This is a genomic window from Streptomyces sp. NPDC028928 (assembly GCF_055564915.1).
The window spans coordinates 75254-129444 of the sequence record NZ_JBVHVI010000009.1 but is presented as its reverse complement, the minus strand read 5'-3'; the positions used below and the strand labels follow the sequence as shown (position 1 = coordinate 129444).

Annotated in this window: 63 protein-coding genes and 1 pseudogene (1 of these 64 cut by a window edge); 8 read left to right on the top strand and 56 right to left on the bottom strand. The window is 70.4% G+C overall.

Annotation, left to right across the window (positions count from 1 at the left end):
* From groL to ACZ4U1_RS22485, 4 genes are all read right to left on the bottom strand, one after another.
* A protein-coding gene (gene groL, locus ACZ4U1_RS22500; RefSeq protein ID WP_467905430.1) for a chaperonin GroEL crosses the window boundary here: on the bottom strand, window positions 1-855 show its 5' portion. Its footprint begins 771 nt before the window's first position; 855 of the gene's 1626 nt are visible here — the first part of the coding sequence; it begins with the start codon at window positions 853-855; its stop codon lies beyond the left edge, outside the window.
* A 119-nt stretch (window positions 856-974) separates the two neighbouring features.
* Window positions 975-1283 carry a co-chaperone GroES gene (groES, locus tag ACZ4U1_RS22495; RefSeq protein WP_004955293.1) on the bottom strand — a complete coding sequence of 103 codons (309 nt, stop codon included), beginning with the start codon at window positions 1281-1283 and terminating at the stop codon, window positions 975-977.
* A 296-nt stretch (window positions 1284-1579) separates the two neighbouring features.
* Window positions 1580-2392 (bottom strand): polysaccharide deacetylase family protein, encoded by an 813-nt coding sequence (locus tag ACZ4U1_RS22490; RefSeq protein ID WP_467905429.1) that lies wholly within the window; start codon window positions 2390-2392, stop codon window positions 1580-1582.
* The gene (locus tag ACZ4U1_RS22485; protein WP_467905428.1) at window positions 2389-3300 is read right to left on the bottom strand and encodes a polysaccharide deacetylase family protein; all 912 of its coding nucleotides are present in this window, start codon (window positions 3298-3300) and stop codon (window positions 2389-2391) included. Before ACZ4U1_RS22485 ends, ACZ4U1_RS22490 begins: the two co-directional genes overlap by 4 nt.
* Before the next feature lie 90 nt (window positions 3301-3390).
* Between ACZ4U1_RS22485 and ACZ4U1_RS22480 the strand changes: the two genes are divergently transcribed.
* Together ACZ4U1_RS22480 and ACZ4U1_RS22475 are read left to right on the top strand one after the other, a co-directional pair.
* Window positions 3391-4557: a class I SAM-dependent methyltransferase gene (locus ACZ4U1_RS22480; protein WP_467905426.1), complete on the top strand. Its 1167-nt coding sequence runs from the start codon at window positions 3391-3393 to the stop codon at window positions 4555-4557.
* 51 nt (window positions 4558-4608) lie between these two features.
* Window positions 4609-7941: a hypothetical protein gene (locus ACZ4U1_RS22475; protein WP_467905424.1), complete on the top strand. Its 3333-nt coding sequence runs from the start codon at window positions 4609-4611 to the stop codon at window positions 7939-7941.
* 16 nt (window positions 7942-7957) lie between these two features.
* Here the strand turns inward: ACZ4U1_RS22475 and ACZ4U1_RS22470 are convergent, their stop codons facing one another.
* The 4 genes and pseudogenes from ACZ4U1_RS22470 to ACZ4U1_RS22455 form a co-directional block, all read right to left on the bottom strand.
* Window positions 7958-9310, bottom strand: a complete 1353-nt coding sequence (locus tag ACZ4U1_RS22470; RefSeq protein WP_467905422.1) for an FG-GAP-like repeat-containing protein — start codon at window positions 9308-9310, stop codon at window positions 7958-7960.
* A gap of 72 nt (window positions 9311-9382) precedes the next feature.
* Complete coding sequence (locus tag ACZ4U1_RS22465; RefSeq protein WP_467905421.1) at window positions 9383-10426, bottom strand: LCP family protein; 1044 nt, start codon at window positions 10424-10426, stop codon at window positions 9383-9385.
* Window positions 10427-10511: 85 nt separating this feature from the next.
* Window positions 10512-11544, bottom strand: a pseudogene (locus ACZ4U1_RS22460) (glycoside hydrolase family 10 protein); the annotation flags it as partial.
* A gap of 94 nt (window positions 11545-11638) precedes the next feature.
* The gene (locus tag ACZ4U1_RS22455) at window positions 11639-12676 is read right to left on the bottom strand and encodes a LacI family DNA-binding transcriptional regulator (protein WP_467905420.1); all 1038 of its coding nucleotides are present in this window, start codon (window positions 12674-12676) and stop codon (window positions 11639-11641) included.
* Window positions 12677-12806: 130 nt separating this feature from the next.
* Between ACZ4U1_RS22455 and ACZ4U1_RS22450 the strand changes: the two genes are divergently transcribed.
* Window positions 12807-15101: a beta-xylosidase/alpha-l-arabinosidase gene (locus ACZ4U1_RS22450; RefSeq protein ID WP_467905419.1), complete on the top strand. Its 2295-nt coding sequence runs from the start codon at window positions 12807-12809 to the stop codon at window positions 15099-15101.
* A 191-nt stretch (window positions 15102-15292) separates the two neighbouring features.
* Here ACZ4U1_RS22450 and ACZ4U1_RS22445 read toward each other — a convergent pair whose 3' ends face one another.
* From ACZ4U1_RS22445 to tsaB, 4 genes are read right to left on the bottom strand one after another with little or no spacing between them, the layout of a single operon-like run.
* Window positions 15293-15550, bottom strand: coding sequence for a hypothetical protein (locus ACZ4U1_RS22445; RefSeq protein ID WP_467905418.1), 258 nt, complete (start codon window positions 15548-15550; stop codon window positions 15293-15295).
* Window positions 15547-16632 carry a tRNA (adenosine(37)-N6)-threonylcarbamoyltransferase complex transferase subunit TsaD gene (gene tsaD, locus ACZ4U1_RS22440; RefSeq protein ID WP_467905417.1) on the bottom strand — a complete coding sequence of 362 codons (1086 nt, stop codon included), beginning with the start codon at window positions 16630-16632 and terminating at the stop codon, window positions 15547-15549. Before tsaD ends, ACZ4U1_RS22445 begins: the two co-directional genes overlap by 4 nt.
* The gene (gene rimI / locus ACZ4U1_RS22435; RefSeq protein WP_467905712.1) at window positions 16625-17125 is read right to left on the bottom strand and encodes a ribosomal protein S18-alanine N-acetyltransferase; all 501 of its coding nucleotides are present in this window, start codon (window positions 17123-17125) and stop codon (window positions 16625-16627) included. The genes tsaD and rimI overlap by 8 nt, the downstream gene beginning before the upstream one ends.
* Window positions 17126-17154: 29 nt before the next feature.
* Window positions 17155-17811, bottom strand: coding sequence for a tRNA (adenosine(37)-N6)-threonylcarbamoyltransferase complex dimerization subunit type 1 TsaB (tsaB, locus tag ACZ4U1_RS22430; RefSeq protein WP_467905415.1), 657 nt, complete (start codon window positions 17809-17811; stop codon window positions 17155-17157).
* 113 nt (window positions 17812-17924) lie between these two features.
* Between tsaB and ACZ4U1_RS22425 the strand changes: the two genes are divergently transcribed.
* A complete protein-coding gene (locus ACZ4U1_RS22425; protein ID WP_467905414.1) occupies window positions 17925-18476 on the top strand; it encodes a hypothetical protein in 552 nt (183 codons plus the stop codon).
* Window positions 18477-18488: 12 nt separating this feature from the next.
* On the opposite strand, the gene tsaE is transcribed toward ACZ4U1_RS22425, so the two are convergent.
* From tsaE to ACZ4U1_RS22395, 6 genes are all read right to left on the bottom strand, one after another.
* Window positions 18489-19001 (bottom strand): tRNA (adenosine(37)-N6)-threonylcarbamoyltransferase complex ATPase subunit type 1 TsaE, encoded by a 513-nt coding sequence (gene tsaE / locus ACZ4U1_RS22420; RefSeq protein WP_467905413.1) that lies wholly within the window; start codon window positions 18999-19001, stop codon window positions 18489-18491.
* The gene (locus ACZ4U1_RS22415) at window positions 18967-20226 is read right to left on the bottom strand and encodes an alpha/beta fold hydrolase (RefSeq protein WP_467905412.1); all 1260 of its coding nucleotides are present in this window, start codon (window positions 20224-20226) and stop codon (window positions 18967-18969) included. Before ACZ4U1_RS22415 ends, tsaE begins: the two co-directional genes overlap by 35 nt.
* 113 nt (window positions 20227-20339) lie before the next feature.
* On the bottom strand, window positions 20340-21509 hold the full coding sequence (alr, locus tag ACZ4U1_RS22410; RefSeq protein ID WP_467905410.1) for an alanine racemase: 1170 nt from the start codon (window positions 21507-21509) through the stop codon (window positions 20340-20342).
* An 80-nt stretch (window positions 21510-21589) separates the two neighbouring features.
* A complete protein-coding gene (locus ACZ4U1_RS22405) occupies window positions 21590-23029 on the bottom strand; it encodes an NAD(P)H-hydrate dehydratase (RefSeq protein WP_467905409.1) in 1440 nt (479 codons plus the stop codon).
* 53 nt (window positions 23030-23082) lie between these two features.
* Window positions 23083-23454, bottom strand: coding sequence for a holo-ACP synthase (locus ACZ4U1_RS22400; RefSeq protein ID WP_388321668.1), 372 nt, complete (start codon window positions 23452-23454; stop codon window positions 23083-23085).
* A 10-nt stretch (window positions 23455-23464) separates the two neighbouring features.
* Entirely contained in the window at window positions 23465-24214 is a 750-nt protein-coding gene (locus ACZ4U1_RS22395) for a hypothetical protein (RefSeq protein ID WP_467905408.1), read from the bottom strand.
* 35 nt (window positions 24215-24249) lie between these two features.
* Between ACZ4U1_RS22395 and ACZ4U1_RS22390 the strand changes: the two genes are divergently transcribed.
* Window positions 24250-25032 (top strand): SDR family NAD(P)-dependent oxidoreductase, encoded by a 783-nt coding sequence (locus ACZ4U1_RS22390; RefSeq protein WP_467905407.1) that lies wholly within the window; start codon window positions 24250-24252, stop codon window positions 25030-25032.
* Between the two features lie 10 nt (window positions 25033-25042).
* On the opposite strand, the gene glmS is transcribed toward ACZ4U1_RS22390, so the two are convergent.
* Window positions 25043-26890 carry a glutamine--fructose-6-phosphate transaminase (isomerizing) gene (gene glmS, locus ACZ4U1_RS22385; protein WP_467905405.1) on the bottom strand — a complete coding sequence of 616 codons (1848 nt, stop codon included), beginning with the start codon at window positions 26888-26890 and terminating at the stop codon, window positions 25043-25045.
* Window positions 26891-27073: 183 nt separating this feature from the next.
* Here glmS and coaA point away from each other — a divergent pair, with 183 nt between their 5' ends.
* Entirely contained in the window at window positions 27074-28042 is a 969-nt protein-coding gene (coaA, locus tag ACZ4U1_RS22380) for a type I pantothenate kinase (RefSeq protein WP_467905710.1), read from the top strand.
* Between the two features lie 22 nt (window positions 28043-28064).
* On the top strand, window positions 28065-28997 hold the full coding sequence (locus ACZ4U1_RS22375) for a DUF389 domain-containing protein (protein ID WP_467905404.1): 933 nt from the start codon (window positions 28065-28067) through the stop codon (window positions 28995-28997).
* A 7-nt stretch (window positions 28998-29004) separates the two neighbouring features.
* On the opposite strand, the gene glmM is transcribed toward ACZ4U1_RS22375, so the two are convergent.
* The 3 genes from glmM to rplM all read right to left on the bottom strand — a co-directional run bounded on the left by glmM (window position 29005) and on the right by rplM (window position 31541).
* The gene (gene glmM / locus ACZ4U1_RS22370; protein WP_467905403.1) at window positions 29005-30363 is read right to left on the bottom strand and encodes a phosphoglucosamine mutase; all 1359 of its coding nucleotides are present in this window, start codon (window positions 30361-30363) and stop codon (window positions 29005-29007) included.
* Window positions 30364-30542: 179 nt separating this feature from the next.
* The gene (gene rpsI, locus ACZ4U1_RS22365) at window positions 30543-31055 is read right to left on the bottom strand and encodes a 30S ribosomal protein S9 (RefSeq protein WP_103812805.1); all 513 of its coding nucleotides are present in this window, start codon (window positions 31053-31055) and stop codon (window positions 30543-30545) included.
* Between the two features lie 42 nt (window positions 31056-31097).
* Window positions 31098-31541, bottom strand: coding sequence for a 50S ribosomal protein L13 (gene rplM, locus ACZ4U1_RS22360; RefSeq protein WP_030345455.1), 444 nt, complete (start codon window positions 31539-31541; stop codon window positions 31098-31100).
* A gap of 268 nt (window positions 31542-31809) precedes the next feature.
* On the opposite strand from rplM, the gene ACZ4U1_RS22355 reads away from it, so the two are divergent.
* A complete protein-coding gene (locus ACZ4U1_RS22355) occupies window positions 31810-32685 on the top strand; it encodes a hypothetical protein (RefSeq protein ID WP_467905400.1) in 876 nt (291 codons plus the stop codon).
* On the opposite strand, the gene truA is transcribed toward ACZ4U1_RS22355, so the two are convergent.
* The 34 genes from truA to ACZ4U1_RS22185 form a co-directional block, all read right to left on the bottom strand.
* On the bottom strand, window positions 32686-33549 hold the full coding sequence (gene truA / locus ACZ4U1_RS22350) for a tRNA pseudouridine(38-40) synthase TruA (protein ID WP_467905399.1): 864 nt from the start codon (window positions 33547-33549) through the stop codon (window positions 32686-32688).
* A 79-nt stretch (window positions 33550-33628) separates the two neighbouring features.
* Window positions 33629-34129 carry a 50S ribosomal protein L17 gene (rplQ, locus tag ACZ4U1_RS22345; RefSeq protein ID WP_467905397.1) on the bottom strand — a complete coding sequence of 167 codons (501 nt, stop codon included), beginning with the start codon at window positions 34127-34129 and terminating at the stop codon, window positions 33629-33631.
* A gap of 115 nt (window positions 34130-34244) precedes the next feature.
* Window positions 34245-35267, bottom strand: coding sequence for a DNA-directed RNA polymerase subunit alpha (locus tag ACZ4U1_RS22340; protein ID WP_003966937.1), 1023 nt, complete (start codon window positions 35265-35267; stop codon window positions 34245-34247).
* 145 nt (window positions 35268-35412) lie between these two features.
* A complete protein-coding gene (gene rpsK, locus ACZ4U1_RS22335; protein WP_003956432.1) occupies window positions 35413-35817 on the bottom strand; it encodes a 30S ribosomal protein S11 in 405 nt (134 codons plus the stop codon).
* A 65-nt stretch (window positions 35818-35882) separates the two neighbouring features.
* Entirely contained in the window at window positions 35883-36263 is a 381-nt protein-coding gene (gene rpsM / locus ACZ4U1_RS22330; protein ID WP_023547369.1) for a 30S ribosomal protein S13, read from the bottom strand.
* Between the two features lie 192 nt (window positions 36264-36455).
* Entirely contained in the window at window positions 36456-36569 is a 114-nt protein-coding gene (rpmJ, locus tag ACZ4U1_RS22325; protein ID WP_003998809.1) for a 50S ribosomal protein L36, read from the bottom strand.
* Window positions 36570-36629: 60 nt separating this feature from the next.
* Entirely contained in the window at window positions 36630-36851 is a 222-nt protein-coding gene (infA, locus tag ACZ4U1_RS22320) for a translation initiation factor IF-1 (RefSeq protein ID WP_003948620.1), read from the bottom strand.
* Window positions 36852-37002: 151 nt separating this feature from the next.
* Window positions 37003-37839: a type I methionyl aminopeptidase gene (gene map / locus ACZ4U1_RS22315; RefSeq protein ID WP_467905396.1), complete on the bottom strand. Its 837-nt coding sequence runs from the start codon at window positions 37837-37839 to the stop codon at window positions 37003-37005.
* A 99-nt stretch (window positions 37840-37938) separates the two neighbouring features.
* Complete coding sequence (locus ACZ4U1_RS22310; protein ID WP_392817840.1) at window positions 37939-38601, bottom strand: adenylate kinase; 663 nt, start codon at window positions 38599-38601, stop codon at window positions 37939-37941.
* Complete coding sequence (secY, locus tag ACZ4U1_RS22305; protein WP_467905395.1) at window positions 38601-39914, bottom strand: preprotein translocase subunit SecY; 1314 nt, start codon at window positions 39912-39914, stop codon at window positions 38601-38603. Before secY ends, ACZ4U1_RS22310 begins: the two co-directional genes overlap by 1 nt.
* A gap of 189 nt (window positions 39915-40103) precedes the next feature.
* Window positions 40104-40559, bottom strand: a complete 456-nt coding sequence (gene rplO, locus ACZ4U1_RS22300; RefSeq protein ID WP_095748086.1) for a 50S ribosomal protein L15 — start codon at window positions 40557-40559, stop codon at window positions 40104-40106.
* Window positions 40560-40561: 2 nt separating this feature from the next.
* Window positions 40562-40744, bottom strand: coding sequence for a 50S ribosomal protein L30 (gene rpmD / locus ACZ4U1_RS22295; protein ID WP_003998814.1), 183 nt, complete (start codon window positions 40742-40744; stop codon window positions 40562-40564).
* Between the two features lie 2 nt (window positions 40745-40746).
* The gene (gene rpsE / locus ACZ4U1_RS22290) at window positions 40747-41352 is read right to left on the bottom strand and encodes a 30S ribosomal protein S5 (protein ID WP_019753099.1); all 606 of its coding nucleotides are present in this window, start codon (window positions 41350-41352) and stop codon (window positions 40747-40749) included.
* Window positions 41353-41388: 36 nt separating this feature from the next.
* Window positions 41389-41772, bottom strand: a complete 384-nt coding sequence (gene rplR, locus ACZ4U1_RS22285) for a 50S ribosomal protein L18 (RefSeq protein WP_189994126.1) — start codon at window positions 41770-41772, stop codon at window positions 41389-41391.
* A 3-nt stretch (window positions 41773-41775) separates the two neighbouring features.
* Window positions 41776-42315: a 50S ribosomal protein L6 gene (gene rplF, locus ACZ4U1_RS22280; protein WP_043503332.1), complete on the bottom strand. Its 540-nt coding sequence runs from the start codon at window positions 42313-42315 to the stop codon at window positions 41776-41778.
* Between the two features lie 24 nt (window positions 42316-42339).
* Complete coding sequence (gene rpsH / locus ACZ4U1_RS22275; protein ID WP_043503329.1) at window positions 42340-42738, bottom strand: 30S ribosomal protein S8; 399 nt, start codon at window positions 42736-42738, stop codon at window positions 42340-42342.
* 214 nt (window positions 42739-42952) lie between these two features.
* A complete protein-coding gene (locus ACZ4U1_RS22270) occupies window positions 42953-43138 on the bottom strand; it encodes a type Z 30S ribosomal protein S14 (RefSeq protein WP_003948630.1) in 186 nt (61 codons plus the stop codon).
* Between the two features lie 5 nt (window positions 43139-43143).
* On the bottom strand, window positions 43144-43701 hold the full coding sequence (gene rplE, locus ACZ4U1_RS22265; protein WP_014674377.1) for a 50S ribosomal protein L5: 558 nt from the start codon (window positions 43699-43701) through the stop codon (window positions 43144-43146).
* Entirely contained in the window at window positions 43701-44024 is a 324-nt protein-coding gene (gene rplX, locus ACZ4U1_RS22260) for a 50S ribosomal protein L24 (RefSeq protein ID WP_014674376.1), read from the bottom strand. The genes rplE and rplX overlap by 1 nt, the downstream gene beginning before the upstream one ends.
* 2 nt (window positions 44025-44026) lie before the next feature.
* Window positions 44027-44395 (bottom strand): 50S ribosomal protein L14, encoded by a 369-nt coding sequence (rplN, locus tag ACZ4U1_RS22255; RefSeq protein ID WP_003998823.1) that lies wholly within the window; start codon window positions 44393-44395, stop codon window positions 44027-44029.
* Window positions 44396-44491: 96 nt separating this feature from the next.
* Window positions 44492-44776: a 30S ribosomal protein S17 gene (gene rpsQ, locus ACZ4U1_RS22250; RefSeq protein WP_014674375.1), complete on the bottom strand. Its 285-nt coding sequence runs from the start codon at window positions 44774-44776 to the stop codon at window positions 44492-44494.
* Window positions 44776-45000 carry a 50S ribosomal protein L29 gene (gene rpmC, locus ACZ4U1_RS22245; protein WP_003974259.1) on the bottom strand — a complete coding sequence of 75 codons (225 nt, stop codon included), beginning with the start codon at window positions 44998-45000 and terminating at the stop codon, window positions 44776-44778. Before rpmC ends, rpsQ begins: the two co-directional genes overlap by 1 nt.
* Window positions 45000-45419, bottom strand: coding sequence for a 50S ribosomal protein L16 (gene rplP, locus ACZ4U1_RS22240; RefSeq protein ID WP_009190136.1), 420 nt, complete (start codon window positions 45417-45419; stop codon window positions 45000-45002). Before rplP ends, rpmC begins: the two co-directional genes overlap by 1 nt.
* Window positions 45420-45424: 5 nt before the next feature.
* A complete protein-coding gene (gene rpsC / locus ACZ4U1_RS22235; protein ID WP_030317320.1) occupies window positions 45425-46255 on the bottom strand; it encodes a 30S ribosomal protein S3 in 831 nt (276 codons plus the stop codon).
* The gene (gene rplV, locus ACZ4U1_RS22230; protein ID WP_030778516.1) at window positions 46255-46602 is read right to left on the bottom strand and encodes a 50S ribosomal protein L22; all 348 of its coding nucleotides are present in this window, start codon (window positions 46600-46602) and stop codon (window positions 46255-46257) included. Before rplV ends, rpsC begins: the two co-directional genes overlap by 1 nt.
* 43 nt (window positions 46603-46645) lie before the next feature.
* A complete protein-coding gene (rpsS, locus tag ACZ4U1_RS22225; RefSeq protein WP_095748093.1) occupies window positions 46646-46927 on the bottom strand; it encodes a 30S ribosomal protein S19 in 282 nt (93 codons plus the stop codon).
* A 12-nt stretch (window positions 46928-46939) separates the two neighbouring features.
* A complete protein-coding gene (gene rplB, locus ACZ4U1_RS22220; protein ID WP_030601203.1) occupies window positions 46940-47776 on the bottom strand; it encodes a 50S ribosomal protein L2 in 837 nt (278 codons plus the stop codon).
* A gap of 38 nt (window positions 47777-47814) precedes the next feature.
* A complete protein-coding gene (rplW, locus tag ACZ4U1_RS22215) occupies window positions 47815-48234 on the bottom strand; it encodes a 50S ribosomal protein L23 (protein WP_208876145.1) in 420 nt (139 codons plus the stop codon).
* The gene (rplD, locus tag ACZ4U1_RS22210; protein WP_467905393.1) at window positions 48234-48887 is read right to left on the bottom strand and encodes a 50S ribosomal protein L4; all 654 of its coding nucleotides are present in this window, start codon (window positions 48885-48887) and stop codon (window positions 48234-48236) included. Before rplD ends, rplW begins: the two co-directional genes overlap by 1 nt.
* Before the next feature lie 8 nt (window positions 48888-48895).
* Window positions 48896-49540, bottom strand: coding sequence for a 50S ribosomal protein L3 (gene rplC, locus ACZ4U1_RS22205; protein WP_467905392.1), 645 nt, complete (start codon window positions 49538-49540; stop codon window positions 48896-48898).
* Between the two features lie 16 nt (window positions 49541-49556).
* Window positions 49557-49865 carry a 30S ribosomal protein S10 gene (gene rpsJ / locus ACZ4U1_RS22200; protein WP_003948644.1) on the bottom strand — a complete coding sequence of 103 codons (309 nt, stop codon included), beginning with the start codon at window positions 49863-49865 and terminating at the stop codon, window positions 49557-49559.
* 433 nt (window positions 49866-50298) lie between these two features.
* Window positions 50299-51465, bottom strand: coding sequence for a hypothetical protein (locus ACZ4U1_RS22195; protein WP_467905391.1), 1167 nt, complete (start codon window positions 51463-51465; stop codon window positions 50299-50301).
* Window positions 51428-53662, bottom strand: a complete 2235-nt coding sequence (locus tag ACZ4U1_RS22190) for a hypothetical protein (protein WP_467905390.1) — start codon at window positions 53660-53662, stop codon at window positions 51428-51430. The genes ACZ4U1_RS22195 and ACZ4U1_RS22190 overlap by 38 nt, the downstream gene beginning before the upstream one ends.
* Before the next feature lie 54 nt (window positions 53663-53716).
* A complete protein-coding gene (locus tag ACZ4U1_RS22185) occupies window positions 53717-54085 on the bottom strand; it encodes a hypothetical protein (protein ID WP_467905389.1) in 369 nt (122 codons plus the stop codon).
* Window positions 54086-54191 lie beyond the last annotated feature (106 nt).

Here is a 54191-nt window from a genome sequence, read left to right as displayed (position 1 = left end):
GCGGCGGTCACCGAAGCCGGGAGCCTTCACCGCGACGGCGTTGAAGGTGCCGCGGATCTTGTTGACGACCAGGGTCGACAGGGCCTCGCCCTCGACGTCCTCGGCGATGATCAGCAGCGGCTTGGAGGAGCCGGCCTGGATGACCTTCTCCAGCAGCGGCAGCAGGTCGGCGATGGCGGAGATCTTGCCCTGGTTGATGAGGATGTACGGGTCCTCCAGGACGGCCTCCATGCGCTCCTGGTCCGTCACGAAGTACGGCGACAGGTAGCCCTTGTCGAAGGCCATGCCCTCGGTGAAGTCCAGCTCCAGACCGAAGGTGTTGGACTCCTCGACGGTGATGACACCGTCCTTGCCGACCTTGTCCATCGCCTCGGCGATCAGCTCGCCGACCTGCTGGTCCTGGGCGGACAGCGCGGCGACGGCGGCGATGTCGGACTTCTCGTCGATCGGGCGGGCCGTGGCCAGCAGGTCGTCGGAGACGGCCTTGACGGCGGCGTCGATGCCCTTCTTCAGGGCGGCCGGGGAGGCACCGGCGGCGACGTTCTTCAGACCCTCGCGGACCAGCGCCTGGGCGAGGACCGTGGCGGTGGTGGTGCCGTCACCAGCGATGTCGTTGGTCTTGGTCGCCACCTCCTTCACCAGCTGCGCGCCGAGGTTCTCGTACGGGTCCTCGATCTCGACCTCACGGGCGATCGTGACACCGTCGTTGGTGATGGTGGGAGCACCGAACTTCTTGTCGATGACGACGTTGCGGCCCTTGGGGCCGATCGTCACCTTGACCGTGTCGGCAAGCTTGTTGACGCCGCGCTCAAGGGCGCGACGGGCGTCCTCGTCGAACTTCAGGATCTTCGCCATGGCAGCGGGAGCCCTCTCGGAAATCTGTGGGTGAAAAACGCCGCGCCCCGGGCGCCCGGCTTCTTATCGATCGCGGGGGGCCAGGGGCGCAGCTTCAAGCAGAGAGTCGCTTGAGGTGATTACTTCTCGATGATCGCGAGGACGTCGCGAGCCGAGAGGACGAGGTACTCGTCGCCGTTGTACTTCACCTCGGTGCCGCCGTACTTGCTGTAGAGGACGACGTCGCCGACCTTGACGTCGAGCGGCAGACGCTCGCCGTTCTCGAACCGGCCCGGGCCCACGGCGAGGACGGCGCCCTCCTGGGGCTTCTCCTTCGCGGTGTCCGGGATGACCAGGCCAGAGGCCGTGGTCTGCTCGGCGTCCAGCGGCTGGACCACGATGCGGTCCTCAAGCGGCTTGATGGCAACCTTGGAGCTGGCGGTCGTCACGATCCGACCTCCCCCTTCGGAGATCTCACGGGGTTAACTGTCTGAGGTGGCGACCAGGTGGATCCGTCGTCGCGGGTGCCGGACCTGCCCGTCGCGTTTATTGGCACTCTCCAGGGGGGAGTGCCAGAGCCGAGACTATGACCGCGATTAGCACTCGGTCAAGCGGAGTGCCAATTGCCCGCGGCGCGTCGGCCGAATTCGTGCGGCACGGGTCGTCGTCCCGCTGGGGCTGCCGCCCCCCCTGACCCCGCTGTCGGGCCTTGCGGCCCCCGTCCTCGAACTCCCCCGGAGGGGGTTCACAGGTAGTCCTCGAGGCGCCCCACCGTCAGTCCCCTGCCCTGGACCTCCCTCAGCACCCGCACCGTGCGGGTGCGCAGCGGCGGGCCGGGTGACTCGTCCGGGCCCACCAGGACGATGTCGCCGGGGCGCAGGCGGTGGGGGCCGTGGGTGTAGGTGAGGCCGGCCGGGGTGAGGGCGGCGCGCCACAGGACGAGCGCGGAGATGCCGCAGCCGGCCGCCGCACGCAGGGTGGTGCGGTCGTAGGAGCCGTAGGGCGGGCGGAAGAGGCGGGCGCGGACGCCGAGGCGGGCGCGGAGGCGGTCCTGCTGGCCGCAGATCCCGGCGCGCTGGCCGGCGTACGGCAGTCCGGCCGGCGCCCGGTGGTCGACGGTGTGGTTCTCGATGCCGGCGCCGAGCGCGCGCAGCCGGGCGAAGTGGCCGTAGCCGGGGGCGGCGACGCTGTCGGTGAGGAACAGGGTGACCGGGAGGCGGAGGTCGCGGACCATGTCGGCGAAGCGGGGGTCGCGCTCGGAGCCGTCGTCGTAGGTGAGGAAGACGACCGGGTCGCGGGTGGGGACGTGGTCGAGGACCGGCGGCAGGCCGTGGGCCGCCGGGCGGTCGGCGAGCGGGCGGGCCGGGTGCACCGGGGAGCGGGCGAGCGGCCGGGTCAGGCCCCAGGCCCGGTAGGCGCGGCCGGGGGCGGTGGTGTGCGGGCGTACCCCTTCGGCGGCCTTCTTGCCGAGGCGTTCGATGGGGTCGACGGACTGGGCGCAGCCCGTGAGGAGCAGGGCCGTGGCGAGGACCGCGGCAGGGCCCCGCAGGCGCCTCACAGGTAGTCCTCCAGGCGGGCCACGGCGTAGCCCTCGCGCGTGACCTTGTTCAGGAAGCGGCGCATGTCGTCCACCATCGTGCCGTCCCAGTCGTCCCGGCCGCGGAAGTGGGTGAGGACGATGTCGCCGGGGCGCAGCCGCTTGTCGTCCTCGCGGTACTCCCAGTGGTCGACGAAGACCTCCTCGTTCCAGATCGGCGCGTACCTGATGCCGCATTCCTTGGCGGCGACCAAGGTGTCCTGGTTGTAGTTGCCGTACGGCGGGCGGAAGACGGTGGGCGCCTTGCCGAACTCCTTCTTCATGACGGCCTGCATGCCGCAGATCTCGTCCTTCTGCTCCTCGTAGGTCAGGCCCGGCAGGTAGGGGTGGTGCAGCGTGTGGTTGTTGAGGGTGTTGCCGTAGGAGCGCATCCTGCGGAAGTAGCCGTAGTCGTCCTTCACCAGGTAGTTGCTGAGGAAGGCGGTGTAGGGGATCTTCAGCTCCCGCATCATGGCGAGGAACCGCGGGTCCTTCTCCGCGCCGTCGTCGATCGTCAGGAAGACGACCTTGTGCCGGGTGGGGACCGTGGTGAAGACGGGCGGCAGGTCCCAGTCCTCCTGGTGGTCCACCTCGAATCCGTCGCGGGCGGTGATCCTCGGCTTGGCCGCGGGCGGCGGCGGAGGGGCCAGCGGGACCTGGTCCAGCCCCCAGCGCCGGGCGGCGGCGGCCAGCCGGGCGTGTTCGGCGGCCCGGCGCGCCGCCGGGTCCTGGGGCTGGGCGGGGCCGCCCCGGCCGGGTGCGGTGCGTACGGCGTCGGGTCCGGCACAGCCGGAGAGCAGGGCGGCGGTGGCGCATGCGGCGGCTCCTCCGCCGAGGGCCAGACGCCGCAGACGCGCCCGACTTTTGTCATTTTGTACTACTGCTCGCATGGTGCCGGATCCTCCCAGGCCCCGGCCCGCAACCCCGGCCGACACCGCCGCCGGAGGCGAACCATCCACCGACTGGCCCACAATGAGCCGGTGAACGACCTCGCACTGCTCCTCACCCCCGAAGGCCGCGCCCTCCTCGACGAGGTGCGCGACACCGAGCCCGCGCAGGAGCTGGCCGTGGCCACCCGGCTGCGCCGCGAGCACCCGGCCGATCTGGTCTCGGCCGCGCTCGGCCAGGCCCGGCTGCGGCAGCGGGCGGTGGCGAAGTTCGGAGCCGAGGACGCCGGGCGGATGTTCTTCACGCCGAACGGGGTCGAGCAGTCGACCCGGGCGAGCGTGGCGACGTACCGGGCCCGGCGGCTGCGGGAACTGGGGGTGACCTCCGTCGCCGACCTGTGCTGCGGGATCGGCGGGGACGCGATCGCGATGGCGCGGGCCGGGATCCGGGTGCTGGCCGTGGACCGGGACCCGCGGACGGCGGCGGTGGCCCGGGCGAACACCGAGGCCCTGGGGCTGACCGGCCTGATCGAGGTGCGGGAGGCCGACGTCACCGAGGTGGACACCGCCGGGTACGACGCGGTGTTCGTGGACCCCGCGCGCAGGGGCGGGCGGGGCCGGGTCTTCGATCCGGAGGCGTACTCGCCACCGCTGTCCTGGGCCGTCGAGACCGCCCTGAAGGCACCCCGGGCCGCGCTGAAGATCGCCCCGGGCATCCCGCACGAGGTGGTCCCGGACGGGGCCGAGGCCGAGTGGATCTCCGACGGCGGGGACGTGAAGGAGGCGGTGCTGTGGTTCGGGACCGGGGCGCCGGGCGCCGTACGGGCCACCCTGCTGCCCGGCCCGCGCACCCTGCTCGGCCGCGGGCTGCCCGACCCAGCGGTACGGCCGGTGGGGCGCTACCTGTACGAGCCGGACGGTGCCGTGATCCGCGCGCACCTGGTCGCCGAGGTGGCCGAGGAGGTCGGCGGGGGGCTGCTGGACCCGACCATCGCCTACGTCACCGCCGACGCGCCGCGGCCCACGCCGTACGCCTCCGCCTACGAGATCACCGACCACCTCCCCTTCAACGTCAAGAAGCTGAAGGCCCTGCTGCGCGAGCGCGAGGTCGGCACGCTGACCGTGAAGAAGCGCGGCTCGGCGGTCGAACCGGAGGAACTGCGCCGGAAGGTGCGGCCGCAGGGCCCGAACGCGGCCACCGTGTTCCTGACCCGGGTGGCCGGGGCGCCGGCGATGCTGATCGGCCATCCGTTGGGGTGATGTCGGCCCACTCCCCGGACGCCGCCGGTCACGGCGCCCCACGATGCTGCCGTGACGTGGAGTGCAAGGCGACGGTCCCGGCGGCGACTCGTCCGTGACGTCCTGCTGCTGGCCACCACGGTCGCCTGCGCGGGGCTCGCCGGGTGGATGCTGGTCGCCGACGACAAGGACACCGCGAACCAGATCGCCACGGTGGGGAGCCTGTTCGTCGGGCTCGTCAGCCTCCTGCTCGCGCTGGCCGACTTCTTCCGTCCCGAGCCGGCCCCGCCGGATCCGGGCGCGCTCGCCGACGACCTCGCCCTCGTCGTCCGGGAACAGTGGCTGGACGAGGCGACCGCCCGCGGGCTGCGCGACCCGCGGGTGCTGCCGCTGGCCTGGTCGGCCACCAGCCGGGACGTCGCCCATCTGCCGCGCACGGCCGGCGCGCGCCTGCTGCGCCTCAGGCTCGACGGCAGACTCGACGGCCGCTTCGACGAGGTGCTCGCCCGACTCGCGGACGGATACGCCCACCTGCCGGGCCGCCGCCTCGTCGTCATCGGCGAACCCGGTTCCGGCAAGAGCGTGCTGGCGATCCTGCTCACGCTCGGTCTGCTCGCCGCGCGGGAGCCCGGCGGCCCCGTGCCGGTCCTGCTGCCGGCGTCGTCCTGGGACCCGGTCCGCGAGCCGCTGGACGACTGGATCACCAGGACCCTGGCCCTGCCCTACTACAGCAGCCGCCCGGAGATCCCCCGCACCCTGCTCACCCACGGGCTGCTGCTGCCCGTCCTGGACGGGCTGGACGAGATCCCGGAGTCGGCGCGGCGCAGCGCCGTCCGGGGCATCAACGCGGCGATCGGAGCGGACCGCCCGATCGTGGTGACCTGCCGGGCGGCCGAGTACGAGGACCTGATCCGCGGCGGCGCCCCGACCCTGCGCGAGGCCCCGGTGGCCGAGGTCTCCCCCGTCTGCCCGGACGACGTGATCTCCTACCTGCGGGACGTCGACTGGCCGGAAGGCACAGACTGGACCCCCGTCTACGCCCGGCTGCGCGCCGCACCCGGCAGCCCGGTCGCCGACGCGCTGTCCACGCCGCTGATGGTGACCTCGGCGCGGCTGGTCTACCAGCGGCTGCGGCGGGACCCGGCGGAACTCCTGGACGGCGCCCGGTTCGACTGCCGGTTCGCCGTCGAGCAGCACCTCACCGACCAGCTGATCGACGCCGCGTACGCACCCGACACCGGCCGGCCGGGCGGTCGCTGGACGGCGGCACAGGCCAGGACCTGGCTGACGTTCCTCGCCCGCTACCTCCACGACCACCGCGAACGGGACCTCGCCTGGTGGCGGATGAGCGAGCGGCTGCTGTCACCGTGGTTCCCGCCCGCGATGGGGATCGTGGCCGGGCTGGTGCTCGGTATCGGCGCGCTGGGGTGGATCGTGGTCACCGGGGCGCTCGGCGACGACGCGCGAAGTGCCTTCCCGGCGATCGCCGGGTTCATCGGGGGCGGCTTCGCCCTGCTGTCCGTGATCGTCTGGTACGGCGTGCCCGGGAACACACCGGGACGGCTGTCGTTCACCGTCCGGGGATCACTGGGCCGGCTGCGCCGCGGGTTCGGCGCGGGCGTCAAACTCACCGCTTTCGCCGCGGCTCCCGTGCTCCTCGTCGTCGCCGGCGCCACCGCGCTGGGCGAGGGCGACGGTCCGGGGTCCTTCGACGCCGTCGAGAGCTACTGCGTGATGTGCGGGGTCGCCGTGTGCCTCGCGGTCGTCATGGGGCTGGCACTGGCGGCGCACGACTGGCTCAACGCGCCCCCGCACCACGCGGCACAGGTGAGTCCGCGCGGGTCGATCGCCGAGGACCGGAGGTCGGCGCTCGCCGGAGCGGCTCTCGCCGGATACGTGGTGGCGGCCACGGGGCTGCTCGGCTGGTACACCGGGACGTTCTCGGGTGCGTGGCTCGGCCGTGTGGTCAACGACTGGGTGGGCTGGCCCGGGACGAGGGACGTCGCGCTCCTCGCCGACAGCGAGTGGGAGGCGGTCGTCGATCCCTTCGGCGGCAACTTCTTCGTCCTGGTCGGCCTGACGGTGGCGCTGCCCGGGACCGTGTTCGCACTGCTGCTCCTGCTCACCCGCGCGTGGCCCCGCTACACCCTCACCCGGCTCTTCCTCGCGGCCCGGGGCCGGCTACCGCTCCGGCTCACCGGCTTTCTCGCCGACGCCCGGCGCCGCGAACTGCTCCGGCAGTCCGGCGGCGTCTACCAGTTCCGCCATGTCCGGCTGCAGGAGGCCCTCGCCGGGCGGCCGATGTACCCGACGGGAGGGCCGTCGCCCGCGACGAGCCGTACGGTGCGGCGCCGGCTGGTGCTCACGGCCGGGGGCGCGACGGCGGTGACGGCGGCCGTCGGGAACGGCGCCCGGGACGAGAGTGCGCAGGTCTTCCCGGCGTCCGTGTCCCTGAACGCCGTGGCCTTCCATCCGGCCGGGGACACCCGGATCGCCATCGGCGCGGACGACGGGACTGTATGGCTGTGGGACTACGCGCACGAGAGGCGTCCGCGTGGCGAGCGGCCGCTCCGCCGGGGCGAGGAGCTGGAGGAGCCGACCGTCTACAGCCTTGCCTTCCACCCCCACCACCCGCTCCTGGCCATCGGTGACAGCGCCCAGGTGGAGATCTGGAACGCCGCCGGCCGCAGGGAGATGCGGCTCGGGAAGAACGGCCCCAGCGCGTCCTGGTCACCGTCCGTGGCGTTCTCCCCGAGGGGAGATCTCTTCGCGGCGAGTACGGGCAGCGAGTTGAGCGTCTGGGGCGCGAAAGCCGCCGACGGCTTCCCGAAGGATCCTCTCGCCCATGCGGTCGGTCAGTTCTCCGGTCTCGTCTTCGACCCGGCGACGAACGAGCCCCTCACCCTGGACAACAGCGGGCGTGTACAGCGGCATGCCGTCTCCGCACATGCCCCGGCCACCCCGCTGTTCGCCGTCCCCGGCGCACGGCACGCCCAGGAGCAGAACTACGGGCTCGCGGACGGGTCGACCGCCGACGTGTTCGCCTTCGTCAGAGCGACCGTGGAAGAGACCGCCGGCCTCTACCGTCCGGAACTGTGCATCCGTGACAGCCGGTCAGGGGTGTGGTCCCGCGCCCGGTGGCCCCGGTCGGTCACCGCCGACAGTGTGGCCCTCAGCCCCACCGCCCGCCTCGTCGCCGTCAATTCCCTCGACGTCGCGCAGGAGGTCCACGTCTGGGCCTACACGCCCGCCGGAGCACTGGTGCACCTCGACACGCTGCGGGGCCACAACGGCCCGGTCTACGGCATGGCGTTCAGCCCGGCCGGCGACCTCCTCGCCACCACCAGCCAGGACATGACGGTACGGCTGTGGAAGACGGAACCGTGGCTGCGCCGGCTTCCCTGACGCTCACCCGGACTGCCTACTTCAGCTCGAAGCCGAACGACGCCTTCTGGTACGGCGCCCCGACCGTCTTCCCGCCGAACACCGCCGCCGCGTCCGTGACCAGGCCGGACGGGCGTCCGCGCAGCACCCAGACCGCGCCGTTGCCGCCGTCCTCGCCGGGGGCGGAGGCGGCCAGGTCGGCGTGGCCGTTGCCGTTGACGTCGAGCAGCCGGACGACGTAGCCGAAGGAGTCGGACTGCTCGGCGGTGCCGGGGACCCCCTTGGTGTTCTGCCCGAACGCCTGGGCGCCGGCGCCGGTCAGCCCGGAGCGGCTGCCGCGCAGCACGTCGACCACGCCCTCGCCGTTCTCACCGGGCACGCCGACCGCGAGGTCGTCGATGCCGTCGCCGGTGATGTCGCCGGCGGCGACCGCCTGGCCGAACATGTCGCCCGACTCGCGGCTGCCGGGGACGCCCGGCGTGTCCTGCGTGAACCGCTTCCAGGTGGACTCGGCGCTCAGCCCGGACGCGCTGCCGTACATCACCCAGACCGAGTCGTCGTCCTGGAACCCGGTCACGAGGTCGCCGTGGCCGTCGCCGTTGAAGTCGCCGATGGCCGCCGCGCCGTCGCCGCCGCGGTAGAGGTCGGTGACGCGGGAGAGGCCGGCGGGGCCGCTCAGGTACAGCTGACTGCAGTTGTTCCCGTCGCCGCAGTAGCCGGTCAGCACCAGGTCGGTGCGGCCGTCGCCGTTGATGTCTCCGGTGTCGCCGTCGTGGATGTCGACGTACTGGAGGTGCTCGGGGTCGAGCGGGGTGCGCGCGGCCGGGGTGCCGGTGCGCTTGATCGGGCCCTTCCATATCTCGGCGGTGCTGCCGGCCGGGTCGTCGCCCAGGCCGAAGCCGCCCTGGATCACGGCGAGGTCGAGGCGTCCGTCGCCGTCGAAGTCCCCGGTCTGGTGGTTGTTGCCGGGGATCGCGGTGCCCCCGGACAGTCCGCGCGGCCCGCCCCAGACGACGGTGCCGCGGGTGACGAGGTCCGCGTAGCCGTCGCCGTCCAGGTCGCCCTTGGCGATCTGCAGGCCGAAGTGCTCCCCCTTGAGGGGGTTGCCGGGGACGCCGGCGGTGGCCCGGCTGATGGTCGCGCGGTGCCCGGCGGACAGGCCGTGCGGGCCGCCGTAGAGGACGGTGACGTAACCGGCCTTGGCCTGGCCGCCGACCGTGGCGTTCGGGGCGCCGATCGCGAGGTCGGCGTAGCCGTCGCCGTTGAAGTCGTCATGGACCGTGGTGCTCTTCGGCGGGGCGGCGGACACGGCCGGGGCGGCGAGGCCGAGGGTGGTCAGGCCCAAGGTCAGCGGAAGCGCCCAACGGGCGTGCGAACGCGAGCGGAACAACGGAAAACCCCCTGGTGTACAGCTGTTCGGTCATCGCAGCAGACCCATGGGACACAGGGAAGGTTGTACGGCTCAGCGCAGGGAGGCCCACAGTTCGCCCGCCGCCGGTTCGTCGGCGACGACCCGGTTGGGGTCGGAGGGTGCGGTGACGACCGGCATGGTCACCGTCCGCACCCGGTCGGGGTCGAGGTCCTTCAGGCTGCGGCCGAGGCTCATCAGCTCGTTCAGGGAGTCCAGGCCGGTGTCGGTGGTGAGGCCCGTGGTGACGGCGTCGGCGACCTCGTACAGCTTGGCCGGGTCGGTGAGCAGGCCGGCGCCGGAGAGCCGCTTCAGCAGGGCTTTGACCAGCGTCTGCTGGAGTCCTATGCGGCCCAGGTCGCTGCCGTCGCCTATGCCGTGCCGGGTGCGGGCGAGGGCCAGGGCCTGAGTGCCGTCGAGGTGGTGGGTGCCGGCCTCGAGGTGCAGCCGGCTCTTGTCGTCGTCGATGTCCTGGCCGGTGGTGACGTCGACCCCGCCGAGCGCGTCGACCAGCTCGGCGAAGCCGGAGAAGTCGATTTCGAGGTAGTGGTCCATGCGGACGCCGGTGAGCGACTCGACGGTCTTCACCGCGCAGACCGGGCCGCCCACCGCGTAGGCGCTGTTGAACATGGCGCCGTACGCCGGTGCGGTGCTGCCGCCGGAGGAGAGCGGGCAGGACGGGCGGGTGACGAGGGTGTCGCGGGGGATGCTGACGACGGTGGCCTTCGTGCGGCCCGCGTCGATGTGCACGACCATCGCGGTGTCGGACCGGGCCCCGCCGCTGTCGCCGCCGCCGAGTTCCTGGTTGGCCTTGCCGCTGCGCGAGTCCGAGCCGAGGACCAGGAGGTTCAGGGAGCCGGTGGGCAGCGGGGAGGCGCTGGCGGAAGGGGTGGTGACGGCCCGGGCCGGACGGTCGTCGCCGAGTGCGCTGTTGATGTCGACGCTGGTGATGTTGCGGTTGAGGTGCCAGTAGGCCCAGCCCGCCGCCGCCACGCCCAGTACCAGGGCACCCGCCAGGGTGAGACCGGCGGCCTTCAGCGCTCTCGGCCGCCGGCCCGCCCGTCTGCCCGCGTCGCCTTGCTCCTCGTGTCGCGTCACGGCAGGAACGTAAGTCCGAATTATTAGGGGACTGTTAGCGGAAGCGGTCCGAGTCGGTTTTCTTCGGAAATTCTCATCTTCCGGTTCAGCCCAGCGTCACCGTGGGCACCGGATCGCTGCCGCTCCAGGAGCCGTTGAACCCGAAGGTCACCGAACCGCCGTCCGGCACCGATCCGTTGTACGAGGCGTTCGTGCAGGTGACGGCCGCGCCCGACTGGGTGCAGGCGGCGTTCCAGGCCTGGGTGACCTGCTGGCCCGCGCCGAAGGTCCAGTTCACCTTCCAGGAGGACAGCGAGGCACCGGAGCAGGAGATCTTCACCTGGCCGGTGAACCCGGTGTTCCACTGGCTGCTCACGCTGTAGGCGGCGGTGCGGGCGCCGGTCGGCGGGGGTGTCGTCGTGCTGCCTCCGAGCGCCTCCGCGATGCCGTAGTACGCCGGTTTCGGCTGGTAGTTCTCGTCGTACGGTGTCGCCGCCCCGTAGCCCGGGAAGGTGCCCGGCACCCAGGAGTCGGAGTCGGTGAAGCCCCACACCGTGACGTTGACGCACCGGGACACGGCCACGCACGCGGCGACCACGGACTTGAAGTCGGCCGCCTGCTGGGCGAGTTTCCCGCTGTCGGCCGGCAGCTGCATCCGCACGTCCAGTTCGGTGATCGCGACGTCCACGCCGAGGTCGGCGAAGCGCTGGATGTTCTGCTGGAGCGTCGAGGGGACCTGGCCGAGGATCAGGTGGGCCTGGAGGCCGACGCCGTCGATCGGGACGCCCTGCCGCTTCAGGGACTTGACGAGGTTGTAGAGGGCGGTGGACTAGGCGTTCACGCCCTCCACGTTGCAGTCGTTGATGTACAGCTTGGCGTCCGGGTCGGCCGCGTGCGCCCAGGTCAGGGCGCTGGCGATGTAGCCGGAGCCGAGGCCGTCGTACCAGAGGGTGGAGCGGTGGGTGCCGTCCTCGTCGAAGGGTTCGTTGACGACGTCCCAGGCGGCGATCCTGCCCTTGTAGCGGCCGACCTCGGTGTCGATGTGGTCGTGCAGCAGGCTGCTCAGCTTGGGCGGAGGTCCAGCTGCCGTTCGTCAGCCAGCTCGGGTTCTGGCTGTGCCAGACCAGGGTGTGGCCGCGTGCCGATGATGTCGCCGGGGGCCTCCGAAAGTTTCGGTCGAACAGCCGATTGACTTCGGAGGAGTGTGGGGTGCACCCCCCGCCCGTCAATACGTCAACTTCCGGCCACCGCGGGCGCCGCCGTACTCGACCGCACCACCAGGCTCGTCGCCAGCTCCACCCGGGTGGCCGCCCGCTCCTCCTGCGCGCGCGCCAGCTCCAGCACCAGCCGGGCCGCGGCCTCGGCCATCTCGGTGAGCGGCTGCCGTACGGTCGTCAGCGGCGGGCCCACCCAGCGGGCCACCGGCAGATCGTCGAAGCCGACCACGCTGAGGTCCTCCGGGATGCGCAGGCCCAGTTCACGGGCGGCCTCGTACAGGCCGAGCGCCTGCAGGTCGTTGCCCGCGAAGACGGCGGTGGGCCGGTCCGGGCGGCGCAGCAGCTCCAGGCCCAGGCGGTAGCCGGCCTCGTGGTGGAAGTCGCCGGCCACGACGAGCGAGGGGTCGGCCGGCAGTCCGGCCGTCTCCAGGGCGGCCCGGTAGCCGTCGACCCGGGCCCGGCTGCACATCATCCGGGACGGGCCGCTGATCGCGCCGATCCGGGTGTGCCCCAGCTCCACCAGGTGGCGGGTGGCGGCGAGTCCGCCCTGCCAGTTGGTGGCGCCGATGGACGGCACGTCCGGGCCCGGGTCGCCGGCCGGGTCCATCACCACGAACGGGATGGAGCGGCTGGTCAGCAGCGCCCGCTGGGACTCGTCGAGCCCGGACAGCACCAGCACCACGCCGTGCGGGCGGCGGGCGGCGACCTGGTCGGCCCAGGTCCGGCCGGGGGTGAGCCGGCCGGCCGACTCGGACAGGACCACGCTCAGACCGGCGTCCCGGGCGACGTTCTCCACGCCCCGGATGACCTCCAGCGCCCAGGCGCTCTCCAGCTCGTGGAAGACCAGGTCGATCAGGGGCGAGCGGGAGGCCTCGGCGCGGCGGCGCCGGTAGCCGTAGGCGCGCAGCAGCTCCTCGACGCGGGTGCGGGTCGCGGGGGCGACGTCGGCGCGGCCGTTGAGGACCTTCGAAACAGTCGGAGCGGAGACGCCGGCCTCACGGGCGATCTCGGCGAGGGTCGCCGTCTGCGTTTCTGTGGGCTTCGAAGGCTTCATGCCCGCGATCGTATCCCCGCCGGACCTCTTGACGAAGGTCCGCGCGCGCCATAGGTTCCCGGAACATTCGGTATATGAAGCGAAACATTCGCAGTCGTAGCTTGCGTAGCAGAGTCGAAACGGGAGTTCCATGACCACCGCTCCTTGGCGTGACCCCGCCCTGCCCGCCGACGCCCGTGTGGCCGACCTGCTGTCCCGGATGACCCTGGAGGAGAAGGCCGCCCAGCTGTACGGCGTGTGGGTGGGCGCCGCCACGGACGGCGACGGGGTCGCCCCGCTGCAGCGCGAGATGACCGCCGAGTACGACTGGGACGAGCTGATCACCCACGGCCTCGGCCAGCTGACCCGCTCCTTCGGCACCGCCCCCGTGGATCCGGACGTCGGCGCGCGGGCGCTGGCCCGGGCGCAGCGCCGGATCGCCGCCGCGAACCGCTTCGGCATCCCGGCGGTCGCCCACGAGGAGTGCCTGGCCGGCTTCACCGCCTGGCGGGCGACCGCCTACCCGGTGCCGCTCGCCTGGGGCGCCTCCTTCGACCCGGAGCTGGTGGAGCGGGTGGGCCGGCGCATCGGCCGGGACCTGCGCGCGGCCGGCGTCCACCAGGGCCTCGCCCCCGTCCTGGACGTGGTCCGCGACCCGCGCTGGGGGCGGGTCGAGGAGACGATCGGCGAGGACCCGTACCTGGTCGGCACCATCGCCACGGCCTACGTACGCGGCCTGGAGTCGGCCGGTGTCGTCGCCACGCTCAAGCACTTCGCCGGGTACGCGTCCTCAGCCGGCGCCCGGAACCTGGCCCCGGTACGGGCGGGTGTACGGGAGTTCGCCGACGTCACCCTGCCGCCGTTCGAGATGGCGCTGCGCGAGGGCGGCGCCCGCTCGGTGATGGCGGCCTACACGGAGACCGACGGCGTGCCCGCCTCCGCCGACCCGCGGCTGCTGACCGACCTGCTGCGCGAGGATTGGGGGTTCACCGGCACGGTGGTCGCCGACTACTTCGGCATCGGCTTCCTGCGGAGCCTGCACCGGGTCGCGGCGGACGAGGCGGAGGCGGCGCATCTGGCGCTGGCCGCGGGCATCGACGTGGAGCTGCCGACCGTCAACTGCTACGGCAAGCCCCTGGTCGCGGCCGTACGGGAGGGTCGCGTCCCCGAGACGCTGGTGGACCGCGCGGCCCGCCGCGTCCTGCTCCAGAAGTGCGAGCTGGGCCTGCTGGACGAGGACTGGCGGCCGGAGCCGGAGGGCCCGCTCGACCTGGACTCGGCGGAGAACCGGACCCTCGCCGGACGGCTGGCGGAGGAGTCGGTGGTGCTGCTGGACAACCCCGACGGGCTGCTCCCGCTGGCCCCCGACACCCGGATCGCGGTCGTCGGCCCCCGCGCGGCGGACGCCCTCGCCATGCTCGGCTGCTACTCCTTCCCCTCCCACGTCCTCACCCACCACCCCGAGATCCCGCTGGGCATCGAGATCCCCACCGTGCTGGACGCCCTGCGCGCCGAACTCCCGGACGCCAAGGTGACCTTCGCGGAGGGCTGCGGGGTCTCGGACCCGGACACCGCCGGCTTCGCGGAGGCGGTGGCCCGGGCGGCGGAGGCCGACGTGTGCGTGGCGGTGCTCGGCGACCGCGCGGGCCTGTTCGGCCGCGGCACCTCGGGCGAGGGCTGCGACGCGACGGACCTGCGGCTCCCGGGCGTCCAGGCCGACCTGCTGGACGCCCTGGTGGCCACGGGCGTCCCGGTGGTCCTCGTGCTGCTCACCGGCCGCCCGTACGCCCTGGGCCGCTGGCACGGCCGGCTCGGCGCGGTGGTGCAGGCCTTCTTCCCCGGCGAGGAGGGCGGACCCGCGGTCGCGGGCGTCCTGTCCGGCCGGGTGAACCCCTCCGGCCGGCTCCCGGTGAGCGTCCCGCGCCTGCCCGGCGGCCAGCCCTGGACCTACCTCCAGCCCCCGCTGGGCCTGGCCGGTGAGGTCAGCAGCCTGGACCCGACCCCGCTGTACCCGTTCGGCCACGGCCGCTCGTACACGACGTTCGCCTGGGAGGACTTCGCGGGCACCGCGGCCGAGATCACCACGGACGGCTCCTACGACCTCTCGCTCACGGTCCGCAACACCGGCGACCGCGCGGGCACCGAGGTCGTCCAGCTCTACCTGCACGACCCGGTGGCCTCGGTGACCCGCCCGGACGTCCGTCTGATCGGCTACCAGCGGCTGGACCTGGCCCCGGGCGCCGCCCGCCGCCTCACCTTCCGCTTCCACGCCGACCTGTCGTCCTTCCCCGACCGCACGGGAGCCCGGGTGGTGGAACCCGGTGAACTGGAACTGCGCCTGGGCCCGTCGAGCACGGAGACACACCACCGGTCACGACTCCGGCTGACCGGCCCGGCCCGGCTGGTGGGGGCCGAACGGCGGCTGCGCTGCGAGGTGCTGCCGTAGAACGCCGACACCCCGCCTCCGGAATCCCGGGGGCGGGGTGTCGAGTGGAGCGCCGGGCAGGCCTTGCACCTGCATCTCCCCGCAGGAAGCGGGGCGTCTTTCCTTGGACCACCAACGCACTGCGTCCGAGCCGGTGTTCCGGCCGTTCGCTGTGTGATGATCATAGCCCAGTCCGGCCGGTCACCTCAACCTCAGCCGTCGGCGACCGTCTCGAACCGCCAGCGGTGCACGGACCGGGTCACCAAGTCGGCGTCCGGCTCGGGGAGTTCGGGCAGCGCGGCGTCGTAGGGTGCGTCCCACCAGGTGATGACCAGCACGCGGTCCTGCGGCGCACGGAGGGTCTCCCGGCGCAACGGCTCGGCGGTGAGGCGCTGTTCGCGGACCCAGGCGAGCAGTTCCGCTCCCCGCCCCTCGGCCGCCCGGGCCTCCCACATCAGGGCGACCGTCATGAGTAGAGGTTCTCCTTGCTGACCTCGTGCACGTGGTCGTGGCCGGGGACGTGCGGGTCGGTCACCGGCAGGGAGGAGTCGGCCGACAGGTCCCAGCTGGAGGCGGCCCGGTTGCGGGCGACCATCTCGGCGCCGAGCGCGGCCACCATCGCGCCGTTGTCCGTGCACAGCTTGGGGCGGGGCACGCGCAGGCGGATGCCGGCGGCCTCGCAGCGCTCCTGGGCCAGGGCGCGCAGCCGGGAGTTGGCCGCGACACCGCCGCCGATCATCAGGTGGTCCACGCCCTCGTCCTTGCAGGCGCGCACGGCCTTGCGGGTCAGCACGTCGACCACGGCCTCCTGGAAGGAGGCGGCCACATCGCGCACCGGGACCTCCTCGCCGGCCGCGCGCCTGGCCTCGATCCAGCGGGCCACGGCGGTCTTGAGGCCGGAGAAGGAGAAGTCGTACGCCGGGTCGCGCGGGCCGGTCAGGCCGCGCGGGAAGGCGATGGCCTCCGGGTCGCCCTCGCGCGCGTACCGGTCGATGACCGGGCCGCCGGGGAAGCCCAGGTTCAGCACGCGGGCGATCTTGTCGAAGGCCTCGCCGGCCGCGTCGTCGATGGTCGAGCCCATCGGGCGGACGTCGGAGGTGATGTCCGCCGACAGCAGCAGCGAGGAGTGGCCGCCGGAGACCAGCAGGGCCATGGTCGGCTCGGGCAGCGGGCCGTGCTCCAGCTGGTCCACGCAGATGTGGGAGGCGAGGTGGTTGACGCCGTACAGGGGCTTGCCGAGGGCGTAGGCGTACGCCTTGGCGGCCGACACGCCGACGAGGAGGGCGCCCGCGAGGCCGGGGCCGGCGGTGACCGCGATGCCGTCCAGGTCCTTGGCGCTGATCCCCGCCTCCTTCAGCGCGCGGTCGATGGTCGGGACCATCGCCTCCAGGTGCGCCCGGGAGGCCACCTCCGGTACGACACCGCCGAAGCGGGCGTGCTCGTCCACGCTGGAGGCGACGGCGTCCGCCAGCAGGGTGGTGCCGCGGACGATGCCGACGCCGGTCTCGTCGCAGGAGGTCTCGATGCCGAGGACGAGAGGTTCGTCAGTCATTGATATCGGTTCCTTGTACTGAGGCGGAACCCGCGGCGGTGCCGCTGCCGGGTTCCGTGGTCAGGCGCATCACCAGGGCGTCCACATTGCCCGGCTGGTAGTAGCCGCGCCGGAAGCCGATGGGGACGAAGCCGAAACGCTCGTAGAGCTTCTGGGCGGGCAGGTTGTCGACCCGGCATTCGAGCATCACCTCGTGGCACTCGAACGCGGTCGCCGCCCGCAGCAGCTCGGTCAGCATCCGGGCACCGAGGCCGGTGCCCTGGTGGTCGCGGGCGACCGCGATGGTCTGGACGTCGGCCAGCTCACCGGCGGCGGCCAGGCCCGCGTACCCGACGATCCGGCCGTCGGCGGACTCGGCGACGAGATAGCACCGGGTGGCCCCGGTGCCCCGGGAGTGGGCCAGCTCGGACCAGAACATGCCCCGGGACCAGGCGTCCTCGGGGAACAGGTCCCGTTCCAGCTCCAGGACCGGGTCGATGTCCCACCAGCGCATCTCGCGCAGTCGGGGGGGTTCCGGCTGTGTCACTTGGGGGTGACCACCTTGTAGTTCTTGGGGACCTGGGCGTCCGGCCGGCGCAGGTACAGCGGCCGGGGCGCCGGGAGTTCCTCGCCGGCGGCGAGCTTCTGCGCGGCGAGCGAGGCGAGGGCGGCGGCGGACACGTGCTCGGGCTCGTGGGCGCTCGGGAACGTGTCCGGGTAGAGCAGCGCGCCGGCGCCGACCGCCGGGAGGCCCGCGACCCGCTCGGCGATGTCGGCCGGGCGGTCGACGGCCGGGCCGGTCAGCCGGGTCCGGGAGTCGGCGTACGTCGCCCAGTAGACCTCCTTGCGGCGGGCGTCGGTCGCCACGACGAAGGGGCCCTTCTCGATGTCGGCGGCGTAGGCGAGGCCGTCCAGCGTGCATACGCCGTACACCGGGACGCCGAGGGCGAGGCCGAAGGTGTCGGCGGTCATCAGGCCGACGCGCAGGCCGGTGTAGGGGCCGGGCCCGGTGCCGACGACGATGCCGGTGACCGCCTCCAGCTTCAGTCCGGCCTCGGTGAGGACCCGGTCGACGGCCGGCAGCAGCAGCTCTCCGTGCCGGCGCGCGTCCACCTGGCTCGACGAGGCGATGACGTCCGTGCCGTCGTGCAGCGCGACGGTGACGGCGGGTGTTGCGGTATCCAGAGCGAGCAAGAGCACGCGAACAGCCTACGGCGCCCGCGGCTCGCGCATCGCCGTCCGGGGCGGACGGTCACCGACTGCTACGGTCGGTACGAAGTACGACATATCGCACGAAGCAGAGGTGGGCGCAGGTGGCAGGGACCAGCTCGGGGATCGTGGCCGGCCTCACCGCGGCGGCTCTGGGAACGGTCGGTTTCCTCGCCTACCGGGCCCAGGCGACGGTCCCGGCGAACCTGGGCGCGGGGCCGGCGGCGCACGCGACGGCCCCCTCGAAGGCACCGCGGGACCGCCACAACCCGGCCGCCCTGCCGAACGGCTCCGGAACGGGTGAACGGGTCGTGTACTCGGTGGACGACGACCGGGTCTGGCTGGTCGCCCCCGGCAACCGGGTGCAGCGCACCTTCCGGGTGCGGCCGGGCAGCGTCGACCCGCCGGCCGGCACGTACTGGGTGACGTCCCGCTCCAACGCGGCGACCGGCACCGACGGCATCCCCATCGAGCACGTGGTCCGGTTCACCAGCGTGGACGGGGTGACCATCGGGTTCAGCGCGGCGGTGGACGGCGGGTGGGGCACGGCGGCCGACGCGGGCGTGAAGACCGGGGGGATCCGGGAGACGCGGGCGGACGGGGACGCGATGTGGAGGTTCGCGACGATCGGGGTGCGGGTGATCGTCATCCGCTAGGGGGACACGCCGTCAGCCGGCCAGGGTCTCCAGACCCGCCTCGGACCAGCGCTCCCCCAGCCCGGTGACGGTCACGTGCCGTACCTCGTCCGTGGTGTCGCCGACCGCGCGGTGGATGACGACCTGGAGGCGGTCCTCGGTCAGCTCCTCCACCTTGCCCTCGCCCCACTCCACGACGATCACCGAGTCGGGCAGCGAGACGTCGAGGTCCAGGTCCTCCATCTCGTCCAGGCCGCCGGAGAGCCGGTAGGCGTCGACGTGCACCAGGGGCGGGCCGTCGCCGAGGGACGGGTGCACCCGGGCGATCACGAAGGTCGGCGAGGTGACCGCGCCGCGCACGCCGAGGCCCTCGCCGAGCCCGCGGGTCAGCGTGGTCTTGCCCGCGCCCAGCTCTCCGCTGAGCATCACGAGGTCGCCCGCGCGCAGCAGTTTGGCGAGGCGGCGGCCCAGCTCCCGCATCTGTTCCGGGGAGGTGACGGTCAGCTGGGTCTCAGCGGGGTTGTGCGGTGCTGCTGGTGCTTCCATAGCCACTTACGGTAGCTCCTGCGGGCACCGCACCCGCGCGGGTGAGCAGGTCGGCGAGGCGGTCGGTGACCACTTCCGGGTGCTCCAGCATCACCAGGTGCCCGGCGTCCGGCACGAGCACCAGCTCGGCGTCGGGCAGCAGGTCGGCGATGGCCTCGCTGTGCTCGCTGGGCGTGACCAGGTCCTGGACGCCGGCCAGCACGAGTACCGGTATGTCCCGGAAGCAGGCGAGCGCCTCGGTCTTGTCGTGGTCGGTGAAGGCCGGGTAGAACTCGGCGACCACGTCGATCGGCGTGGACTCGATCATCCGCTCGGCGAAGCGTTCCACGGCCGGGTCGACGTCCCGCCCGGCGAACGAGTACCGCTTGATGATCCCGGCGAACAGGTCGGCGGTGGCCCGGCGCCCCTTCTCCACCAGCTCCGCCTGCTGCCCGAGCGCCTTCAGCACGCCGGGGAGGATCCGGCGCACCGCGTTGACGCCGGCCACCGGAAGCCCGAAGTTGACCTCGCCGAGCCGCCCGGAGGAGGTCCCCACGAGGGCGGTGGCGACGACCCGGTCCCGGATCAGCTCGGGGTACTGCGCGGCGAGGGCCATCACCGTCATTCCGCCCATCGAGTGACCGACCAGCACCACCGGCCCGTCCGGTACGGCGGCGTCGAGCACCGCCTTCAGATCGCGGCCGAGCTGGTCGATGGTGACGGGCACCCGGTCCCGGGTCTGGGCCGCGCCCCGCCCGGACCGCCCGTGGCTGCGCTGGTCCCAGTGCACGGTCCGCACCACCCCGCGCAGGGCCGCCCGCTGGAAGTGCCAGGAGTCCTGGCTGAGGCAGTAGCCGTGGCAGAAGACGACGGTGACCGGGGCGGGCGCCTTGCGGCCGAAGAGCCGGCGCCGGCGCGGGGAGACGTTCGGGCCGCGGTCGGGCTCGGCCTCGTCGACCTCGTAGTACAGCTCGGTGCCGTCGTCGGCGTAGGCCTTGCCGGGGGTGCCGCGCAGGGTGCCGTACGGGCCCGCCGAGTCCAGCGCCAGCCGGGCCTTGCGGCGCATGCCGCGGCCCACCGTCATCCGCTCGATGGCGACACCGGCCGCCGCTCCCGCGGCGAGCACGCCTATCGCGGCACCGGCGATGCCGGTCGCCCTGCGCCAGCTCCCGGCCGCCCCCGCGGCGGAGGCGGCGGCCGCCGAGGCGACGACGTCCGCCACGGCCTCCGCGCTGCTCTCGCTCACGTACCGCTCCTCTTCGCCGTACTGCAGTTCGCCCGGTGTGGGTGAAACGGATGGTGCCGGTGTGCTGGTCCGTCACGGGCCGCCGGTGATCCGGCTTGCCGCTCCCGAACGGGTTACCCGACTTCTTGCCCGTTCACATAGACGCGGGGAACGCGCGTTCCGATGCGTGTGACGATCTCGTACGCGATCGTCCCGCAGGCCTGCGCCCAGTCCTCGGCGGTGGGCTCGCCCCGGTCGCCGGGTCCGAACAGCACGGCCTCGCTGCCCACCTGGGGCTCGTCGCCGCCCAGGTCCACCACGAACTGGTCCATGGCGACCCGCCCGGCGATGGTCCGCCACTTGCCGTCGACCAGCACCGGGCCGGTGCCCGAGGCGTGCCGCGGGATGCCGTCCGCGTAGCCGACCGGCACCAGGCCGAGGGTGGTCTCGCCGGGGGTGACGTAGTGATGGCCGTAGCTGACGCCGTGGCCGCCCGGGGTGCGCTTGACGAGGGCCAGCGAGGCGCTGAGCGTCATCACCGGGCGCAGCCCGAAGTCCGCCGGGGTGCCCAGCTCCGGGCTGGGCGAGACGCCGTACATGGCGATGCCCGTGCGGACCAGGTCGAAGTGGGTCTCGGGCAGGGTGAGGGTGGCCGGCGAGTTGGCGATGTGCCGCACCTCGGGCCGTACGCCCCGCTCCTCGGCGTACGCCGTCATCTCCCGGAACCGGGCGAGCTGGGCGGCGATGGACGGGTGCCCCGGCTCGTCGGCGCACGCGAAGTGCGACCACAGTCCGGTGATCCGGACCAGCCCCTCGGCCTCCGCGCGCAGCGCCGCGGCGACGAGTTCGGCCCAGTCCTCGCCGGGCTGGCAGCCGTTGCGGCCGAGGCCGGTGTCGGCCTTGAGCTGCACGCGCGCGGGGCGGCCCGCCGCCCGGGCGGCCTCCACGACCTCCCGCAGGGCCCACATGCCGCTCAGCGAGACGTCGATGTCGGCCTCGATCGCCTGCCGCCACGGCCCGCCCGGCACCCACAGCCAGCACAGGATGCGGCCGGGCAGCCCGGCCGCGCGCAGCGCGAGGGCCTCCTCGGCCGTGGCCGTGCCGAGCCAGCTCGCGCCCGCCGCGAGGGCCTCGCGGGCACACGGCACCGCGCCGTGGCCGTATCCGTCGGACTTGACGACGGCCATCACGGCGGCGCCCTCGGCCCGGGCGCGCAGGGCCCGCACATTGGCGCGCAGGGCACCCAGATCGATCTCGGCGCGGGCGCGCAGGGCGGCGGTCGGCACAGCAGCTGTCTCACTCATCGCGCCCCCAGTCTCTCAGAGCCGCAGCCGCCACTGCGGGGAGGCCGGGTCGGTCCGGTGACGGGCCCGCCCACCCCCGCTCAGCCCCGTACGTCCCGCCACGCCTCCGGAATGCGTGACGCCACGTCATGCGCCCCCGTCGGCGCCCCCTCCGCCGCGAATCGCCCCGCCAGGCCGTGCAGGTACGCCGCCACGCTCCCCGCGTCCGCCGCCGCCAGCCCCGCCGCCAGCAGGGACCCCGCCAGCCCGGACAGCACGTCCCCGCTCCCGGCCGTGGCCAGCCACGCCGTCCCCGTGGCGTTCACCCGTACCGGTCCGCCCCCGGAGTCGGCGACCAGCGTGGTCGAGCCCTTGAGCAGCACCGTCGCCCGGTACACCGCCGCCAGCTCCCGCACCGCGGCCAGCCGCGCCTCCTCGACCTCCTCCCGCCGCACCCCGAGCAACGCGGCGGCCTCCCCGGCGTGCGGAGTCATCAGGGTCGGCGCCGTACGCCGCCGTACCGCGTCCCGTTCGGCCAGCCGCAGCCCGTCCGCGTCCAGCAGCACCGGTACGTCCGCCTCCAGCACCTCGGCCACGGTCACCGCGTCGTCCCCGGCCCCGGGTCCGACCACCCAGGCCTGCACCCGCCCGGCCCTGGCGGGCCCGGCGTCGGAGACGAGGGTCTCCGGGAAGCGGGCGATGACCGCGTTCCCGGCCGGCCCGACGTACCGTACGGCCCCGGCGCCGCCCCGCAGTGCCCCCGAGACGGCGAGGACGGCCGCCCCGGGATAGCGGGCCGACCCGGCGGCGATCCCGACGACCCCGCGCCGGTACTTGTCGCTCTCCCCCGTCGGCACCGGCAACAGCCGGGCCACATCGGCGTGTTGCAGGGCCTCCAGTACGGCGTCGGCGGGCGGCGGTTCGAGACCGATGTCGACGAGCCGCACCACCCCGGCGTACTCCCGCGCGGGATCCACCAGCAGCCCCGGCTTGTACGTGCCGAAGGTGACGGTCAGGTCGGCCCGGAGCGCGGCCCCCCGCACCTCCCCGGTGTCCGCGTCGACGCCGCTGGGCAGGTCCACGGCCACCACGGCGGCCCGGGACCGCGCGACCACCCCGGCGAGCCGCTCGGCGTCCGGCCGCAGCCCGCCCTTGCCCCCGATTCCGACGATGCCGTCCACGACCAGGTCGGCCCGCAGGACCAGGTCCTCGACGGAGCCGGAGTCCGCCGTGGCGACGGCACCGCCCGCCCGGCGCAGGGCGGCGAGCCCCCCGCCGTGGGCTCGTTCGGGCGTCAGCAGGACCGCCGTCACGCCCGCGCCGCGCCGGGCCAGCCGGGCCCCCGCGTACAGGGCGTCCCCGCCGTTGTCGCCGCTGCCGACGAGCAGCACCACCCGGCTGCCGTACACCCGCCCGAGCAGTTCGGCGCAGGCGGCGGCCAGCCCGGCGGCGGCCCGCTGCATCAGCGCGCCCTCCGGCAGCCGTGCCATCAACGCCCGCTCGGCCGCCCTTACCGTCTCCACGCTGTACGCAGTACGCATGCGGTCGAGTCTGCCCCGGAACCCCCGCCGTCCACACCCGGGCCCCGGTCCGGTCAGCCCTCGGCGACCACCACGGCCGAGGCGACGCCCGCGTCATGACTGAGCGACACGTGCCAGGACCGCACGCCCAGTTCCGCGGCCTTCGCGGCCACGGTCCCCTTCACCCGCAGCCGCGGCTGCCCGCTGTCCTCCACGTACACCTCGGCATCGGTCCACTGCAGCCCCGGCGGCGCGCCCAGCGCCTTCGCCAGCGCCTCCTTGGCGGCGAACCGGGCCGCGAGCGAGGCGATACCGCGCCGCTCCCCGCTGGGCAGCAGCAGCTCCCGCGCCACGAACAACCGGTCGGCCAGCCCCGGCGTCCGCTCCAGGGACGCCCGGAACCGGTCGATCTCGGCGACGTCGATGCCCACCCCGATGATGCTCATGCCGAGCACCCTACGACCCCGGAGAACCAGGCCCCGGCGACACCACGTCGGCCACCTGCTCCTCGACCGTGAACACGGTCCCGCAGTCGCCGCACTCCACCTGCCCGAACAGGTACGACAGCCGCTCGGCGAACACGGGCTGACCGTCGGCGAGCGCCCGCGCGTGCAGCCGCGCCCGCCATCCCCCCAGCCGGGCGGTGTCCGCCGGCCGCAGCGGCGTCCGTTCGGCCTCTTCGCGCGCGTGGTCGTCGGCGCAGGAGAAGAAGCCGTCGTCGCCGAGGACGAGGAACAGGTCCACTCCGCAGTACGGGCACGCGACCTCGCACTCGCCCTCCGCCAGCTGTTCCAGAAGCCCGTCCCGGACCGCCACACCGTGGAACGCCAGCGCGTCGTGCAGCAGTCCGGCGTACTCCTCCATGCCGAGCGGCAGCCCGAGGCACTCCTCGGTGAGCCGTGCCAGCTCGGCGATATCGGCCGCGTAGACCTCGTGGGCCCGCTCGGCCGACCGGTGGGCGCACCGCACGATCGGCCCGGCCGCGGACAGCACCCAGTGCCGCTCCTGCGGCGGCCGGGCGGCGGCGATCCGGGCGAGGCGGGGCAGTGCCGCGTAGCTCTCCGGGAAGGCGGTGTCGAGCATCGGGCAGAGCCGGTCCGTCAGTTCCGTCCAGACACCCGCCGGATCGGCGGCGAAACGGTCGAGCAGCGCGGGCACGTCCGCCGCGGCACCGTACGCGTCATCGAGGGGCGACCAGTCCGGCATGCCCCCATCCAAGCAGACCGCTCTACGCTTCCGGCATGAACTCATCACACGCCTATCTCTCCGGCCTCTTCTCCCTGGACGGCCGGGTCGCCCTGGTGACCGGGGGCAGTTCCGGTATCGGGCGGGCCGTCGCGGGGGCGCTGGCCCGGGCCGGGGCGCGGGTGGTGATCGTGGCGCGGCGGCCGAAGGAGCTGGCGGCCACCGTGGAGGAGTTGACGGGCGCCGGCTGCCGGGCGGCCTGGGTCAGCGGTGACCTGGGGTCGCGGGACGGGGTGCGCGCGGCGGCCGAGGAGGCCGCGGCCGTCTTCGGGGAACCCGACATCCTCGTCAACTCCGCCGGCGTCAACCTCCGGCCGCCGATGGCGGAGTTGGACGAGGACGTGTGGGACACCACGATGGCGGTGAACCTGGAGGCGCCCTTCCTGCTGGGCCGGCGGTTCGGGCCCGGCATGGCCGAGCGGGGCTTCGGGCGGATCATCCACATCACCTCCCAGCAGGCCCACCGCGCCTTCGTGCAGAGCGGCGCCTACGGCGTCTCCAAGGGCGCGCTGGAGTCCCTGGCCCGCTCCCAGGCCGAGGCCTGGTCACCGTACGGCGTCACCGTCAACACCCTGGTGCCGGGTTTCGTGATGACCCCGCTGAACCAGCGGCTGTCCTCCGACCCGCAGAAGGTGGCCGCCCTGGCCGCCCGCACGATGACCGGCCGCAACGGCCTCGCCGAGGACTTCGAAGGCGCGGCGGTGTTCCTGGCGAGCCGCGCCTCCGCCTACGTCACGGGCCAGTCGGTCTTCGTGGACGGCGGCTTCTCCGTCCACTGACCCCTTTTCCTCACTCCACCGTGACCGACTTGGCGAGGTTCCGGGGCTGGTCCACCTCGTTCCCCCGGGCGGTGGCCAGCTCGCACGCGAAGACCTGCAGCGGCACCGTGGCCACCAGCGGCTGGAGCAGGGTCGGCGTGGCCGGGATGCGGATCAGGTGGTCGGCGTACGGGACCACCGTCTCGTCGCCCTCCTCCGCGATCACGATGGTGCGCGCGCCCCGCGCCCGGATCTCCTGGATGTTGGACACGAGCTTGTCGTGGAGGACCGACCGGCCGCGCGGGGACGGTACGACGACGACCACCGGCACGTCCTCCTCGATCAGCGCGATCGGGCCGTGCTTCAGCTCGCCCGCGGCGAAGCCCTCGGCGTGCATGTACGCCAGTTCCTTCAGCTTGAGCGCGCCTTCGAGGGCGACCGGGTAGCCGACGTGCCGGCCGAGGAACAGCACCGTGTTCTTCGAGGCCAGGGTGCGCGCCAGCGCCCGTACCGGCTCCATCGTCTCCAGGACCCGCTCGACCTCCTCGGAGATCCGGGACAGGTCCTTGATCACGGCCTGGATCTCGTCGCCCCACTTGGTGCCGCGCACCTGGCCCAGGTACAGGGCGACGAGGTAGCAGGCGACCAGCTGGGTGAGGAACGCCTTGGTGGAGGCGACGGCGACCTCGGGGCCGGCGTGCGTGTACAGCACCGCGTCCGACTCGCGGGGGATCGTCGAGCCGTTGGTGTTGCAGATCGCCAGCACCTTGGAGCCCTGCTCGCGGGCGTGCCGCAGCGCCATCAGGGTGTCCATGGTCTCGCCGGACTGGGAGATGGCGATCACCAGCGACCGCCCGTCCAGGATCGGGTCCCGGTAACGGAACTCGCTGGCCAGCTCCACCTCGCACGGGATCCGCGTCCAGTGCTCGATGGCGTACTTGGCGATCAGGCCGGCGTGGAAGGCCGTACCGCAGGCGACGATGACGACCTTGTCGATCTCGCGCAGCTCGGAGGGGCTGATCCGCACCTCGTCCAGGGTGAGCGAGCCGGACGGGTCGATCCGGCCGAGCAGGGTGTCGGCGACCGCCTTGGGCTGTTCGGCGATCTCCTTGAGCATGAAGTAGTCGTAGCCGCCCTTCTCGGCGGCGGAGGCGTCCCAGTCCACGTGGTAGGAGCGGACCTCGGCCGGGCGGCCGTCGAAGCCCGTCACCGTGACGCCGTCCCGGCGCAGCTCCACCACCTGGTCCTGGCCCAGCTCGATCGCCGACCGGGTGTGGGCGATGAACGCGGCGACGTCGGAGGCCAGGAACGCCTCGCCCTCGCCGACGCCCACCACCAGCGGCGAGTTGCGGCGGGCGCCGACCACCACGTCCGGCTCGTCGGCGTGCACCGCGACCAGCGTGAACGCGCCCTCCAGCCGCCGGCACACCAGCCGCATGGCCTCCGCGAGGTCCGCGCAGGAGGAGAACTCCTCGGCCAGCAGATGGGCGACGACCTCGGTGTCCGTCTCGGAGTTCAGCTCATGGCCCCGCTCGGCCAGTTCCGCGCGCAGCACCGCGAAGTTCTCGATGATGCCGTTGTGGACCACCGCGACCCGGCCCGCGTTGTCCAGGTGCGGGTGCGCGTTGGCGTCCGTGGGACCGCCGTGGGTGGCCCAGCGGGTGTGCCCGATGCCGGTCGAACCGGTCGGCAGCGGCCGGTCGACCAGCTCCTTCTCCAGGTTGACCAGCTTCCCGGCCCGCTTCGCCGCGGCCAGCCCGCCGTCCGCCGGCACGGCGACACCGGCCGAGTCGTACCCCCGGTACTCCAGCCGCTTCAGTCCGGCCATCACGACATCGAGCGCCGACTGTGACCCTACGTATCCCACGATTCCGCACATGGGCGGCAGCCTACGGGCGGACAGCGATCAGAAACGGCCTCCGCCTGCCCGAAATCGGAAATTCCCACCGTCGCACGCAGCCCGCCGGCCACGACCACCGCGATGGATCCGGCGTGACGGACCCCACCCGCCGCGCCGTTCAAACTCCGTTAACAATGGACTGTGATCTCACCGGTCTCCTCGATGCCCCGGAGCGCCCACCGGCACAGGCCGGAGGCGACTCCCTACGTCGACCTCACCCGCGCCGAGTGGAGCGCGCTGCGCGACAAGACGCCGCTGCCGCTCACCGCCGAGGAGGTGGAGAAGCTCCGCGGTCTCGGTGACGTCATCGACCTGGACGAGGTGCGGGACATCTACCTCCCGCTCTCCCGGCTCCTCAACCTCTACGTCGGCGCCACCGACGGCCTCAGAGGCGCGCTGAACACCTTCCTCGGGGAGAAGGGCTCCCAGTCCGGCACCCCGTTCGTGATAGGCGTCGCCGGCTCCGTCGCCGTCGGCAAGTCCACGGTCGCCCGCCTCCTGCAGGCCCTGCTCTCCCGCTGGCCCGAGCACCCGCGGGTGGAACTGGTCACCACGGACGGCTTCCTGCTGGCCACCCGGGAGCTGGAGGCCCGCGGCCTGATGTCGCGGAAAGGATTCCCCGAGTCCTACGACCGCCGGGCCCTCACCCGTTTCGTCGCCGACATCAAGGCCGGCAAGGGCGAGGTCACGGCACCCGTCTACTCCCACCTGATCTACGACATCGTCCCGGACCAGCGGCTCACCGTCCGCCGCCCGGACATCCTGATCGTGGAGGGCCTGAACGTCCTCCAGCCCGCCCTGCCCGGCAAGGACGGCCGCACCCGGGTCGGTCTCGCCGACTACTTCGACTTCAGCGTCTACGTCGACGCGAGCGCCGAGGACATCGAGCGCTGGTACCTCAACCGGTTCAAGAAGCTGCGCCAGACCGCCTTCCAGAACCCGGACTCGTACTTCAGGAAGTACACCCAGGTCTCCGAGGAGGAGGCCCTCGACTACGCCCGCACCCTCTGGCGCACCATCAACAAGCCCAACCTGGTGGAGAACATCGCCCCCACCCGCGGCCGGGCCACCCTCATCCTCCGCAAGGGCCCGGACCACAAGGTCCAGCGCCTGAGGCTGCGCAAGCTCTAGCCGCCCCTGTTAGATGGGCGCCATGCTGCATCTGCGCCTGATCACACCGGCGGAACGGACCGACGAGGTGGTCCGACTGATCGAGAAGACGGTCGGCACCACCCACCTCGTCGTCCTGCCCGGCGCCGCCCGCGACCCCGCCGGCGACCTCGTCCTGTGCGACGTGGCCCGCGAGGCGGGCGACGAACTCATCAGCGGTCTGCGTCACCTGGGTCTGGACGAGACCGGTTCGATCGCCGTCGACGACATCGGCCTCTCCCTGTCCCGGCGCGCCGACAAGGCCGAGGCGGAGGCACCGGGAGAGGGCGCGGACGCGGTCCTGTGGGAGGGCCTGACCGAGGCCACCCACGAGGAGTCGACGCTGTCGGTCACCTATGTGGCCTTCATCACCCTGGCCACGATGATCGCCGCCTGCGGTGTGGTGCTGGACAACGCGATCCTGATCGTCGGCGCGATGGCGGTGGGCCCGGAGTTCGGCCCGCTGGCCGGCCTCTGCACGGCCCTGGTCCGGCGGCATCCGCGCCTGGCCTGGCGCTCGCTGATCGCCCTGCTGGTGGGTTTCGCGGTGGCGATGGCGGTGACGGTCGGCTTCAGCCTGTTCATGGACACGATCGGGCTGTTCCACCGGTCGGATCTGGAGGGCGAACGCCCCAACACCGCCTTCGTGTACGCGCCCGACGCCTTCTCGCTCATCGTGGCGGTCCTGGCCGGCATCGCCGGCACCCTGTCCCTGACCTCCGCCAAGTCGGGCGCGCTGGTGGGCGTCGCGATCTCGGTGACGACGGTCCCGGCCGCCGCCAACGCGGCGGCGGCCCTGGCCTACGGCGACACGAACCAGACCCTGGGCTCGAGCGTCCAGCTCCTGGTGAACCTGGGGGGAATCGTCCTGGCGGGAACGCTGACGCTCCTGGCCCAGAAGTACTTCTGGACGAAACGAAGGGGACGCCTCCCGTAGGCCGGAACTATCCCAGCGCCGACTTCACCGCGTCGGCGAGCCGGCCGGCAACGGACCGGGCCTGCTCGATGTCCGCGGCCTCGACCATGACCCGGACCAGCGGCTCGGTCCCGGAAGGCCGCAGCAGCACCCGCCCCGTGGCCCCCAGCTCCTTCTCCGCCTCGGCCACCGCGGCAGCGAGATCGGCGGAGGTCTTCACCCGCGACTTGTCCACGTCGGGCACATTGATCAGCACCTGCGGCAGCCGCTCCATCACGGAGGCCAGCTCCCGCAGCGTACGGCCGGTCTCCGCGACCCGCGCCGCCAGCAGCAGGCCGGTCAGCGTGCCGTCACCCGTGGTCGCGTGGTCGAGGATGATGACGTGTCCGGACTGCTCGCCGCCGAGGGCGTAGCCGTGCTCCTTCATCTCCTCCAGCACATACCGGTCGCCCACGGCCGTCTGCACGAGCCGGATGCCCGCGCGCTCCATGGCCAGCTTGAAGCCGAGGTTGGACATCACGGTCGCGACGACGGTGTCGGAGCGCAGTGCGGAACGCTCCCGCATCGCCAGCGCGAGCACGGAGAGGATCTGGTCGCCGTCGACCTCCTCACCGGTGTGGTCCACGGCCAGGCAGCGGTCGGCGTCGCCGTCGTGCGCGATGCCGAGGTCCGCGCCGTGCTCCACGACCGCGGCCTTCAGCTTGTCCAGGTGGGTCGAGCCGCAGCCGTCGTTGATGTTGAGGCCGTCCGGCTCGGCGCCGATCGTGACGACCTCGGCGCCGGCCCGGGCGAACGCCTCCGGCGAGACCCCCGAGGCCGCGCCGTGCGCTTCGTCCAGGACGATCTTCAGCCCGTCGAGCCGGTTGGGCAGCACCGACAGGAGGTGGGCGACGTAACTCTCGGAGCCCTCGTCGTACGGCCGTACACGCCCGACCCCGGCGCCCGTCGGCCGCTGCCACGGCTCGCCGTGCCGGTGCGCGTCGTAGACCGCCTCGATCCTGTCCTCCAGCTCGTCGGCGAGCTTGTGGCCGCCGCGGGCGAAGAACTTGATGCCGTTGTCCGGCATGGCGTTGTGGCTGGCGGAGAGCATCACACCGAGGTCGGCGCCGAGCGCGCCGGTCAGGTGCGCCACCGCCGGCGTCGGCAGCACACCGACGCACAGGACGTCCACGCCCGCGCTCGCCAGTCCGGCGACCACCGCCGCCTCCAGGAACTCCCCGGACGCCCGCGGGTCCCGCCCGACCACCGCTTTCGGCTTGTGGCCCTCGAAGGTGCCCGCCTCGGCCAGCACGTGCGCCGCGGCGACGGAGAGGCCGAGCGCCATCTCGGCCGTCAGATCCGCGTTGGCGACACCGCGCACGCCGTCCGTGCCGAAGAGTCGTCCCACTTGTCCTCCTGAGGAAGCGTCCTTGCTGCCGGGAATGATGGCAGACGCCATGCGATCCGATCACACAAGCCTTTGAGCGTCTTGTGTCGTTATACGCCCTTGGCTGGGATAAACGAACGCCCCGGCGGCACACGTGGCGTGCCGCCGGGGCGTTCGGAGTACGAGCAGGCAGCTGCTGGTTAGCGCTTGCTGTACTGCGGGGCCTTGCGGGCCTTCTTCAGACCGGCCTTCTTGCGCTCGACCGCACGGTCGTCGCGCTTGAGGAAGCCGGCCTTCTTCAGCGGGCCGCGGTTGTTGTCGACGTCGGCCTCGTTCAGCGCACGGGCCACACCGAGACGGAGGGCACCGGCCTGACCGGAGACACCGCCACCCGCGATGCGGGCGATGACGTCGTAACGACCCTCAAGCTCCAGGACCTTGAACGGCTCGTTGACTTCCTGCTGGTGCACCTTGTTGGGGAAGTAGTCCTCAAGGGTGCGACCGTTGATCTTCCACTTGCCGGTGCCCGGAACGATCCGGACGCGGGCGATGGCGTTCTTCCGGCGGCCCAGGCCGGCGGCCGGCTGGGGCTCACCGAAGCGCGAGGCGAGGGACTCGGAGGTGTACTCACCCTCCACCGGAACCTCGGACTCGGTGGTGTAGCTGTCGATGTCAAGCTCTTCGAGCGGCTGCTCGGCAGTGGTCTCGGCCACGATTCTCCTCAGATTCTCTTCAGTCTTAGGGGGTGGCCGGACTTACTGCGCGACCTGGGTGATCTCGAACGGCACCGGCTGCTGGGCAGCGTGCGGGTGCTGGTCACCCTTGTAGACCTTCAGCTTCGAGAGCATCTGACGGCCCAGCGTGTTCTTGGGGAGCATGCCCTTGACGGCCTTCTCGATGGCCTTCTCGGGGTTCTTGTCGAGCAGCTCGTCGTAGCGGACGGAGCGCAGACCACCCGGGTAGCCGGAGTGGCGGTACGCCATCTTCTGGGTCCGCTTGTTGCCGGACAGGTGCACCTTGTCGGCGTTGATGATGATGACGAAGTCACCAGCGTCGACGTGCGGCGCGTAGATCGGCTTGTGCTTGCCCCGCAGGAGGGTCGCAGCAGTGGTGGCGAGACGGCCCAGGACAACGTCCTGAGCGTCGATGACGTGCCACTGGCGCGTCACATCGCCGGGCTTGGGGCTGTACGTACGCACGGTTCGTAGCCTTCGCTTCGAGTGAATGGTCCTAAACAAGGTCACCGAAACGATCACGACAGCCTTGACCCACGGCGGCGACGCAAACCGCGTGCGTGGGGTCGCTGGTCATCGGCCCGGTGGACCGGTGTAAGGGCCCGTCCCGTGAGAATGAGCAAGCCAATACACAACGAAGAAGTAGGTTACCGGGCGGCCCCCGACCGGGTCAAAACGAGGCAGGCCGCCAGACGGACCCCGCACCACCGGCCCCCCGTCTAAGATGCGCCCCATGAGTAACGGGCAGGGGGGACCCCAGTCTCAGTGGGATCCCTGGAAACCGCAATCCCAGCAGCCGTGGAACAGCGCAGCCGACGACGGGACTCCGGACTGGGCCGCGCTCGCCGAGGCCTCGGAGACGCGGAACAAGCGCCGCAAGCTGCTGTTCATAGCCGGCGGCGCGCTCGCCACGATCGCGATAGGCACGGCGGTCGCCATGGCCGTCGTCTCCGCGAACGGAGGCGATCCGGAGGCCGGCCCCAGCAATCTGCCCGCCAGCGCCTCCATACCCGGCTCCGACACCGCGACGCCGTCCTTCGCGCCCACCAGCGCCCCGCCGCCGCTGGACCCGAAGGACTTCATCTCCAGCGCCAAGAAGGACACCGCGCCGCTCAGCCCCGACACCCTGTTCCCGGGCACGCAGCTGACCATGGACGGAGCGGTGTACAAGAAGGGCCTGACGGACGACACCAAGAGCTGCGCCGCCGTCGCCGGCGGCACCCTGCCCAAGATCCTCACCGCCAACGGCTGCACCCGCCTGATGCGGGTCACCTACACCAACGGGGGCATCTCGGCCACCGTCGGTGTCGCCGTCTTCGACACCGCGGACCAGGCCGCGAAGGCCAAGGCCCAGACCGACGACCACAGCATCGTCCGCTCGCTGTTCGGCAAGGGCGTCAAGCCGTTCTGCGACGGCGCGACCTGCCGCTCGACGCGGAACTCCTACGGCCGCTACGCCTACTTCACGATCTCCGGCTTCACCAGCGGCAAGAACGTCACGACCAAGGACACCAAGGTCTTCCGCACCGGCAACGGCCTGGCCCAGTTCACCGCGAACCAGATCCACCGCCGCGGCCAGGTCCAGGCCTCGGCCGCGGCCAACCAGTAGCTAACAGCTCTCGCAGCCGGAGGCGCGGGGAAGCGAGCGCTTGTTCCGCGCCTCCTTGCTCCGCGCCGCGAGCAGCTCGTCGGCCGGGTAGCCGACCTCCTCCAGGGTCAGCCCGTGCGGCCGTACGACATGCACGGCGGAGTCCCGCACGCCCGCGGCCAGCACCTTTGCGGGCCACTCCGGCCCGCGGTGCCCGTCGCCCACGAACAGCAGCGCGCCGATCAGCGAGCGCACCATGTTGTGGCAGAACGCGTCGGCCCGCACGGTCGCGGTGATGATCCCGTCGTCACCGCGGACCAGGCTCAGCTCCTGGAGCGTGCGGATGGTCGTCGCCCCTTCCCGCCTCTTGCAGTACGCCGCGAAGTCGTGCTCGCCCAGCAGCCCCCGGGCGGCCTCGTTCATGGCGTCGACGTCGAGCGGCCAGTCGTGCCACAGCACGTGGTTGCGCAGCAGCGGATCGACCCCGCCGGGGTTGTCCGTCACCCGGTACGCGTACCGGCGCCAGATCGCCGAGAAGCGGGCGTTGAAGCCGCTCGGCGCAGGCCGCAGCGCCCACACGCGCACATCCTTCGGCAGCCGCCCGGCGAGCCGCTTCAGCAGCTTCTCGTGGTGCTCGCGCCAGACGTCCTCGGGCAGGTCCACGTGCGCCACCTGCCCGCGCGCGTGCACCCCGGCGTCGGTGCGGCCGGCGACGGTCAGCTCGTACGTCTCCCGGGAGCGGGTGACGGTCCGCAGCGCGTCCTCGATCTCCCCCTGCACGGTGCGCCGGCCGCCGGCCTGCTTGGCCCACCCGGAGAAGTCGGTGCCGTCGTAGGACAGATCGAGGCGGACACGGACGTAACCGGGGGCAGCTTCATCACTCACGTACAGATCCTCTCAGCAACACAAGAACGGACCCGCTCCTCGAAAGGAACGGGCCCGCTCTCAGACGTCAGGCAGAGCCTCAGGCGTCCTTCGACTCCTCGGCCGGAGCCTCGGTCTCCTCGACCTGGGTCTCCTCGGCCTTGGCCGCTGCGGCCTCGTCGGCCTCCTTGACCGCACGCTTGGTGGCGGCCTCGGCCTCACCCACGGCGTTCTGCTGCACCGTCAGCGCCTCGACCAGCTCGATGACGGCCATGGGCGCGTTGTCGCCACGGCGGTTACCGATCTTGGTGATGCGGGTGTAGCCACCCGGACGGTTCTCGTAGCGCGGGCCGATCTCGGTGAAGAGCGTGTGGACGACGCTCTTGTCCGTGATGACCTGGAGCACCTGACGGCGGTTGTGAAGGTCGCCCTTCTTCGCCTTGGTGATCAGACGCTCGGCGTACGGGCGCAGGCGGCGGGCCTTCGCCTCGGTGGTGGTGATACGGCCGTGCTCGAAGAGGCTCTTCGCCAGGTTCGCGAGGAGCAGCTTCTCGTGCGCGGCACTGCCGCCCAGACGGGCACCCTTGGTGGGCTTCGGCATGGTTCTTCTCCTAGGTGTCTGCCCCGGCCGTACCAGGTACCGGGGTCAGTATCTGAGCAGGCGGTTGCCTGTCAGAGATCCGGGGTCCGCCGACGCGGACCCCGGAAGCAGAGACTCAGTACTGCTCGGTCTCCACGAAGCCCGCGTCCGCGTCGTCGTCGGCGCCGAAGGCGTCGGCGGCGGCGGTCGGGTCGAATCCGGGCGGGCTGTCCTTGAGGGCCAGGCCCATGCCGGCCAGCTTCGCCTTGACCTCGTCGATGGACTTCGCACCGAAGTTGCGGATGTCCAGGAGGTCGGCCTCGGAGCGCGCGACCAGCTCACCCACGGAGTGGATGCCCTCACGCTTGAGGCAGTTGTAGGAGCGGACGGTGAGTTCCAGCTCCTCGATCGGCAGCGCGAGGTCGGCGGCCAGGGCGGCGTCCGTCGGGGACGGGCCCATGTCGATGCCCTCGGCGTCGATGTTCAGCTCGCGGGCGAGACCGAACAGCTCGACCAGCGTCTTACCGGCGGAGGCCATGGCGTCACGGGGACGCATCGCCTGCTTGGTCTCGACGTCCACGATCAGCTTGTCGAAGTCGGTGCGCTGCTCGACACGCGTGGCCTCGACCTTGTACGTGACCTTCAGAACCGGCGAGTAGATCGAGTCGACCGGGATACGGCCGATCTCCTGGCCCACCTGCTTGTTCTGCACGGCGGAGACGTAACCGCGACCGCGCTCGACGGTCAGCTCCATCTCCAGCTTGCCCTTGCCGTTGAGCGTGGCGAGGACGAGGTCGGGGTTGTGCACCTCGACACCGGCCGGGGGCGCGATGTCGGCGGCGGTGACCAGACCCGGGCCCTGCTTGCGCAGGTACATCACGACCGGCTCGTCGTGCTCCGAGGAGACGACCAGCTGCTTGATGTTGAGGATCAGGTCGGTGACGTCCTCCTTGACGCCCGGCACGGTGGTGAACTCGTGCAGCACGCCGTCGATCCGGATGCTGGTGACAGCAGCGCCGGGGATCGAGGAGAGGAGGGTACGGCGGAGGGAGTTGCCGAGGGTGTAGCCGAAGCCCGGCTCCAGCGGCTCGATCACGAACCGGGAGCGGAACTCGTCGACGACCTCTTCGGTCAACGAGGGACGCTGAGCGATCAGCATGTGTGGATCAGATCCTTCTTTCGTGGACGCCCGCTATTTGACGTCCGACGGAAACCGCGCCCGAGAAAAGCGCGGGTACTGCAAGGGTACGGGCGGTACGGCCCGAAAGAGCCGTACCGCCCGCGACCAGCGACCTTCAGAAGCGTCAGACGCGACGACGCTTCGGCGGGCGGCAGCCGTTGTGCGGGGTCGGGGTGACGTCCTGGATGGAGCCGACCTCGAGACCCGTGGCCTGCAGGGAGCGGATCGCGGTCTCACGACCGGAGCCCGGGCCCTTGACGAACACGTCGACCTTGCGCATGCCGTGCTCCTGGGCGCGGCGGGCGGCCGACTCGGCGGCCATCTGCGCGGCGAACGGCGTGGACTTCCGGGAGCCCTTGAAGCCGACGTGGCCGGCGGAGGCCCAGGAGATCACGTTGCCGGACGGGTCCGTGATCGAGACGATCGTGTTGTTGAACGTGCTCTTGATGTGCGCGTGGCCGTGAGCGACGTTCTTCTTTTCCTTGCGGCGCACCTTCTTGGCAGCGCCCTGACGACCCTTGGGGGGCATCTACTAACTCCTATGGAGGTGGTCGGTCCTACAGCGAAGACCGTGGACAGGGTGTCCGCTGCGGACTACTTCTTGCCCGGCTTCTTCTTGCCGGCGATGGCGCGACGCGGGCCCTTGCGGGTGCGGGCGTTGGTGCTGGTGCGCTGACCGCGGACGGGCAGACCGCGACGGTGACGGAGACCCTGGTAGCAGCCGATCTCGACCTTGCGGCGGATGTCGGCCTGGATCTCGCGACGGAGGTCACCCTCGGTCTTGATGTTGTTGTCGACGTACTCGCGGATCGCGACGAGCTGCTCTTCGGTCAGGTCGCGGACGCGGGTGTTCGGGTCGACGCCGGTCGCAGCCAGCGTCTCCTTGGAAAGGGTCCGGCCGATGCCGAACACGTAGGTGAGGGCGACCTCCACGCGCTTTTCGCGCGGGATGTCAACACCGGAAACGCGTGCCATTCAATGGCTCCTGGTGAATCTTCGGAGGTCTTCCGCAGAACCGGCTCCCGGCCGCCGTACTAGGTACGAACCGGGTCCCCGGCCTCCGAACCGGGGGTGTCGAGCTGGATGGCTCGGGCTCTGCGTATGAACATATTCAGCTCGCGTCGCGCGAAACTCTGCGATAGAGGTGCAGAGGGTGATGGTCGTGCGTCAGCCCTGGCGCTGCTTGTGGCGCGGGTTCTCGCAGATGACCATGACCCGGCCGTGACGGCGGATCACCCTGCACTTGTCGCAGATCTTCTTGACGCTCGGCTTGACCTTCATGGGGTGAGGTTCTCCGGGTCAGTGCCATCGCACCGGGCGGGCCCGGGGCGCGGGCAAGATCTACTTGTACCGGTAGACGATCCGGCCACGCGTCAGGTCGTACGGAGACAGCTCCACCACGACCCGGTCGTCAGGGAGGATGCGGATGTAGTGCATACGCATCTTGCCGCTGATGTGTGCCAGGACCTGGTGGCCGTTCTGGAGCTCGACCTTGAACATGGCGTTCGGCAGAGACTCGACGACAGTGCCCTCGATCTCGATGGCACCTTGCTTCTTGGCCACGCTTCGCCCTTCGAATCGACTACCTTGATCGACTCTGCCGTGCACCGTTCGTGAGCATGCAGGCATGCGGGTGCACAAGAGCCGACGAGTCAGTCTACGTCGGCGCACCCGGAAAGGCGAATCGAGAAAGTCTGCCCCACGCGGGTGATCCCTAAGCGAGAGGGTCCGGCGCAGCCGTGATCCCGTACTCGGCCAGCTTCGCCTTGCCGCCGTCCGGAGCCGTCAGGACCAGGGGGCCCTCCGGGGTGAGGGCGACCGAGTGCTCCCAGTGGGAGGACCAGGTGCCGTCGGTCGTGATGACCGTCCAGTCGTCGGAGAGGACCTCGGTCTTCGGGGTGCCCAGGGAGACCATCGGCTCGATCGCGAGGCAGAAACCGGGGACCAGCTTGGGGCCCTTGCCGCGGCGGCGGTCGACGTAGTTCAGCAGGTGCGGGTCCATGTGCATCTCGGTGCCGATGCCGTGGCCGCCGTAGTCCTCGATGATCCCGTACCGGCCGCCGCCCGGCTTGGGCTGGCGGCGGATGTACGTCTCGATCGCCCGGGAGATGTCGACCAGGCGGTTGCCCGGCTTCATGGCCGCGATGCCGGCCCACATCGACTCCTCCGTCACCCGGGACAGCTCGACCAGCTCCGGGGAGTGACCGGAACCGACGAAGGCCGTGTAGGCGGCGTCGCCGTGCCAGCCGTCGACGATCGCGCCGCAGTCGATGGAGATGATGTCGCCGTCCTTGAGGACGACGTCGTCGGAGGGGATGCCGTGCACGACCACGTCGTTCACGGAGGTGCAGATGGTGGCCGGGAAGCCGCCGTAACCCAGGAAGTTCGACTTCGCGCCGTGCTCGGCGAGGACCTTGCGGGCCACCTCGTCCAGGTCCTTGGTGGTGGCGCCCGGCACCGCGGCCTCACGTGTCGCCGCGTGGATGGCGGCTACGACCAGGCCCGCCGCCCGCATCTTCGCGATCTGCTCGGGGGTCTTGATCTGCACCATGGGGGCCTGCGCTCTCCGTCACTCACGTCGACTGGGTGTACCTGTACAACAGTACGGCCGCGGCGCCCGGCAGGGCACCGCGGCCGGAGGGCCTGGGAGCTACTTCCCGGCCTTCTCGCGCTTGAGCGCCTCCAGCGCCCGCTCGGTGATCTCGGCCACCGGGCCCAGGGAGGAGATCGTCACGACCAGGCCCTGCGCCTTGTAGTAGTCGATGATCGGCTCGGTCTGCGTGTGGTAGACCTCCAGCCGCGTGCGGACGGTCTCCTCACGGTCGTCGTCGCGCTGGTACAGCTCGCCGCCGCAGACGTCGCACACGCCCTCCTGCTTCGGCGCGTTGTACGACACGTGGAAGACGTGGGAGGAGTCGTTCCGGCAGATGCGCCGGCCGGCGATCCGCTTGACGACCTCGTCCTCGGGGACCTCCAGGTCCAGGACGGCGTCCAGCGTGATGCGCTCGTCCTGGAGCAGCTGGTCCAGCGCCTGGGCCTGCGAGACGTTGCGCGGGAAGCCGTCCAGCAGGAAGCCGTTCTCCGCGTCCGGCTGCTCCATGCGGTCCTTGGCCATCGCGATGGTCACCTCGTCCGGGACGAGGTTTCCGGCGTCCATGTAGGACTTCGCGAGCTTGCCCAGCTCGGTCTGCTGGCTGATGTTGGCCCGGAACAGGTCGCCCGTGGAGATGTGCGGGATGGCCAGCTTCTCTGCGAGCCGGACGGCCTGCGTTCCCTTACCGGCACCCGGCGGCCCGACGAGGACGATACGCATCAGCGGAGGAACCCTTCGTAATTGCGCTGCTGGAGCTGGCTCTCGATCTGCTTCACCGTCTCCAGGCCGACACCCACGATGATGAGGATGCTGGTCCCGCCGAACGGGAAGTTCTGGCTCGCGTTGAAGCCCACCAACGCCATTGTCGGTACGAGAGCGATCAGACCCAGGTACAGCGAACCCGGCCAGGTGATCCGGTTGAGCACGTAGCTGAGGTACTCAGCGGTCGGTCGGCCAGCCCGGATGCCCGGGATGAAGCCACCATACTTCTTCATGTTGTCGGCGACTTCCTCGGGGTTGAAGGAGATCGCCACATAGAAGAACGCGAAGAAAACGATGAGCAAGAAGTACGAAGTGATGTAAATCGGGTGGTCGCCCTTGGTGAGGTTCTGCTCGATCCAGGTCTTCCAGCCCGACTTGCCCCCCGCGAACTGCGCGATCAGCGCCGGGATGTAGAGCAGCGAGGAGGCGAAGATGACGGGAATCACACCCGCCTGGTTCACCTTGAGCGGGATGTACGTGGACGTACCGCCGTAGGAACGGCGTCCGATCATGCGCTTCGCGTACTGCACCGGGATGCGGCGCTGGGCCTGCTCGACGAAGACGACGAGCGCGACCATGACCAGGCCCACCGCGATGACGGTGCCGAACTCGATCCAGCCGCCGGCCAGCGTGCCCTGCTTCTTGATGGCCCACAGCGCGGACGGGAAGGTCGCGGCGATCGAGATGAACATCAGGATCGACATGCCGTTGCCGATACCGCGGTCGGTGACCAGCTCACCGAGCCACATGACGACGGCCGTGCCGGCGGTCATGCAGATGACCATGGTGATCGTGGTGAAGATCGCCTGGTCCGGGACGATGCTGGTGGCGACCGAGCAGCCGTTGAAGAGGGCGCCGCTGCGGGCGGTGGCGACCAGGCCGGTGCCCTGCAGGATGGCGAGCGCCACGGTGAGGTAGCGGGTGTACTGCGTGATCTTCGCCGTGCCGGCCTGGCCCTCCTTCTTCAGGGCTTCCAGGCGCGGGATCACCACGGTCAGCAGCTGAAGGATGATGCTGGCGGTGATGTACGGCATGATGCCGAGCGCGAAGACCGTGATCTGGAGCAGCGCACCGCCGCTGAACATGTTCACGAGGCCGAACAGGCCCTGGTTGGCGCCGGCCTCCTTCACGCACTGCTGGACGGCCTGGTAGTTGACGCCGGGGATCGGGATGTGGGTACCGACCCGGTAGACCACGATGATGCCCAGCGTGAAGAGCAGCTTCTTGCGCAGGTCGGGCGTCCTGAACGCCCGGGCGAACGCGGTGAGCACGGTGCCTCCTGCGACCCCCGCGCAACTGCGTCAAGGGTGACGGTCTGAGGTTCGACGAATACGAAAAAGAACAGTGCAGGCCACCTTACCGGCGACACTGCCCCCCTAGGAACGACCAACCGGGGATACCTCATTGTGAGGTATCCCCGGTCGGGATCGTTTACGTCATCGACGCGTCGCCTGAAGGACTCAGACGAGCTCGGTGACCGTACCGCCGGCGGCGGTGATCTTCTCCTTGGCGGAGCCGGAGACGGCGTCGACCGTCACCTGCAGCGCCACGGAGATCTCGCCCTGGCCGAGGACCTTGACGAGGCTGTTCTTGCGAACGGCGCCCTTGGCCACCAGCGACTCGACGGTGACCTCGCCACCCTCGGGGTACAGCGCGGCCAGCTTGTCGAGGTTCACGACCTGGTACTCGGTCTTGAACGGGTTCTTGAAGCCCTTCAGCTTCGGGAGGCGCATGTGCAGCGGCATCTGGCCGCCCTCGAAGCGCTCCGGAACCTGGTAGCGGGCCTTGGTGCCCTTGGTACCACGACCGGCCGTCTTACCCTTCGACGCCTCACCACGACCGACACGGGTCTTGGCGGTCTTGGCGCCCGGGGCGGGACGGAGGTTGTGGATCTTCAGCGGGTTCTGCTCCGCCATGATCAGTCGACCTCCTCGACCGTCACGAGGTGGCGGACGGTGTGCACCATTCCGCGGAACTCGGGGCGGTCCTCCTTGACGACCACGGTGTTGATCCCCTTGAGACCAAGCGACCGCAGGGTGTCACGGTGGTTCTGCTTGCTGCCGATGTAGGACTTGACCTGCGTGATCTTGAGCTGCGCCATGATTACGCACCCGCCCCGGCACGCGCACGCAGCAGAGCCGCGGGAGCGACGTCCTCCAGGGGCAGACCACGGCGGGCCGCGATCTCCTCGGGACGCTGCAGACCCTTCAGGGCCTCCACGGTCGCGTGCACGATGTTGATCGCGTTGTCGGAGCCGAGCGACTTCGACAGCACGTCGTGGATACCGGCGCACTCGAGCACGGCACGCACCGGACCACCGGCGATAACACCGGTACCGGGGGACGCGGGCTTGAGCAGGACGACGCCGGCAGCCTTCTCACCCTGGATGGGGTGGGGGATGGTGCCCTGGATCCGGGGGACCTTGAAGAAGTGCTTCTTGGCCTCCTCAACACCCTTGGCGATGGCGGCCGGCACCTCCTTGGCCTTGCCGTAACCGACACCCACGGTGCCGTCACCGTCGCCCACCACGACCAGCGCGGTGAAGCTGAAGCGACGACCACCCTTCACAACCTTGGCGACGCGGTTGATCGCGACGACGCGCTCAACGTACGCGGTCTTCTCGGCGGCAGCAGCGCCGCCGTCACGGCCCTTCCGGTCCCGCCGCTCGCCGCCACCGGCACCGCTTCCGCGGCGCTGGGGTCCAGCCATTGGATTACCTCTCTCTTTCCGCTAGCTACAAGCGGCTCAGAACTTGAGCCCGGCTTCGCGGGCGGCGTCCGCCAGGGCGGCGATGCGCCCGGCGTACTGGTTGCCACCACGGTCGAACACGACGGCCTCGACACCGGCGGCCTTGGCACGCTCGGCGACCAGGGCGCCGACCTGCTTGGCCTGCGCGGACTTGTCGCCCTCGGCACCGCGGATCGACGCGTCCAGGGTGGACGCCGACGCCAGGGTGTGGCCCTTCAGGTCGTCGATCACCTGCGCCACGATGTGGCGGTTGGAGCGGGTCACGACCAGACGGGGGCGCTCCGCCGTACCGGAGATCCGCTTGCGGATCCGGATGTGGCGGCGCTTGATCGCGGCGCGCTTGTAGGCGTCGCCCTTGAGGATCTTCTGCCCGTATGCCATGGCTTACTTACCCGCCTTTCCGACCTTGCGGCGGATGACTTCGCCCTCGTACTTGACGCCCTTGGCCTTGTACGGGTCAGGCTTGCGCAGCTTGCGGATGTTGGCCGCAACCTCGCCGACCTTCTGCTTGTCGATGCCCTCGACCGAGAAACGGGTCGGGGTCTCCACCTTGAAGGTGATCCCCTCGGGGGCCTCGACCACGATCGGGTGGCTGTAACCGAGAGCGAACTCCAGGTTGGAACCCTTGGCGGTCACTCGGTAACCGACACCGCTGATTTCGAGCTTCTTGACGTATCCCTGGGTCACACCGGTGATCATGTTCGCCACCAGCGTGCGGGACAGGCCGTGCAGGGCCTTGCTCTGCCGCTCGTCGTTCGGGCGCAGCACCTGAAGGGTGCCGTCCTCGCCCTTAGCGATGTCGATCGGCGCGGCAACGGTGTGGGTCAGCTCGCCCTTGGGGCCCTTGACCTTGACCGTACGGCCGTCGATGGTGACGTCCACGCCGGCGGGAACCGGGATGGGGAGCTTGCCGATGCGCGACATAGCTGTTTCCTCCGTTCCCTTCCGTTACCAGACGTAGGCGAGGACTTCCCCACCCACGCCCTTCTTCTGCGCCTGCTTGTCGGTGAGCAGACCATGGGACGTGGAGATGATCGCCACGCCGAGGCCGCCGAGCACCTTCGGCAGGTTGGTGGACTTCGCGTACACCCGGAGACCGGGCTTGGAGATCCGCTTGATGCCCGCGATGGAGCGCTCACGGTTGGGGCCGAACTTCAGCTCCAGGACGAGGTTCTTGCCGACCTCGGCGTCCTCGACCTTCCAGCCCGTGATGAAGCCCTCCTGCTGGAGGATCTCCGCGATGTGCGACTTGATCTTGGAGTGCGGCATCGACACCGAGTCGTGGTACGCCGAGTTCGCGTTCCGCAGACGCGTCAGCATGTCTGCGATCGGATCAGTCATGGTCATGAATTGGCCTGTGGCCTTTCTCGCCGGGGTTTCCTATATGCGCCATCCCTCTCCCCGTACTTCTTCAGACGGGACGGGTGCGGTGCGGGGACCTACGGCGTAGTAAGTCGTTCAGGGCGGCAGAGCCCAACCCCACAAGCCTAAGGCATGCGGGTCTCGGGCCCTGCCGTCCCGGTTGCTTACCGAGAGGTCCAGGAATCCCTAAAAGTCGGGATTACCAGGAGCTCTTGGTCACGCCCGGCAGCTCGCCACGGTGAGCCATCTCACGGAGGCACACGCGGCAGAGGCCGAACTTGCGGTACACGGAGTGCGGGCGGCCGCAGCGCTGGCAACGGGTGTAGCCACGCACACCGAACTTGGGCTTGCGAGCAGCCTTCGCGATGAGAGCCTTCTTCGCCATCTCGCTCACGCCTCCTTGAACGGGAAGCCGAGGTGACGGAGAAGGGCACGGCCCTCTTCGTCGTTGGTCGCCGTGGTCACCACGGTGATGTCCATACCCCGGACGCGGTCGATCTTGTCCTGGTCGATCTCGTGGAACATGACCTGCTCCGTGAGACCGAAGGTGTAGTTGCCACGGCCGTCGAACTGCTTGGGGGACAGGCCGCGGAAGTCGCGGATGCGCGGGAGCGCGAGCGACAGGGTGCGGTCCAGGAACTCCCACATGCGGTCGCCACGGAGCGTGACGTGGGCACCGATCGGCTGGCCCTCACGCAGCTTGAACTGCGCGATGGACTTGCGGGCCTTGGTGACGGCCGGCTTCTGACCGGTGATCGTGGTGAGGTCGCGGATGGCGCCCTCGATCAGCTTGGAGTCGCGGGCGGCGTCGCCCACACCCATGTTGACCACGATCTTGACGAGGCCCGGGACCTGCATGACGTTCTCGTACTTGAACTCGTCACGCAGCTTGCCCGCGATCTCCTCGCGGTACTTCGTCTTCAGACGCGGAGTGGTGGTGGTAGCCATCAGATGTCCTCACCCGTCCGCTTGGCAACGCGGATCTTGTTGCCCTCTTCGTCGAAGCGGTAACCGACGCGCGTGACGACCTTCTGGCCGTCCTTCTCCACGACCAGCTGAACGTTGGACACGTGGATCGGGGCCTCGGTGGTCACGATGCCGCCGGCCTGGGAACCGCTGGCGGTCGGACCGGCCTTGGTGTGCTTCTTGACCCGGTTGACACCCTCGACCAGGACACGCTCCTCGCGCGGGTAAGCGGCAATGACCTTGCCCTGCTTGCCCTTGTCCTTGCCGGTGATGACCTGGACCAGGTCGCCCTTCTTGATCTTCATGCTTACAGCACCTCCGGCGCGAGCGAGATGATCTTCATGAACTTCTTCTCGCGCAGCTCACGGCCGACCGGGCCGAAGATGCGGGTGCCGCGAGGGTCGCCGTCGTTCTTCAGAATGACGGCGGCGTTCTCGTCGAAGCGGATGTACGAGCCGTCCGGACGGCGGCGCTCCTTGACGGTGCGAACGATGACCGCCTTGACGACGTCACCCTTCTTCACGTTGCCACCGGGGATCGCGTCCTTGACGGTGGCGACGATGACGTCACCGATGCCCGCGTAGCGGCGACCGGAGCCACCGAGCACACGGATGCAAAGGATCTCCTTCGCACCAGTGTTGTCGGCGACACGCAGTCGCGACTCCTGCTGGATCACGTCTATCTCCTGATCGTCTGCCGGTTCCCCGGGGGCCGTCTCTCAACGGCCCCCGGAGCCTGGCGGAACTGACCTGCGGGGTTTGCCCCGCAGGAATTACTTGGCCTTCTCGAGGATCTCGACGACGCGCCAGCGCTTCGTCGCGGACAGCGGCCGGGTCTCCATGAGGAGGACGCGGTCGCCGACGCCCGCAGCGTTCTGCTCGTCGTGGGCCTTGAGCTTGTTCGTACGGCGGATGACCTTGCCGTACAGCGCGTGCTTGACACGGTCCTCGACGGCGACGACGACGGTCTTGTCCATCTTGTCGCTGACGACCAGACCCTCACGGGTCTTGCGGAATCCGCGTGCCTCGGTGTTCTCAGTCACGTTGCTCTCGCTCATCAGGCGCTCTCCACCGTCTCGATGCCCAGCTCGCGCTCACGCATCAGGGTGTAGATCCGCGCGATGTCCTTACGGACGGCCTTCAGCCGACCGTGGTTCTCGAGCTGACCCGTCGCCGCCTGGAAGCGGAGGTTGAACAGCTCTTCCTTGGCCTCGCGGAGCTTCGCCAGAAGCTCCTCGTTGCCCAGCTCGCGCAGCTCGGACGCCTTGGTACCGGCCGACATCACGCTTCACCTGCCTCGCGCTTGACGATCCGGCACTTCATCGGCAGCTTGTGGGCCGCACGAGTCAGCGCCTCACGGGCGATCTTCTCGTTGGGGTACGACAGCTCGAACATCACACGTCCGGGCTTGACGTTCGCGATCCACCACTCCGGAGAACCCTTACCGGAACCCATGCGGGTCTCGGCCGGCTTCTTGGTGAGGGGACGGTCCGGGTAGATGTTGATCCAGACCTTGCCGCCACGCTTGATGTGACGGGTCATCGCGATACGCGCCGCCTCGATCTGGCGGTTCGTGACGTAGGCCGGGGTCAGCGCCTGGATGCCGTACTCGCCGAACGCAACCTGCGTCCCACCCTTGGACATACCGTTGCGCTTCGGGTGGTGCTGCTTGCGGTGCTTGACCCTACGGGGGATCAGCATTTCGGTCAGGCCTCCGTTCCGGTGCTCTCAGCCGGAGCGGCAGCCGCGGGGGCCTCGGCCTTGGGGGCCTCGGCGCCGGCAGCCTGCTGCGGCTTGCGACCGCGCCCGCCACGCTCTCCACCGCGGCCACCACGGGCCGGGCGGTCGGCGCCACCACGGGCCGGGCGGTTACCCGCACGGGCCGCAGCGTTCTCGGCGCGGACCTCGGCGATGTTCTTGACGTCGCCCTTGTAGATCCAGACCTTCACGCCGATGCGGCCGAAGGTCGTCTTGGCCTCGAAGAAGCCGTAGTCCACGTTCGCGCGGAGCGTGTGCAGGGGCACGCGGCCCTCGCGGTAGAACTCCGAGCGGGACATCTCGGCGCCACCGAGGCGGCCACCGCACTGGATCTTGATGCCCTTGGCGCCGGCCTTCATCGCCGACTGCATGCTCTTACGCATGGCGCGGCGGAAGGAGACGCGGGAGGAGAGCTGCTCGGCGACGGCCTGCGCAACCAGCTGAGCGTCGGTCTCGGGGTTCTTGACCTCGAGGATGTTCAGCTGGACCTGCTTGCCCGTGAGCTTCTCGAGGTCACCGCGGATGCGGTCGGCCTCGGCGCCACGGCGGCCGATGACGATGCCCGGACGAGCGGTGTGGATGTCCACACGCACACGGTCACGGGTGCGCTCGATCTCCACCTTGGAGATGCCGGCGCGCTCCATGCCGGACGTCATCATCCGACGGATGGCGACGTCTTCCTTGACGTAGTCCTTGTACAGCTTGTCGGCGTACCAACGCGACTTGAAGTCGGTCGTGACACCGAGCCGGAACCCGTGCGGGTTTACCTTCTGGCCCATTACCGGGTTCCTTCCTTGCTGCTGACGACCACGGTGATGTGGCTGGTCCGCTTGCGGATCCGGTAGGCACGGCCCTGGGCACGCGGGCGGAACCGCTTCAGGGTCGGGCCCTCGTCGACGTAGGCCTCGGAAACGAAGAGGCTGTCGACATCGGTGTGGTCGTAGTTGTGCGCGGCGTTGGCGATGGCGCTGTCCAGCACCTTGCCCACCGGCACCGAGGCGGCCTGCGGAGCGAATCGCAGGACGGCCTGGGCCTCCGTGGCGTCCATGCCACGGATGAGGTCCACCACGCGGCGGGCCTTCATGGGCGTGACGCGGATGTACCGCGCCTGGGCCCTGGCTTCCATGGTTGTCCCTTCAGTTACTTACGTGTCTGAATGCGATCCGCTACTAGCGGCGCTTCGACTTCCGGTCTTCCTTGACGTGGCCCCGGAAGGTGCGCGTCGGCGAGAACTCGCCGAGCTTGTGGCCGACCATCGACTCGGTGACGAACACCGGGATGTGGGTCTTGCCGTTGTGCACCGCGATCGTGTGACCGAGCATGGCCGGGACGATCATCGAGCGACGGGACCAGGTCTTGATGACGTTCTTAGAGCCCGCTTCGTTCTGGGCGTCCACCTTCTTGATCAGGTGGTCGTCGACGAAGGGTCCCTTCTTCAAGCTACGAGGCATCTCAACCCGTCCTTAGCGCTTCTTGTTCGTCTTGCGGCGGCGGACGATGTACTTGTTCGACGCCTTCTTGGGCGAACGAGTACGGCCTTCCTTCTTGCCCCACGGGGACACAGGGTGGCGACCACCGGAGGTCCGGCCCTCACCACCACCGTGCGGGTGGTCAACCGGGTTCATGACCACACCACGGACGGTCGGGCGAACGCCCAGCCACCGCTTGCGGCCCGCCTTGCCCCAGTTGATGTTGCTCTGCTCGGCGTTGCCGACCTCGCCGACGGTGGCGCGGCAGCGGACGTCGACCAGGCGGATCTCACCGGACGGCATGCGCAGGTGGGCGTAGGCGCCCTCCTTCGCGAGCAGCTGCACGGAGGCACCGGCGGAGCGGGCGAACTTGGCACCGCCACCGGGACGGAGCTCGATCGCGTGGATCGTGGTACCGACCGGGATGTTGCGGAGGGCCAGGTTGTTGCCCGGCTTGATGTCGGCCCCGGGACCGTTCTCCACGGTGTCGCCCTGCTGCAGGTTGCGCGGGGCGAGGATGTAGCGCTTCTCGCCGTCGGCGTAGTGCAGCAGCGCGATGCGCGCGGTGCGGTTGGGGTCGTACTCGATGTGCGCGACCTTCGCCGGCACGCCGTCCTTGTCGTGACGACGGAAGTCGATCACACGGTAGGCGCGCTTGTGTCCGCCACCCTGGTGGCGAACGGTCACACGACCGGCGTTGTTACGGCCGCCCTTGCTGTGCAGGGGACGGACCAGCGACTTCTCCGGCGTGGACCGCGTGACCTCGACGAAGTCGGCAACGCTGGCGCCACGACGGCCCGGCGTAGTCGGCTTGTACTTGCGGATTCCCATTTCTCAGTCCTCGTCCGATATCGGACGATCCGACCCGCTTACGCGGTCGGACCGCCGAAGATGTCGATACGGTCGCCCTCGGCGAGGGTCACGATCGCGCGCTTGGTCGCCGCGCGCTGGCCGAAGCCGGTGCGGGTCCGCTTGCGCTTGCCCTGGCGGTTGATCGTGTTGACCCCGGTGACCTTGACGTCGAAGACCGCCTGGACGGCCTCCTTGATCTGGGTCTTGTTGGCCCGCGGGTCGACGACGAACGTGTACTTGTTCTCGTCGAGCAGCGCGTAGCTCTTCTCGGAGACGACCGGCTTCAGCAGGACGTCACGGGGGTCCGTGTACGACTTGCTCAGCGGGGTCTCGACGGTGTTCTTGCCCTCGGTGGCGTGGCGACGCGCCTTGGCGACGCGCGCGGCCTTGGCGGCCTTGGCGGCCTTCGAGGCGATAGCGGGGTGACGGATGGCCATCAGACCTCGCTCCCTTCAATGTCGTTGGCCTTCGGGCCGGCGACGAAGGACTCGAAAGCGGCCTGGGTGAAGACCACGTCGTCCGAGACGAGAACGTCGTACGTGTTCAGCTGGCCCGGCTCCAGGATGTGGACCTGGGGCAGGTTGCGGGCGGACAGCCACGCGGCCTCGTCGGCGCGGTCGACGACCAGGAGCAGGTTCTTGCGCTCCGAGATCTTGCCGAACAGCGACTTGGCGGCCTTGGTGCTGGGGGTCTCGCCCTCGACCACGCCGGAGACGACGTGGATGCGGTTGTGACGCGCCCGGTCGGTGAGGGCACCGCGCAGGGCGGCGGCCTTCATCTTCTTCGGGGTCCGCTGCGAGTAGTCACGCGGCACGGGACCGTGCACGACGCCACCACCGGCGAACTGCGGCGCGCGGGTCGAACCCTGACGGGCGCGACCGGTGCCCTTCTGGCGGTACGGCTTCTTGCCACCACCACGGACTTCGCCACGGGTCTTGGTCTTGTGCGTGCCCTGGCGGGCAGCGGCCAGCTGCGCGACGACGACCTGGTGGATCAGCGGAACGCTGACCTTGGCGTCGAAGATCTCCGCGGGGAGCTCGACGGAACCGGCCTTCTCGCCAGCCGGCGAAAGGATGTCAACAGTGCTCATCGGTTACCTCAGGCCCCCTTGGCCGCGGTGCGGACCAGGACGAGGCCGCCGTTCGGACCGGGAACCGCGCCCTTGATGAGCAGCAGACCCTTCTCCGCGTCAACGGCGTGGACGGTCAGGTTCTGGGTGGTGACCCGCTCGTTGCCCATGCGACCCGCCATGCGGAGGCCCTTGAACACACGGCCCGGGGTGGCGCAGCCACCGATGGAGCCGGGGGAGCGGTGCTTGCGCTGGGTGCCGTGACCGGCGCCGAGGCCACCGAAGTTGTGGCGCTTCATGACACCGGCGAAGCCCTTGCCCTTGCTCTTGCCGGTGACGTCGACCTTGGTACCGGCCTCGAACACCGCAGCGGTGATCTCCTGGCCGAGCGTGTACTCGGAGGCGTCCGACGTGCGGATCTCGACGAGGTGACGACGCGGGGTGACGTCGGCCTTGGCGAAGTGGCCCTTGAGGGGCTTGTTCACCTTGCGCGGGTCGATCTCGCCGAAGGCGATCTGAACGGACTCGTAGCCGTCGACGTCATTCGTACGAACCTGGGTGACGACGTTGGGGCCGGCCTTGACGACGGTGACCGGAACAACACGGTTGTTCTCGTCCCACACCTGCGTCATGCCGAGCTTCTCGCCCAGGATGCCCTTGATCTGCTTAGCCATTCTCAGCCCACCAGCCTCAGAGCTTGATCTCGATGTCGACACCGGCCGGAAGGTCGAGTCGCATCAGAGAGTCAACGGTCTTGGGGGTCGGGTCGAGGATGTCGATCAGGCGCTTGTGCGTGCGCATCTCGAAGTGCTCGCGCGAGTCCTTGTACTTGTGCGGCGACTTGATGACGCAGTACACGTTCTTCTCAGTGGGCAGCGGCACCGGGCCCGCGACCGACGCACCAGTGCGGGTCACCGTCTCGACGATCTTCTTCGCCGAGGAGTCGATGACCTCGTGGTCGTAGGCCTTGAGCCGGATGCGGATCTTCTGTCCCGCCATGGCTACTCAGTAGTCCTGTCTTCTCTCACGCTCTGGCACCGCGGTGGATTCCTTCTGCTGCCTTCGTTTCTCCGACCCACGCGGTCGGGCGTGTCGCGCTCCCGCTGACATGGATGTCCCTTGTTCGAACATCCCTGCGGGAATGCACACGGCCCTTCCGGAACCGCGGGCCGGGGACCTCAGGCCCACCGGGCGCCTGGCCGGTGCCGCGCTCACGCTTCCCGGAAGATTCCCGTACGTCCGCCCCAGTGCTGCCCGAGGGCAGTTAGGACGACGAGTACTGTGGGACTCGCTTCCGGTCCTCCCGGCGGGAGGCGCGCAGCATCAACACTCGACCGAGCAACTCCGACAGTCTGCCATACGGGGCAGGGGGTCCGCCAATCGAGCCGGAGAGAATACCCCGGGAGTGACGTAGGTCAAACCGGGGTGACGGTCACGGCCGGTCCATGATCCGTACGTCGCCGCAGCCGCGCTGTTCCGCCTCGCGCTCGGCGAAGGCCTTCAGCGCGGCCCGCGCGAACGAGGCCGAGTAGTGCGCGACCGGGTAGCTGTCGGTGTCCGGGTCGTAGAGGCGGTAGAGCGCGAAGACCGCCTCGTGGGTGGAGCGGGGGCACGCCGCGGTCGCCAGGACGCGGTCGTCGCTCGGCTGGCCGAACCCGGCCGACTCGAAGTCCTTGGCCGTAGCGCCGTAGTACGCGTAAAGCCCGTAGCCGGGCTTTCCGTCCCCGGTGAAGAGGTAGCAGTTGACCTGCGGCGCGTTCGCGTCCGTGGGGTATGCGACGAACCCGGGCGTACCGGCGGCGGACGCCCGGTCGGCGAGTCCCCGCAGGGCGACGCAGGAGCCCTGGGCCTGTGCCAGGGGCCGGGGGGCCGCCTTCCGGCCCGTGAAGGGAAGCGAGACCCGGGTGAGCTGCCTGCCTCCCTTCGCCCGGCACCCGAACTTCGCCGACGCCTTGAGCGCCGTTTCGGTGGTCACCCGACCCAGACCGGTGAGGACGGTACCGCTCTCCTTCGCGTCCCGCGGCCACTCGATCAGGTCGCCGTACGCCAGCAGCGCCCTGTTCTCGTCGTTCCGGCAGTCGAGCGCGACCACCACCTGTACGTTCCCGTCGTACCGGACGACGCCCGGCCAGCCGTTGCCGAGCGGCGCTGCCTGCCCCTTAATCCCCTCGGCGTTCCTGCTGAACCGCGCGGAGGCCTCGGACGGGGCCGACCGATCGCTCCAGCGGAGCCTGATCTGCAGCGCACCACCGCGTCGGCCGGTATCGGGCCTGTTGACCAGGCAGGCGATCGGGTAGTCCGAGTCGTGGTCGGCCCTGGCCCGCACGTGCGAGGAGCTCAGGGCGTCGCCGAGTCCTCCCTGGGCCAGAGTGCCGTCGCAAGCCGAGTCCAGGGAGCGCTGGTCCCGCCAGGAGGCGTAGAAGCCCGTGCTATAGAGCACCTGGGCCACGATCGCCAGTGTCAGCAGGAGGCCGGCCGCGGACCAGCCGGCCACGCGCCGTCGTCGGCTCGCACAGAACTTCATCGCGCTCTTCCTGTCGTGGGCGGTGGCCCGCCCGGCGTCACCGGTCGCTTCGGAGGACGTCGAGCGCCCGGTCACGGCCGTAGTCGTAGTCGCCCTGGCCGGTATGGACCCAATGCTTCGTCCACTCGCTGTTGATGTCATGGCCGCGGCTGTGCCCCCATGACCTGACCATGTTCTCCACGTCGTGCTGTCCGGCCGCGTAGAGCTTCACGTTGTCGTCCGTGGCCTTGAGGTTCGCCTCGGCGGTGTGCTCCTTGTTGGACTCGTACGTCCACAGGTCGACGGTCCTCGTGGCGAGGTCCCCGACAGGGCTGAGGTCGGACACCGGATTGAACATCAGGGCCGTGCTGAGCGAGCTACTGATGCCGTGGTTGAAGTCGGCGGCCCACTGGGTCTTGTCGAAGCGCTCGTCGAAGATGATGTCGGCGCGTACCCCGTCGTAGGCACCTATCGCCCGGGAGCAGTCGCTGATGCGGTTGCCGATCTCGGTCTGCCCGGCGTCCTGCGGCAGCCGCTCGAGTATGTCGTGCGCATGGCGTTGCTCGGCCCCGTAGAGGTGCCCGAAGGCCTCGGGATCATCCGCGACACCCCGCATGACCTTGGTGAGGTAATCACGTGCGACGGTGATGTGCGCCCCGTCCTTGTCGCTCCAGACCGACCCCGCCGTACCCAGAGCATTCTCGTAGCGGTAATCCGCCTGCGCGTTGATCTCGTGGGTGTCGGGCGTGTACGACGTCAGGATGTGCGCCAGCGGGACAGTCAGGTTCTTGGGCAGTTTCTGCGCCTGGTCCGACGAGTTCAGGGTGTCGATGGTGTGCTGCAGGATGCGGGCCTGCGGCTCGGTGTGCGGGCCCACGGCGTGGTAGCCGCCCGGCGTCTCCCCGGTGGTGGCGGCCTCCAGGGCCGCGCCGAAGCCCTTGCGGACGTCGCCGTCCTCCGCCAGGACGGGTATGCCGACCGTGGTACCACCGGGCGGGGTCGCGTAGTGGTCCACGACGGTGTCCCAGTTCCGCTCGTGGAGCAGGTACTGGAGGTTGTCGTTGTGGGCCGGGTCCAGGTACTCGGTGCTGACCTTGGGGTCGTGGGACATGATGCCGAGCACGCCGTCGAGCGGGTCGTTGGCGAACCATCCCCGGTCCTCACCGCTGAACTTGTCCCGCAGGCCCCAGATCGACTCGGTCGGGTTGCCGTCCTTGGGGGTGTACGACTCCTCGGCGTGCCGGATGTCGTCCGCGGTGTCCTTCAGGAACTGTCCGCTGTAGCCGTGGCCCTGCTGCATCAGCGTGACGAGGCTCTGGTAGCCGCGGACCTTCTCGTCCGGGATCGGGCTGAGGCCGTCGACCTTGAACTCCTCGGTGCCGGCCTTGCGCAGGTCCGCGCGGAAGCTCTGGTAGAAGTCCGAGTGCGGGTCCTTCGTCGCCGTCGCCAGCGTCATGGCGAGGCCCTTCTGGATGTCCAGGTACTGGCCGCTGTGCTGCTTGTCGTCGTAGTGGGCGAGGCTGTCGAGGCTGTTGGAGAGCTGCAGCGTGCCCTTGGCGCCCAGTCCGTCGAGCAGGGTCTGGCTGAACGCCTTGTCTCCGGAGTTGTCGTGGAAGAGGCGCTGCAGCTCCTGGTAGTCGGCTGCCGACGCCTTGCCGGCGTCGACGCGCTTCGCGATGTCCCCGGCTTCGTCCGCCTCGTACTTCTCGATGTCGCCCTGTGCCTTGCCGTTGAAGCCGTTGAACGTCCCGTCACCGGTGTCGGAGTCGACCACGACTGCCTGGAAGGCGATCTCGACGCCCTTGTCGGCGTCGTCCACGTCCTTCACGCGATGGTCGATGTTGGCCTGCCAGGAGGCGACGGCCTTACGAACGCTCTCCTGGTAGTCGGGGTCGTGGGCCAGCGCCTGCCGGTCACCCTGCGTGAGCTTTCCGGTGTCGTACGAGACCACGCCCTGGTCGGACACCTTCATCCCCGCGGCGATGGCGTCGTCCCGCGCCGACTCCAGCTTCTTGCGCAGGTCCACGAACTGGGTGTGCGCGTCCCGGAAGAGTGAGGCGATGGCCTTCGCCTCGGTCTGGGCCTTCTGGAACTCCTTCAGCGTGACGTCGAAATGCGCGTCGGCGACGGTGGCGTACATCCCCTGCCAGGAGGGCCCCATGGAGATCCCGTGCACGTCACGGCGGTAGGCGGTTTCCTGCGTGTGCAAGTCCTCAGCCACGTCGTCCCAGTGCTCGGCGGCCTGGGTGAGCGTGGAGAGATCGGTGGTCAGGACCTCGTGGTAGGTCGGCATGGTTCCCCGTTGCGTGAAGCGGTGGCGTGGTCGGGCGGCGGTGCGGTGCCAGGCTCAGAAGCCGTCGAGCGCCGACGACGTCCGCACGCCGGACGCGACACTGCCGTCCGTCCCCGTCAGCACCGTGTTCGTACCGCGCAACGCCGACACCTCGCGCATCAGCCGCTGGTGCAGGCTCTGGACCTGCTCACCCCAGGTCTTGTGGGCCTTGCTCACCGCAGCGGAGGTGAGCCAGCCGTGCCCGTCCTTCGCGTCGAACGCCTTCACCACGGCGTTCGTCTGCTCGTCCGCCCCCTTCCCCGCCTTACTGGTCTCGGGCCCGATGTGGTCGTGGATCGCGTTCGCCGCAGCGCGCTTCTGAGCGGGCGAGGAGGCGAGGCCCGACTGCCCGCCTGAGGATCCGCCGCCAGGGCCGTCCGGCAAGTGATTGAGCCTCATCCCCACATGCCCGTCGGCTATGTGCTGCCGGCCACTCGCACTTCCCGCCACAACCTCATCCCCGTGTACTGCCCTGATGTGCCCGCGTCAC

Coding starts and splice junctions, on each gene's coding strand:
- rpsM (WP_023547369.1), bottom strand. CDS start 36,263: ATGGCACGCGTTTCCGGTGTTGACATCCCGCGCGAAAAGCGCGTGGAG.
- rpsJ (WP_003948644.1), bottom strand. CDS start 49,865: ATGGCGGGACAGAAGATCCGCATCCGGCTCAAGGCCTACGACCACGAG.
- ACZ4U1_RS22445 (WP_467905418.1), bottom strand. CDS start 15,550: ATGACGGTCGCCCTGATGTGGGAGGCCCGGGCGGCCGAGGGGCGGGGA.
- ACZ4U1_RS22405 (WP_467905409.1), bottom strand. CDS start 23,029: ATGCGTACTGCGTACAGCGTGGAGACGGTAAGGGCGGCCGAGCGGGCG.
- rpsE (WP_019753099.1), bottom strand. CDS start 41,352: ATGGCTGGACCCCAGCGCCGCGGAAGCGGTGCCGGTGGCGGCGAGCGG.
- rpmJ (WP_003998809.1), bottom strand. CDS start 36,569: ATGAAGGTCAAGCCGAGCGTCAAGAAGATCTGCGACAAGTGCAGGGTG.
- ACZ4U1_RS22355 (WP_467905400.1), top strand. CDS start 31,810: ATGAGTAACGGGCAGGGGGGACCCCAGTCTCAGTGGGATCCCTGGAAA.
- ACZ4U1_RS22340 (WP_003966937.1), bottom strand. CDS start 35,267: ATGCTGATCGCTCAGCGTCCCTCGTTGACCGAAGAGGTCGTCGACGAG.
- rplX (WP_014674376.1), bottom strand. CDS start 44,024: ATGAAGATCAAGAAGGGCGACCTGGTCCAGGTCATCACCGGCAAGGAC.
- glmS (WP_467905405.1), bottom strand. CDS start 26,890: ATGTGCGGAATCGTGGGATACGTAGGGTCACAGTCGGCGCTCGATGTC.
- ACZ4U1_RS22310 (WP_392817840.1), bottom strand. CDS start 38,601: ATGCGTATCGTCCTCGTCGGGCCGCCGGGTGCCGGTAAGGGAACGCAG.
- rplP (WP_009190136.1), bottom strand. CDS start 45,419: ATGCTGATCCCCCGTAGGGTCAAGCACCGCAAGCAGCACCACCCGAAG.
- tsaE (WP_467905413.1), bottom strand. CDS start 19,001: ATGGAAGCACCAGCAGCACCGCACAACCCCGCTGAGACCCAGCTGACC.
- rplR (WP_189994126.1), bottom strand. CDS start 41,772: ATGGCATACGGGCAGAAGATCCTCAAGGGCGACGCCTACAAGCGCGCC.
- ACZ4U1_RS22375 (WP_467905404.1), top strand. CDS start 28,065: ATGCTGCATCTGCGCCTGATCACACCGGCGGAACGGACCGACGAGGTG.
- ACZ4U1_RS22455 (WP_467905420.1), bottom strand. CDS start 12,676: ATGAAGCCTTCGAAGCCCACAGAAACGCAGACGGCGACCCTCGCCGAG.
- ACZ4U1_RS22190 (WP_467905390.1), bottom strand. CDS start 53,662: ATGCCGACCTACCACGAGGTCCTGACCACCGATCTCTCCACGCTCACC.
- ACZ4U1_RS22400 (WP_388321668.1), bottom strand. CDS start 23,454: ATGAGCATCATCGGGGTGGGCATCGACGTCGCCGAGATCGACCGGTTC.
- rimI (WP_467905712.1), bottom strand. CDS start 17,125: ATGCGCTGGTGGGACATCGACCCGGTCCTGGAGCTGGAACGGGACCTG.
- coaA (WP_467905710.1), top strand. CDS start 27,074: ATGCCCCGGAGCGCCCACCGGCACAGGCCGGAGGCGACTCCCTACGTC.
- tsaD (WP_467905417.1), bottom strand. CDS start 16,632: ATGACTGACGAACCTCTCGTCCTCGGCATCGAGACCTCCTGCGACGAG.
- map (WP_467905396.1), bottom strand. CDS start 37,839: ATGGTGCAGATCAAGACCCCCGAGCAGATCGCGAAGATGCGGGCGGCG.
- rpsH (WP_043503329.1), bottom strand. CDS start 42,738: ATGACCATGACTGATCCGATCGCAGACATGCTGACGCGTCTGCGGAAC.
- ACZ4U1_RS22390 (WP_467905407.1), top strand. CDS start 24,250: ATGAACTCATCACACGCCTATCTCTCCGGCCTCTTCTCCCTGGACGGC.
- rpmD (WP_003998814.1), bottom strand. CDS start 40,744: ATGGCGCAGCTCAAGATCACGCAGGTCAAGTCCTACATCGGCAGCAAG.
- rplO (WP_095748086.1), bottom strand. CDS start 40,559: ATGGCGGAGCAGAACCCGCTGAAGATCCACAACCTCCGTCCCGCCCCG.
- rpsK (WP_003956432.1), bottom strand. CDS start 35,817: ATGCCCCCCAAGGGTCGTCAGGGCGCTGCCAAGAAGGTGCGCCGCAAG.
- ACZ4U1_RS22395 (WP_467905408.1), bottom strand. CDS start 24,214: ATGCCGGACTGGTCGCCCCTCGATGACGCGTACGGTGCCGCGGCGGAC.
- rplC (WP_467905392.1), bottom strand. CDS start 49,540: ATGGCTAAGCAGATCAAGGGCATCCTGGGCGAGAAGCTCGGCATGACG.
- rpmC (WP_003974259.1), bottom strand. CDS start 45,000: ATGTCGGCCGGTACCAAGGCGTCCGAGCTGCGCGAGCTGGGCAACGAG.
- rplF (WP_043503332.1), bottom strand. CDS start 42,315: ATGTCGCGCATCGGCAAGCTCCCCATCCCGGTTCCCGCCGGCGTGGAC.
- rplB (WP_030601203.1), bottom strand. CDS start 47,776: ATGGGAATCCGCAAGTACAAGCCGACTACGCCGGGCCGTCGTGGCGCC.
- rpsC (WP_030317320.1), bottom strand. CDS start 46,255: ATGGGCCAGAAGGTAAACCCGCACGGGTTCCGGCTCGGTGTCACGACC.
- rplV (WP_030778516.1), bottom strand. CDS start 46,602: ATGGAAGCCAGGGCCCAGGCGCGGTACATCCGCGTCACGCCCATGAAG.
- ACZ4U1_RS22450 (WP_467905419.1), top strand. CDS start 12,807: ATGACCACCGCTCCTTGGCGTGACCCCGCCCTGCCCGCCGACGCCCGT.
- rpsS (WP_095748093.1), bottom strand. CDS start 46,927: ATGCCTCGTAGCTTGAAGAAGGGACCCTTCGTCGACGACCACCTGATC.
- rplD (WP_467905393.1), bottom strand. CDS start 48,887: ATGAGCACTGTTGACATCCTTTCGCCGGCTGGCGAGAAGGCCGGTTCC.
- rpsQ (WP_014674375.1), bottom strand. CDS start 44,776: ATGAGCGAGAGCAACGTGACTGAGAACACCGAGGCACGCGGATTCCGC.
- rplW (WP_208876145.1), bottom strand. CDS start 48,234: ATGGCCATCCGTCACCCCGCTATCGCCTCGAAGGCCGCCAAGGCCGCC.
- rplQ (WP_467905397.1), bottom strand. CDS start 34,129: ATGCCGAAGCCCACCAAGGGTGCCCGTCTGGGCGGCAGTGCCGCGCAC.
- alr (WP_467905410.1), bottom strand. CDS start 21,509: ATGAGTGAGACAGCTGCTGTGCCGACCGCCGCCCTGCGCGCCCGCGCC.
- ACZ4U1_RS22485 (WP_467905428.1), bottom strand. CDS start 3,300: ATGCGAGCAGTAGTACAAAATGACAAAAGTCGGGCGCGTCTGCGGCGT.
- rplE (WP_014674377.1), bottom strand. CDS start 43,701: ATGGCTACCACCACCACTCCGCGTCTGAAGACGAAGTACCGCGAGGAG.
- ACZ4U1_RS22270 (WP_003948630.1), bottom strand. CDS start 43,138: ATGGCGAAGAAGGCTCTCATCGCGAAGGCTGCTCGCAAGCCCAAGTTC.